General features: G+C 72.6%; 44 protein-coding genes (1 of these 44 cut by a window edge). 23 read left to right on the top strand and 21 right to left on the bottom strand.

Annotated features, from left to right (window positions below; all coding sequences use genetic code 11):
- Positions 1-1823, top strand: partial view of a heavy metal translocating P-type ATPase gene (locus OEB99_RS01080; protein WP_263507766.1) — the 3' portion only. 604 nt of this gene lie to the left of the window's left edge; 1823 of the gene's 2427 nt are visible here — the last part of the coding sequence; its start codon lies off the left edge, out of view; the stop codon is at positions 1821-1823.
- Between the two features lie 78 nt (positions 1824-1901).
- Here OEB99_RS01080 and OEB99_RS01075 read toward each other — a convergent pair whose 3' ends face one another.
- From OEB99_RS01075 to OEB99_RS01060, 4 genes are read right to left on the bottom strand one after another with little or no spacing between them, the layout of a single operon-like run.
- Positions 1902-2687: an ABC transporter permease gene (locus OEB99_RS01075; RefSeq protein WP_263507765.1), complete on the bottom strand. Its 786-nt coding sequence runs from the start codon at positions 2685-2687 to the stop codon at positions 1902-1904.
- Positions 2684-3586, bottom strand: a complete 903-nt coding sequence (locus OEB99_RS01070) for an ABC transporter ATP-binding protein (RefSeq protein WP_263507764.1) — start codon at positions 3584-3586, stop codon at positions 2684-2686. The genes OEB99_RS01075 and OEB99_RS01070 overlap by 4 nt, the downstream gene beginning before the upstream one ends.
- Positions 3583-3903 (bottom strand): winged helix-turn-helix domain-containing protein, encoded by a 321-nt coding sequence (locus OEB99_RS01065; RefSeq protein WP_263507763.1) that lies wholly within the window; start codon positions 3901-3903, stop codon positions 3583-3585. Before OEB99_RS01065 ends, OEB99_RS01070 begins: the two co-directional genes overlap by 4 nt.
- Entirely contained in the window at positions 3900-4577 is a 678-nt protein-coding gene (locus tag OEB99_RS01060) for a hypothetical protein (protein ID WP_263507762.1), read from the bottom strand. The genes OEB99_RS01065 and OEB99_RS01060 overlap by 4 nt, the downstream gene beginning before the upstream one ends.
- A 174-nt stretch (positions 4578-4751) precedes the next feature.
- Here OEB99_RS01060 and OEB99_RS01055 point away from each other — a divergent pair, with 174 nt between their 5' ends.
- The 5 genes from OEB99_RS01055 (at position 4752) to OEB99_RS01035 (ending at position 11573) form a co-directional block, all read left to right on the top strand.
- Positions 4752-5039 (top strand): hypothetical protein, encoded by a 288-nt coding sequence (locus tag OEB99_RS01055; protein ID WP_263507761.1) that lies wholly within the window; start codon positions 4752-4754, stop codon positions 5037-5039.
- A 132-nt stretch (positions 5040-5171) separates the two neighbouring features.
- Positions 5172-5981, top strand: coding sequence for a CPBP family intramembrane glutamic endopeptidase (locus OEB99_RS01050; RefSeq protein ID WP_263507760.1), 810 nt, complete (start codon positions 5172-5174; stop codon positions 5979-5981).
- Between the two features lie 75 nt (positions 5982-6056).
- Positions 6057-7652, top strand: coding sequence for a sensor domain-containing diguanylate cyclase (locus OEB99_RS01045; protein WP_263507759.1), 1596 nt, complete (start codon positions 6057-6059; stop codon positions 7650-7652).
- Between the two features lie 10 nt (positions 7653-7662).
- Entirely contained in the window at positions 7663-10149 is a 2487-nt protein-coding gene (locus OEB99_RS01040) for a lysylphosphatidylglycerol synthase transmembrane domain-containing protein (RefSeq protein ID WP_263507757.1), read from the top strand.
- A 47-nt stretch (positions 10150-10196) separates the two neighbouring features.
- Complete coding sequence (locus OEB99_RS01035; protein ID WP_263507755.1) at positions 10197-11573, top strand: cryptochrome/photolyase family protein; 1377 nt, start codon at positions 10197-10199, stop codon at positions 11571-11573.
- Between the two features lie 104 nt (positions 11574-11677).
- Here the strand turns inward: OEB99_RS01035 and OEB99_RS01030 are convergent, their stop codons facing one another.
- The 3 genes from OEB99_RS01030 to OEB99_RS01020 are packed head-to-tail and all read right to left on the bottom strand — an operon-like array spanning position 11678 to position 15091.
- Positions 11678-12184, bottom strand: a complete 507-nt coding sequence (locus OEB99_RS01030) for a hypothetical protein (RefSeq protein ID WP_263507754.1) — start codon at positions 12182-12184, stop codon at positions 11678-11680.
- Positions 12185-12221: 37 nt separating this feature from the next.
- Positions 12222-12599: a DUF2200 domain-containing protein gene (locus OEB99_RS01025; protein WP_263507753.1), complete on the bottom strand. Its 378-nt coding sequence runs from the start codon at positions 12597-12599 to the stop codon at positions 12222-12224.
- A gap of 32 nt (positions 12600-12631) precedes the next feature.
- Positions 12632-15091: a glycogen/starch/alpha-glucan phosphorylase gene (locus OEB99_RS01020; RefSeq protein WP_263508267.1), complete on the bottom strand. Its 2460-nt coding sequence runs from the start codon at positions 15089-15091 to the stop codon at positions 12632-12634.
- A 389-nt stretch (positions 15092-15480) separates the two neighbouring features.
- On the opposite strand from OEB99_RS01020, the gene OEB99_RS01015 reads away from it, so the two are divergent.
- Positions 15481-17178, top strand: coding sequence for an FAD-dependent oxidoreductase (locus OEB99_RS01015; RefSeq protein WP_263507752.1), 1698 nt, complete (start codon positions 15481-15483; stop codon positions 17176-17178).
- Positions 17179-17422: 244 nt separating this feature from the next.
- Here OEB99_RS01015 and OEB99_RS01010 read toward each other — a convergent pair whose 3' ends face one another.
- On the bottom strand, positions 17423-17719 hold the full coding sequence (locus tag OEB99_RS01010) for a DUF1905 domain-containing protein (RefSeq protein WP_263507750.1): 297 nt from the start codon (positions 17717-17719) through the stop codon (positions 17423-17425).
- 158 nt (positions 17720-17877) lie between these two features.
- Here OEB99_RS01010 and OEB99_RS01005 point away from each other — a divergent pair, with 158 nt between their 5' ends.
- Positions 17878-19002: a hypothetical protein gene (locus OEB99_RS01005; RefSeq protein WP_263507748.1), complete on the top strand. Its 1125-nt coding sequence runs from the start codon at positions 17878-17880 to the stop codon at positions 19000-19002.
- 30 nt (positions 19003-19032) lie between these two features.
- On the opposite strand, the gene OEB99_RS01000 is transcribed toward OEB99_RS01005, so the two are convergent.
- Together OEB99_RS01000 and OEB99_RS00995 are read right to left on the bottom strand one after the other, a co-directional pair.
- The gene (locus OEB99_RS01000) at positions 19033-19626 is read right to left on the bottom strand and encodes a hypothetical protein (protein WP_263507747.1); all 594 of its coding nucleotides are present in this window, start codon (positions 19624-19626) and stop codon (positions 19033-19035) included.
- Positions 19627-19739: 113 nt separating this feature from the next.
- On the bottom strand, positions 19740-20195 hold the full coding sequence (locus OEB99_RS00995; RefSeq protein WP_263507745.1) for a ScoMcrA-related endonuclease: 456 nt from the start codon (positions 20193-20195) through the stop codon (positions 19740-19742).
- Here OEB99_RS00995 and OEB99_RS00990 point away from each other — a divergent pair.
- Positions 20188-20745 (top strand): GNAT family N-acetyltransferase, encoded by a 558-nt coding sequence (locus OEB99_RS00990; RefSeq protein ID WP_263507744.1) that lies wholly within the window; start codon positions 20188-20190, stop codon positions 20743-20745. The two genes, OEB99_RS00995 and OEB99_RS00990, sit on opposite strands and share 8 nt — an antisense overlap.
- Positions 20742-21491 carry a class I SAM-dependent methyltransferase gene (locus tag OEB99_RS00985; protein WP_263507743.1) on the top strand — a complete coding sequence of 250 codons (750 nt, stop codon included), beginning with the start codon at positions 20742-20744 and terminating at the stop codon, positions 21489-21491. The genes OEB99_RS00990 and OEB99_RS00985 overlap by 4 nt, the downstream gene beginning before the upstream one ends.
- A gap of 40 nt (positions 21492-21531) precedes the next feature.
- On the opposite strand, the gene dnaB is transcribed toward OEB99_RS00985, so the two are convergent.
- A complete protein-coding gene (gene dnaB, locus OEB99_RS00980) occupies positions 21532-24132 on the bottom strand; it encodes a replicative DNA helicase (protein WP_263507741.1) in 2601 nt (866 codons plus the stop codon).
- Positions 24133-24427: 295 nt separating this feature from the next.
- Here dnaB and OEB99_RS00975 point away from each other — a divergent pair, with 295 nt between their 5' ends.
- Positions 24428-25783: an MATE family efflux transporter gene (locus OEB99_RS00975; protein ID WP_263507739.1), complete on the top strand. Its 1356-nt coding sequence runs from the start codon at positions 24428-24430 to the stop codon at positions 25781-25783.
- Positions 25784-25849: 66 nt separating this feature from the next.
- A complete protein-coding gene (locus OEB99_RS00970) occupies positions 25850-26338 on the top strand; it encodes an NUDIX hydrolase (RefSeq protein ID WP_263507737.1) in 489 nt (162 codons plus the stop codon).
- 111 nt (positions 26339-26449) lie between these two features.
- On the opposite strand, the gene rplI is transcribed toward OEB99_RS00970, so the two are convergent.
- From rplI to OEB99_RS00945, 5 genes are all read right to left on the bottom strand, one after another.
- Positions 26450-26902 carry a 50S ribosomal protein L9 gene (rplI, locus tag OEB99_RS00965; protein ID WP_263507736.1) on the bottom strand — a complete coding sequence of 151 codons (453 nt, stop codon included), beginning with the start codon at positions 26900-26902 and terminating at the stop codon, positions 26450-26452.
- A 14-nt stretch (positions 26903-26916) separates the two neighbouring features.
- Positions 26917-27153, bottom strand: a complete 237-nt coding sequence (gene rpsR, locus OEB99_RS00960; protein WP_263507734.1) for a 30S ribosomal protein S18 — start codon at positions 27151-27153, stop codon at positions 26917-26919.
- A 61-nt stretch (positions 27154-27214) separates the two neighbouring features.
- Complete coding sequence (locus OEB99_RS00955; RefSeq protein WP_263507733.1) at positions 27215-27709, bottom strand: single-stranded DNA-binding protein; 495 nt, start codon at positions 27707-27709, stop codon at positions 27215-27217.
- A 28-nt stretch (positions 27710-27737) separates the two neighbouring features.
- The gene (rpsF, locus tag OEB99_RS00950) at positions 27738-28028 is read right to left on the bottom strand and encodes a 30S ribosomal protein S6 (protein ID WP_263507732.1); all 291 of its coding nucleotides are present in this window, start codon (positions 28026-28028) and stop codon (positions 27738-27740) included.
- Between the two features lie 176 nt (positions 28029-28204).
- Positions 28205-30784 (bottom strand): transglycosylase domain-containing protein, encoded by a 2580-nt coding sequence (locus OEB99_RS00945; RefSeq protein ID WP_263507731.1) that lies wholly within the window; start codon positions 30782-30784, stop codon positions 28205-28207.
- A 325-nt stretch (positions 30785-31109) separates the two neighbouring features.
- On the opposite strand from OEB99_RS00945, the gene OEB99_RS00940 reads away from it, so the two are divergent.
- The 3 genes from OEB99_RS00940 to OEB99_RS00930 all read left to right on the top strand — a co-directional run bounded on the left by OEB99_RS00940 (position 31110) and on the right by OEB99_RS00930 (position 33335).
- The gene (locus OEB99_RS00940; protein WP_263507729.1) at positions 31110-31742 is read left to right on the top strand and encodes a PadR family transcriptional regulator; all 633 of its coding nucleotides are present in this window, start codon (positions 31110-31112) and stop codon (positions 31740-31742) included.
- Positions 31739-32809 carry an inositol-3-phosphate synthase gene (locus OEB99_RS00935; RefSeq protein ID WP_263507728.1) on the top strand — a complete coding sequence of 357 codons (1071 nt, stop codon included), beginning with the start codon at positions 31739-31741 and terminating at the stop codon, positions 32807-32809. The genes OEB99_RS00940 and OEB99_RS00935 overlap by 4 nt, the downstream gene beginning before the upstream one ends.
- A 250-nt stretch (positions 32810-33059) precedes the next feature.
- Complete coding sequence (locus OEB99_RS00930) at positions 33060-33335, top strand: hypothetical protein (RefSeq protein WP_263507727.1); 276 nt, start codon at positions 33060-33062, stop codon at positions 33333-33335.
- Positions 33336-33386: 51 nt separating this feature from the next.
- Here the strand turns inward: OEB99_RS00930 and OEB99_RS00925 are convergent, their stop codons facing one another.
- Positions 33387-36167 carry a cation-translocating P-type ATPase gene (locus tag OEB99_RS00925; protein ID WP_263507726.1) on the bottom strand — a complete coding sequence of 927 codons (2781 nt, stop codon included), beginning with the start codon at positions 36165-36167 and terminating at the stop codon, positions 33387-33389.
- A 44-nt stretch (positions 36168-36211) separates the two neighbouring features.
- Complete coding sequence (locus tag OEB99_RS00920) at positions 36212-39094, bottom strand: cation-translocating P-type ATPase (protein ID WP_263507724.1); 2883 nt, start codon at positions 39092-39094, stop codon at positions 36212-36214.
- 124 nt (positions 39095-39218) lie between these two features.
- Between OEB99_RS00920 and OEB99_RS00915 the strand changes: the two genes are divergently transcribed.
- On the top strand, positions 39219-40505 hold the full coding sequence (locus tag OEB99_RS00915) for an MFS transporter (RefSeq protein ID WP_263507723.1): 1287 nt from the start codon (positions 39219-39221) through the stop codon (positions 40503-40505).
- Between the two features lie 9 nt (positions 40506-40514).
- A complete protein-coding gene (locus OEB99_RS00910; protein ID WP_263507721.1) occupies positions 40515-42239 on the top strand; it encodes a SpoIIE family protein phosphatase in 1725 nt (574 codons plus the stop codon).
- Positions 42240-42318: 79 nt separating this feature from the next.
- Here the strand turns inward: OEB99_RS00910 and OEB99_RS00905 are convergent, their stop codons facing one another.
- Positions 42319-43806 (bottom strand): CCA tRNA nucleotidyltransferase, encoded by a 1488-nt coding sequence (locus tag OEB99_RS00905; protein WP_263507720.1) that lies wholly within the window; start codon positions 43804-43806, stop codon positions 42319-42321.
- A gap of 71 nt (positions 43807-43877) precedes the next feature.
- Here OEB99_RS00905 and OEB99_RS00900 point away from each other — a divergent pair, with 71 nt between their 5' ends.
- From OEB99_RS00900 to OEB99_RS00875, 6 genes are all read left to right on the top strand, one after another.
- Entirely contained in the window at positions 43878-44408 is a 531-nt protein-coding gene (locus OEB99_RS00900) for an NUDIX hydrolase (RefSeq protein WP_263507719.1), read from the top strand.
- The gene (locus tag OEB99_RS00895) at positions 44405-46573 is read left to right on the top strand and encodes a DUF6049 family protein (protein WP_263507718.1); all 2169 of its coding nucleotides are present in this window, start codon (positions 44405-44407) and stop codon (positions 46571-46573) included. The genes OEB99_RS00900 and OEB99_RS00895 overlap by 4 nt, the downstream gene beginning before the upstream one ends.
- A complete protein-coding gene (locus OEB99_RS00890; protein WP_263507717.1) occupies positions 46570-50556 on the top strand; it encodes a lipid II flippase MurJ in 3987 nt (1328 codons plus the stop codon). The genes OEB99_RS00895 and OEB99_RS00890 overlap by 4 nt, the downstream gene beginning before the upstream one ends.
- Before the next feature lie 109 nt (positions 50557-50665).
- On the top strand, positions 50666-51661 hold the full coding sequence (gene trxB, locus OEB99_RS00885) for a thioredoxin-disulfide reductase (RefSeq protein WP_263507716.1): 996 nt from the start codon (positions 50666-50668) through the stop codon (positions 51659-51661).
- Positions 51658-51981, top strand: a complete 324-nt coding sequence (gene trxA / locus OEB99_RS00880; protein ID WP_263507715.1) for a thioredoxin — start codon at positions 51658-51660, stop codon at positions 51979-51981. Before trxB ends, trxA begins: the two co-directional genes overlap by 4 nt.
- 341 nt (positions 51982-52322) lie before the next feature.
- Entirely contained in the window at positions 52323-53594 is a 1272-nt protein-coding gene (locus OEB99_RS00875) for an aminotransferase-like domain-containing protein (protein WP_263507714.1), read from the top strand.
- Between the two features lie 98 nt (positions 53595-53692).
- Here OEB99_RS00875 and OEB99_RS00870 read toward each other — a convergent pair whose 3' ends face one another.
- Both OEB99_RS00870 and OEB99_RS00865 read right to left on the bottom strand, forming a co-directional pair.
- The gene (locus OEB99_RS00870; protein WP_263507713.1) at positions 53693-54760 is read right to left on the bottom strand and encodes a ParB/RepB/Spo0J family partition protein; all 1068 of its coding nucleotides are present in this window, start codon (positions 54758-54760) and stop codon (positions 53693-53695) included.
- Complete coding sequence (locus tag OEB99_RS00865; RefSeq protein WP_263507712.1) at positions 54760-55713, bottom strand: ParA family protein; 954 nt, start codon at positions 55711-55713, stop codon at positions 54760-54762. Before OEB99_RS00865 ends, OEB99_RS00870 begins: the two co-directional genes overlap by 1 nt.
- Positions 55714-57671 lie beyond the last annotated feature (1958 nt).

The raw sequence follows: 57671 nt of genomic DNA, 5'->3' as shown, positions 1-57671 counted from the left end.
CGGGCGAGGTCGGCATGCAGATGACGCCGACCCTCGTACCTCGGGCTGCCGCCGGGCACGCCACACCCGAGCTGTACTTCGAGACGGCCGCCGTGGTGACCACGTTCCTGCTCGCCGGGCGGTTCCTCGAGCACCGCTCACGGCGACGCGCCGGCGACGCGCTGCGCAGCCTGCTCGCCCTCGGCGCGAGCGAGGCAACCCTGCTGGTGGACGAGCCGGCCGGCGCCGCCACGCGCCGGGTCGAGCGTCAGGTCCCTGCCGCCAGCCTCCGGGTCGGCGACCTGTTCGCGGTCCGTCCCGGCGAGAAGGTCGCCACCGACGGCGTCGTGGTCGAGGGCGACTCGGCGGTCGACACCTCGCTGCTCACCGGTGAGCCGGTGCCGGTGGACGTCGCCCCGGGCGACCCGGTCACCGGCGCGACGATCAACACGGCCGGCTACCTCGTGGTGCGCGCCACCCGGGTCGGCGAGCAGACCACGCTCGCCCGGATCGGGCGGCTCGTCACCCAGGCCCAGACCGGCAAGGCTCCCGTGCAGCGCCTGGCCGACCGGATCTCCGCCGTGTTCGTCCCCGTCGTCATCACACTGTCCGTGCTGACCTTCGGCGTCTGGCTGCTCACCGGGGCGGGCGTGACCGCGGCGTTCACCGCGGGCGTCGCGGTGCTGATCATCGCGTGCCCGTGCGCGCTCGGACTGGCCACGCCGACCGCGCTGCTGGTCGGCACCGGCCGGGGTGCGCAGCTCGGCGTGCTGATCAAGGGCCCGGAGATCCTCGAGCAGACCCGCCGGGTCGACACCGTGGTGCTGGACAAGACCGGCACCGTCACCGAGGGCCGCATGCAGGTGGTCGACGTGCTGCCCGCACCGGGTGAGGACGCCGAGGCCGCGCTCCGGTTCGCCGGCGCGGTCGAGGCCCGGTCGGAGCACCCGATCGCCCGGGCCGTCGCCGACCGCGCCCGCAACACCGTGACCACCGGCGGCGCCCCCGAGCCCGGACGCCCCAGCGGTGCCCGGCAGGCGGGCTCCGGCGAGGCACTCGACGCCGGCGTCGGCGCCGACCAGGTCACCGAGTTCCGCGCCGACGCCGGACGAGGCGTCGTGGGTATCGTGCACACGACGGGCGCCGGCGGCGACGCGAGCCGGCGGGTGCTCGTCGGTCGGCCGACCTGGCTGCGCGAGCAGGACGTCGAGACCACCTCGCTGGACGGCACCGTCGAGCTCGCCGAGCGGGACGGCGGCACCGTGGTCGTGGTCGCCTGGGCCGGGAAGGCCCGTGCCGCGATCGTGCTGCGCGACCCGGTCAAGGAGACCTCCCGTGCCGCGGTCGCCGAGCTGCGCGAGCTCGGGCTGCGCCCCGTCCTGCTCACCGGTGACAACGCACGCGTCGCCCGGACCGTGGCCCAGGAGGTCGGCATCGACGACGTCGTGGCCGAGGTGCTCCCGGAGGACAAGGTCGCCGCCGTGCGCGACCTGCAGTCCGCCGGCGCCGTGGTCGCGATGGTCGGCGACGGCGTCAACGACGCCGCCGCGCTCGCCCAGGCCGACCTCGGGCTGGCCATGGGCACCGGGACCGACGTCGCGATCGAGGCGGCCGACCTCACCCTGGTGCGCGGCGACCTGCGCTCCGCAGGTCAGGCCATCCGGCTGTCCCGCCGCACGCTCACGATCATCAAGCAGAACCTGGTCTGGGCGTTCGGCTACAACGTGGCGGCCATCCCGCTCGCTGCGCTCGGCCTGCTCAACCCGATGATCGCCGGCGCCGCGATGGCGTTCAGCTCGGTGCTCGTCGTGACGAACTCGCTGCGGCTGCGCCGGTTCTCCTGATCCACGGCCCGCGCTGCGCGGGCGCCGACGGGCCGGCTGATCGCCACCCGGCCGCCCACCCCGGTCGATCCATGCCCGTCAGTGGAACCGGCGACCCTCGTCGCGGCGGTACGCATACGCGGTGAGCAGCGCGAACGCGACGGTCCAGCCGAGCAGCACCGGCAGCGCGGTCGCCGGCAGGTCCGCGCCGGTCGCGGCGGACACCACCAGGTCGCGCGCCGCCCGGCTGGGCAGGAACGTCGACAGCGTGTCGAGCCAGCCGGGGAAGGTCTCGGGCGGCAGGAACAGGCCACCCGCGAACGCGAGCGGGAACACCACGACCTGGGCGACCGCGGTCGCCGCCTTGGAGCTCATCAGGTAGCCGATCGTGAGTCCGATCAGCAGGAACGGGATCCCGGCGAGCATCACGAGCAGGACGCTCAGCAGGAACCGGTCGAACGGGATGCTCGCCTCGGTGAGCAGCACGGCGACCAGGATCGGCGGGACCAGGCCGAGCAGCGACCACGTGGTGCCGTTGAGCACCCGGCCGACCATCCTCGGCCAGGGCCCGGCGGGCAGGGTGCGCAGGTACGGGTCGAACGGCTGCGCGCGGTCCTCCGCGACGCCGATCCCGTAGGTGAACACCGAGGTGGACATCACCGCGAACACCGCCAGCTGGGCGGTCGCCGCGGCCGCGGCGAGCGGGTCGCCGGCCACGGCCCGCTGCGGCACCACGAAGAACAGCAGGGCGAGCGCCGGGAAGAGCATCGTGCCGAGCACGGCCATCGGGACGCGCACGGTCTCCAGGAACCCGTACCGGTAGTGCACGAGCGCGAGCCGCGGGAACGCGACGGTCGACACCGGCCGCGTGAGGGTGGTGGTCATGCTGCCTCCTTGCGGGTCAGGGCGAGGAACGCCTCCTCGAGCGTGGCGGTGCGCACCTCGAGGTCCCGGAACGGGATCTCGGCGCCGACCAGCGAGCGCACCACGAGGTCCGCGTCCGGGGTCATCAGCACGTGCCGGCCCGACGGCTCGACCTGGTGCTGCACGACTCCGCCGAGCCCGGCGAGGCGAGCGGCGTGGCCCGCGCCGAGCTCGAGCGTCACGCGACGCATCGCGACCCGGCCGAGGATCTCCTCCAGCGGCGCGTCGGCGAGCACGTGCCCGTGGTCGACCACGACGACCCGCTCGGCGAGCGCCTGGATCTCCTCCAGGTAGTGGCTCGTGACGACGACCGTCGCGCCGGACGCGTGGAACGAGCGCAGCGCGTCCCACAGCACGTGCCGGGCGTCGACGTCGAGCCCGGTGGTCGGCTCGTCGAGCACCACGAGGTCGGGGCGGCCGACCACCGCGAGCGCGACCGCCAGGCGTCGCTTCTGCCCGCCGGACATCCCGCCGGTCTGCCGCCGAGCAAGGTCGGTCAGGCCGAACGTGTCGAGCAGGTCCGCGGTCGGGACCGGGTCCGGGTAGTGCCGGCCGACGAAGTCGACCACCTCGGCGACCCGGAGCGACGGCGGCAGGCCGGTCTCCTGCGGCGTCGAGCCGAGACGCACCCGTGCGGCTGCGGTGCGCGGGTCGCTGCCGAACACGCGCACCGTGCCCGCGTCAGGCTGGCGCAGCCCCTCGACGAGGGAGAGCAGCGTGGTCTTGCCGGCGCCGTTCGGGCCGAGCAGCCCGACCATCTCGCCCGGTCGGACGGCCAGCGAGACGTCGTCCAGCGCGACCGTCTCGCCGAACCGGCGGGTGACGTGCTCGACGGAGATCGGCAGGTCGTGGGTGGTCATCGCTCCTCCTCGGAGACGGTGGTCGGTGGGGTCAGCAGTGCCTGCAGGGCCGCGAGGTAGTCCTCGAAGGCCCGACGGCCGGCGCGCGTGACGCTCACGGTGGTGGTCGGGACACGACCGGCGTGCCCCTTGGCGACGTCGACGTATCCCGCGTCCTCGAGCTTGCGCAGGTGCGTCGAGAGGTTCCCGGCCGTCGCGTCCAGCAGCTTCTGCAGGCGCGGGAAGGTCAGGCGGTCACCCTCGGGCATCGCCGCGAGGGTCGTCATGATCCGCAGTCGTGCCTGGCTGTGGATCACCGGGTCGAGGTCGGCGCTCACGAGAGCCGGCCCGGGTCGTGCGGTCGGGAGGGCCGGCGTCCGCTCCGCCTGATCCGGGCCACGACGGCGGCGACGAGCATGCCGCCACCGCCGGCCAACGACATCACGAGCAGCAGGTTCGGCGGGCCGACGAAGGCCGCCGCCACGGTGGACACGCAGATCCAGGCGCCGACGACGAACTGCTCCCGGCTGTGCCACGCCGCCCCACCGGCCATGTAGAGACCGCCGACCAGCAGCGCGGGGACGATCGATCCCACCGTGAGGCTCACGTCGGGCGACGCGTCGAGCCGGCCGAGCGCGCCCATCAGCGCTCCGTCGCCCACGAAGACGCCCACCCACGCCCAGCCGTACATCGCGCTCTGCTTCGCGGACGGCCCGACGATGCCCGCCGTCCGGCGCACGGTGTGCACCGTCGTCACGACAGCCGCGATCACGAGCAGCGCGGCGAAGATCGCGCCCGAGGCCCAGAAGGGCAGCGCGATCCGGTGGGTGTAGGCCGCCCACATCCCGGCCAGGCCGACCATCCAGGCCAGGCCCCAGGCGCCGAAGACCAACCAGGCGGCGAACTCGGTGTCCGCCGCGGTGCGAGCCCGCTGGGCGTCGATGAGCGCGGCGAGGGCGACGGGGTCCGGTGGCAGGTCGTCGGGGTCCCCCGGGGTTCGCTCGTCGACCATCGTGTCCTCCGGATGAGCCTGGCAAACAAGTTTGCGCCGCAAAGTTGTTTGAGCCTGACACGTGATCGGGGTCACGTCAAGACCGGAGCCGTGACGAAGAGTTAACCGGGCCGACCTCAAACCGGAGCCTGCGATGCCGACCATTCCAGACATCCCATGAAGGAGGTGATCCGGATGATCACGGCTTTCGACACCGAGATGCTGCTGGAGCTCGACTTCGAGGCGACCCTGCCGTGCGAGCACCGCGGACACGCCTCGCGCCACGCCGAGGAGCCGGCCCGCTGGGTCGTCACGACCGCCTGCGGGCACTGCGAGCGCGGCGGCCACTACCTGCTGTGCGAGTCGGGTCGGCTGCGGATGCGCTGGCCGGCCACGCTCGGCTGCGTATGGTGCGGCGCCATGGGCCACTGGGAGGACTTCGTGGTGTCCTGCGTCCCGATCCCCGAGGCCCAGGCGGCCTGAGACGCCGGCGGCCCGGCCGGGGCGGACGACCGCACGGACCGACCCCGGCCGGCCGAACCACGTCCCGGCCGACCTCGATCCCGTCCAGCGCACACCCAGCGGACGTCCAGGTTCGCACCGTACGGTGGCCCGGTGACCGCCACTGACGCCGTCGTGACCGAGGTCGCGCCGCCGGGGTCCCGCGAGCGCCGTCGCCTCACCGCCGAGATCTGGATCGTCCTCGGGCTGTCGCTCGGCCAGGCGGCGGTCTACGCGATCGTCCGGCTGATCGACCGCCTGACCAGGGTCGAGGCGCTCGGCGACCAGACCGCGACGATCAACCCCACCCAGTCGCCCCGCCCATGGCTGGACCTGACGTACCAGCTCCTCGGGATCGGCTTCGGGCTGATGCCGGTGATCCTCGCGCTGTTCCTGCTGTCCGCGCCGCGCGGGCTGCGGGACGCGCTCCGGCGGATCGGGCTCGACGCGACCCGCCCGCTCCGTGACCTGCTCGCCGGTGCCGGGCTCGCCGCGGCGATCGGCATCCCGGGCCTCGCGGTCTACGCGATCGGCCGGGCGCTCGGGCTCAGCGTGCACATCGCCGCGTCCGGGCTGACCGACTACTGGTGGACCATCCCGGTGCTGGTGCTCTCGGCGATCTACAACGCGCTCCTCGAAGAGGTGGTCGTGGTCGCCTGGCTGCTCGACCGGCTGCACCGGATCGGCTGGGCGACACCCGTGGCGGTCGCCACCAGCTCGCTGCTCCGCGGTGCGTACCACCTCTACCAGGGACCGGCGATGGCGGTGGGCAACGTCCTCATGGGCGTCGTCTTCAGCCTCGTCTACCTGCGATGGCGACGCGTCATGCCGCTCGTCGTCGCCCACACGCTGCTCGACGTCGTCTCGTTCGTGGGCTACGCACTCATCCCCGCGAGCCTCCTCGCGAGCCTGGGGCTGGCGTGAGCGGCACCCGTGCGGGTCTAGCGGAGCCCGAAACCGTGCGGGCACACTGAGCCCACCCGTCATCCGAGGTGTCCGATGCCCCCAGACGCCCTTGCGCCACGAGTGTCGGGCGTCGCCGCTGTCGCCGTCGCCCTGGCCGCCGGCGTCACGGCGTTGCCCGTGTACGTCTGGCTGGCGGGTCGAGACCTGGTCACCGGGCCACCCTGGCTCCTCGCCCTGCTGACCCCGCTGATCGTCCTCGCCGGCCTCACGCCGGCACAGCGCTGGCTCGGCTCGGGGCGGCTGGACAACCGCCCGGTGCTGCGGCTCGCCGTCGCGTTCACGCTGTTCGCGGCGTACACCTGGACCGCCGGGTGGAGCCTCGTGCTCCCGGCCACCGCGATCCTGGTCGCCGTCGTGCACATCCAGCGGTCGGGCTGCTGGGTGTGGGTACCCTCCGTCGCACTGCTCGCGGGCACGACGCTGCTCGGCCAGCTCGGTGTCGCGGCCGGCGTGGTCGCCACCGTGGTGCCGCCCGCGGCCAGCCACGTGGCCGCGGCGGCGATCTTCATCATCGCGGCGGGCGGCGTGGTCACCGTCGGCCTCACTGCCGCCGAGCGGGAGCGCGTCGAGGCGGAGCTGGCCCGCAGCGACGCCCGGCTGCGCGCGCTCATGGAGTCCTCCTCGGACGTGATCACCGTGTCCGACGCCACGCTCACCCTCAGCTACGTCAGCCCCGCCGCGGAGCGCGCGACCGGCCGAAGCCCCCGCGAGCTGATCGGCACGGACCTGCTCGACCTGGTCGACCCCGAGCACCGCGCGCGGGTCGCGGCCGAGCTCCAGCGGGTCATCTCCGGCGGCGCCGGGACGCGCGGTGCGATCGACGTCCTCGTCGCGCTCGCGAGCCAGGAACGCCGCTGGTACGAGTGGAGCGTCCACAACCTGCTCGGCGACCCACTGGTCGAGGGACTCGTGATCGAGCAGCGCGACGTCACCGAGCGGCTGCAGCACCAGGAGGCGCTCGCCCACGCCGCGTCGCACGACGACCTCACCGGCCTGCCGAACCGCTCCGGGCTGCTCGAGCGGCTCGCCGACGACCTCGACCGGGCCGTTCCGGGCGCGGGGGTCGCCGTGCTCTTCCTGGACCTCGACCGGTTCAAGGACGTCAACGACACCCACGGCCACGCCGCGGGTGACGCCGTGCTCGTCGCACTGTCCCGCCGGCTGCGTGCCGCCCTGCGGCCGCACGACCACCTCGCCCGGATCAGCGGCGACGAGTTCTGCGCGATCCTCACGGAGGTCCGCGACCAGGACGAGGTGGACCGGGTCGCGACCCGCCTCTCCGAGGCGTGCGACAAGCCCATCGGCCTCGACGGCGGCCGCCGGGTCGACGTCGGGGTGAGCATCGGCGTCGCGTTGGCCTTCGGGCCCACGGCGCCCGAGCCGCTGTTCGCGCGGGCCGACGACGACATGTACCGGGTCAAGCGCCGCAGGCGCAGACGCGGCGTCGGCCCGGTCGCGCAGTTCGGCGGCGGGTCGCTCATCTCGCTCGAGGGTCGGCCCCGCGACGTCCACCACGACGTGCACAGCCACCTGCGCGGACGCCCCGGCGGGCACGGGTCGGACGGCGACGAGGACGACGGTCCCGACGCCGAGGGAGACCTCACCGCCCGGGGACCCGGCCCGGCCTAGACTCGCCGTCATGCCCGGACCCTGGCGCCCAGCTCAGCCGGGGCCGTCAGGACGTGCCCAGGCCGACCACGGGGTGCGGATCGTCGACACGCCGACCGCCCGCGTGCACCATCCGGCCGACCTGGTCGCCGTCGTGATCTCCGCCGTCGCGATCGCCGTGGTCTGCATCCTCGCCGCGTACGCGCAGGGCACCACGACGGGCGTCACGGAGGACGTCCAGGGCTTCGCCTCGCTGGTCCGCCGGCTGGTGTTCCTGCCGGTGGCGGTGCTCGAGGGCCTGATCACGCTCGTCGTACCGGTGGCGGTGCTGTTCGAGCTGCTGGCCCGCCGGCTGCTCCGGCACGCCGCCGAGGCGGTGCTCGCCGCCGTGCTCGGTATGGTCGCGAGCGTCGTGGCGACCTGGCTGATCACCCGGTTCGGCATCCCGAGCCTGCAGTCCGCGTTCTCGGTGTTCCGTGGCGGCGAGGGCACCGTGACGATCTTCCCGCTGCTGGTCGGGATGACCGCGCTGCTCACCGTCGCCGGGCCACGCAGCCGGCGCCGCTCGGTCGCCTGGTCGTGGAACGCGGTGTGGCTGGGCCTCGGCGTGGCGCTGGTGACCGGGCTGCTCACCCTGCCCGGTGCCCTCGTCACGCCGCTGCTCGGCCGGATGGTCGGCAGCGGCGTGCGGTACGCGTCGGGCGTGCAGTCCGAGCGCGCCTACGGCCGGTCGCTCGTGGACGGCGTCCGACGGGCCGGGTTCGACCCGCGGGCGCTGATCCGGGTCCGTGGCGTCACCGCCGACAGCCCGGAGGGCGACGACTCCCTCGCCACCGACCTCGCCTCGGTCGCGCTGGCCCGGCACTCGGACCAGCGCGTCTACGCGATGGTCGACGCGAGCGGCGTGCGACGCGACGTGCTGTGCCTCGACGGCGACCGCCAGGTGATCGGCGTGCTCGCGCGCTGGTGGCGGTCCCTGCGGCTGCGCGGCATCGACGGCCGCACGGTCGTGTCGCTCCGGCAGGTCGCCGAGCGCGTCGCGCTGCTCAGCTACGCCGCCGCGTCCTCCGGCGTCCGCACACCGCGGCTGCTGTCCATGGCCGAGGCCGACGACTCGATGCTGCTGGTCTTCGAGCACGTGACCGGGGCGGTGCCGATCCGCGACGCGGACCCGGCCGACGTCGACGACGACACGCTCGACGCCGCGTGGGAACAGCTGCGGCTGGCCCACCAGGCCGGGCTCGCGCACCGAGCCCTGACCTCGGACGCCGTGCTGCTCGACGGCACCCCGGGCGCGCGCGGTGTGCTGCTCACCGGGTGGGAGAGCGGCGATGTCGCCTCCTCCGAGCTCGCACGGCGGATGGACATCAGCCAGCTGCTCGCGGTCCTCGCGCTGCGGGTCGGTGCCGAGCGCGCGGTCGCGTCCGCGGGTCGCGTGCTCACCGAGGACCTCGCGTCGATCGGCCCGCTGCTGCAGACGATCGCCCTGCCGCGCGCGACCCGCGAGGAGGTGCGTGCCCAGCGGGGTCTGCTCGGCGAGGTGCGCGAGGCGCTCCTGGAGCTCCTGCCCGAGGCGGACGTCGAGCCCGAGCGACTCACCCGGTTCGGCGTGCGCACGGTGCTCACCGTCGTCCTCAGCGTCGGCGCCGGTGTGCTGGTCGTCACCACGATCAACATCGACCAGATCCGGGTCGCGCTCGGCGAGTCCGAGCCGTGGTGGGCCGCAGCGACCTTCGCGCTCGGCATGGTGACGTTCCTCGGCGCCGCGATCGCGCTCGCCGCGTTCTCGCCGATCCGGCTGCCGCTGTGGCGCACGACGATGGTGCAGCTCGCCGCGGCGTTCGTCTCGCTGGTCGCGCCGGCCGGGGTCGGGCCGGCAGCGCTCAACCTGCGGATGCTGACCCGCCGCGGCGTCTCCAACGCACTCGCGGTCGCCTCGGTGGGCCTCGTACAGCTCTCGCAGTTCCTCACCACGATCGGCGTGCTCGTGGTGCTGTCGCTGATCAGCGGGTCGAGCCGGGCCCTGCGCCTGCCGTCGAGCACCGTGCTGATCGTCGTCGCGCTGGTCGCGGCCGCGATCGGCGTCGCGTTGCTGGTCCCGCAGGTCCGCCGCTGGGCGGTCGAGCGGCTGCTGCCGATCTGGCGGCAGACCTGGCCGCGCCTGGTCCGGCTGCTGTCCCAGCCCCGCCGGTTCGCGGTGGCCGCGCTCGGCAACCTGATCGTGACCGTCAGCTACCTCGGGGCGTTCTGGGCGTCGCTGGCCGCGTTCGGCCAGGACCTGTCGCTGATCGACCTCGCGCTGATCTACCTGGTCGGGAACGCGGCCGGCGCGATCGTGCCGACCCCCGGCGGTCTGGGCACCGTCGAGGCGGCGCTCATCACGGGGTTGTCCACCGCGGGCATCCCGGTCGCGATCGCGACGTCGGTCGTGGTGCTCTTCCGAGGCCTGACCTTCTGGGCCCGGATCCCGTTCGGCTGGCTCGCGATGCGGCGTCTGCAGCGCACCGGCGAGCTCTGAGCCGCCCGCCCGCGCGGGACCTGCGGGACCCACCTAGCCTCGACCGGGTGACGAGCATCCTCTGGCTGCGCCGCGACCTGCGCCTGCGCGACCATCCGGCGCTCGGCGCTGCGGTCGAGGCGGCCGTCGACGACACCGTGGTCCCGGTGTTCGTGCTCGACCCCGGGCTGCTCGAGGCGGCCGGGCCGGCGCGGGTCGGCGCGCTCCGCGAGGCGCTGGCCGGGGTGGCCGACGCCGTCGACGGCGCGCTCGTGGTGCGCCGCGGCCGTCCCGAGGACGTGCTGCCGACCCTGGTGCGCGAGGCTCGAGCCGGTTCGGTGCACGTGTCGGCCGAGACCACGCCGTACGGGAGGCGACGCGACGAGCGGGTCGGCCGCGCACTGGCCGACCTGGACGTGCCGCTGGTCGCGACCGGCAGCCCCTACGCGGTGACCCCGGGGCGGGTGCGCACCCGAACCGACGAGCCCTACAAGGTGTTCACGCCGTTCTCGAAGGCCTGGCGCGAGCACGGCTGGCGGCGGCCGGCCCAGGTCCCGGCCGCGCTGCGCTGGCACCGGGGCCCGGACTCCGACGGCCTGCCCGCGACGCCCGACGGCGCACCCACCGGGCAGCCGGCCGTCACCGAGCAGGCCGCGCTGGAGCGCTGGCACGCCTTCCTCGAGGACGGCCTCGAGCACTACGGCGAGCGCCGTGACCGGCCCGATCTCGACGGCACCTCTCAGCTCTCCGTGCACCTCAAGTACGGCACGCTGCACCCGCGCACGCTGCTCGCCGACGTCGCGGCGCACCCCGCCGGCCGCACCGACGGCGCACGGACCTTCGTCACCGAGCTCGCGTGGCGGGAGTTCTACGCCGACGTGCTGTTCCACGCACCCGCATCGGCGTGGCGCGACTGGCGGGACGACCTGCGCTTCCACTACGACGACCCGGCCACCGACCCGGACGCCGCGGCGGCGCTCGACGCGTGGCAGCAGGGTCGGACCGGGTACCCGTTCGTCGACGCCGGCATGCGCCAGCTGCTCGCGACCGGCTGGATGCACAACCGGGTCCGGATGGTCACGGCGAGCTTCCTGGTCAAGGACCTGCACCAGTGGTGGGTGCACGGCGCCCGGCACTTCCTCGCCCACCTGCGCGACGGCGACGTGGCGTCGAACAACCACGGGTGGCAGTGGGTCGCCGGGACCGGGACGGACGCCGCACCGTACTTCCGGGTCTTCAACCCGGTGACCCAGGGCGCGCGGTTCGACCCCGACGGCGACTACGTCCGCCGCTGGGTGCCCGAGCTGCGGCACCTCGCGGGCGCGGCCGCCCACGAGCCGTGGCGAGCGGCCGACGGCTACGCCCACGGCTACCCGGAGCGCATCGTCGAGCACGGCGCCGAGCGCGAGGAGGCGCTGGCGCGCTACGCGGCCGCGAAGGGCTGAGCACGCAGCGGCGTGCCCGTCCCGGCGGTCGGACCCGACGCGAGGGCGCCGGCGGGTCAGGCTCAGCGCCGGGGCGTCAGCCGGGCGGAGTCAGCGCGGGGGCGTCAGCCGGGCGGAGTCAGTGCGGGGACGAGACGCACCGTGGTCGTGCCCGTCCAGAAGTCGCCCTCGTCGTCGGCCTGGTCGTCGAGGTCACGAGTCGCGACGAGGACGAAGCCCTGCGTCTCGAACGTGCCCGGGACCGTCGCGATCACCGACGAGGCCAGTGCGTCGTCGTCGGCGTCGCGAGCAACAGCGGGGTCCGGGTCGAGAACCTCGGCACCCGTCGCCGCGACGGCCGCTCGGAGGTCCGGGAGTGCCTGTGCCGGTCCGAGCTCGGTGCGCCAGCATCGAGCGGCCCCGGCCTGTGCGCCGTCCGGGCACTCGACGGCCCGGTACCCGACAGGCAGCTCGACCGCGTCCATCGCCGCGGTCGCACGTGCCTCGTCCTGCTCCCAGGAGCGTCCGGCCTGCCACTGGTGCCAGGCGTCCCGCGCGGGTTCCAGCGCCAGCGCCCCGATGGCGATCGCGACCGCCCCGAGGATCGAGACCACGAGAACGGGACTGCGCACGTCTGATCATCGGCGCGCGCGCAGGTCGACCTGAGCGCTACGACGCAACCGTCCCGGGCGCGTCCGCACCGCGCAGGATCGACGACATCTTCTTGCCGCGCGCGACCTCGTCGACCAGCTTGTCCATGTACCTGATCTGCTGCATCAGCGGGTCCTCGATCTCCTCGACGCGCAGCCCGCAGATGACGCCCGTGATGAGCGTGGCGTTCGGGTTCATCGCCGGCGCCTTCGCGAAGAAGGTCTCGAGGTCGATCTCCGCCTCGATCGCGCGGTGCAGATCCGCCGTGTCGTACCCCGTGAGCCAGGTGATGACCCGGTCCACGTCCGCACGGCCGCGGCCTTTCCGCTCCACCTTGGCCACGTAGAGCGGGTAGATGCCGGCGAAGCTCGTCCCGAAGATCCGGTGTCGCGTCACGGTCCGCCTCCCAGGACGGGTGCCCGGGCTCGTCAGTGGACGGGCCCGGCGCCGGTCCAGATCCGGTCGAGGTAGTCCCGCATCGAGCGGTCCGACGAGAAGAACCCGGTGCGGGCGACGTTGAGGATCGCCGAGCGCGTCCACTTCGCCTCGTCCGCGTAGGCCTCCTCGACCCGCTCCTGCGCCTCGATGTACGCCTGGTAGTCGGCCAGGACCAGGAACCGGTCCTGGTAGAGCAGGTTCGAGACGATCGGCTCGAAGGCGTGCCGGTCGCCGCCGGAGAACGCACCCGACGCGATCAGGTCCAACGCCCGCCGCAGCGACTCGTTGGCCTCGTAGTACGCCGCGGGCCGGTAGCCCTTCTCGGTGAGCTCGGTGACCTCCGGCTCGGTGAGCCCGAACAGGAAGAAGTTGTCGTCGCCGACCAGCTCGCGGATCTCCACGTTCGCGCCGTCGTCGGTGCCGATCGTCAGCGCACCGTTGAGCGCGAACTTCATGTTCCCCGTGCCGGACGCCTCCTTGCCGGCGAGCGAGATCTGCTCGGACAGGTCGGCCGCCGGGATCAGGGTCTCGGCCAGGGTCACGTTGTAGTTCGCCGGGAACAGCACCTTGAGCCGACCGGCCACCACCGGGTCGTTGTTCACGGTCGCCGCGACCGAGTTGATCAGCCAGATGATGTCCTTGGCCATCCGGTAGCCCGGCGCGGCCTTGGCGCCGAAGACCACGGTCCGCGGTGCGAGCTCCTCGATCGGCAGCTCGCCGGAGATCACCCGGTCGTACAGCGTGACGACGTGCAGCAGCTTGAGCATCTGACGCTTGTACTCGTGCAGCCGCTTGACCATGACGTCGAGCATCGAGTCGGGGTCCACCGCGAGCCCGTCGCGCTTCTCCAGCACACCGGCCAGGCGGAGCTTGTTGCGCCGCTTGACGTCCCGGAACCGGCGGGTGAACTCGGCGTCCTCCACGAACGGCTCGAGCTCGCGCAGCCGGTCGAGGTCGGTCACCCAGCCGCCGCCGATCGCGTCGGTGATCAGCCGGGACAGCGCCGGGTTCGCGAGCCGCAGGAAGCGCCGCGGGGTCACGCCGTTGGTGACGTTGGTGAACTTCGCCGGCCAGAGCCCGGCGAAGTCGTCGAGCACCTTGTCGCGCAGCAGCTGCGAGTGCAGGGCCGCGACGCCGTTGACCTTCGCACCGGCCACAGTGGCGAGGTAGGCCATGCGCACCGCACGCTCGGGGTGCTCGGCGATGATCGACATCTTGCGGGCCTTGAGCTCGTCCCGCGGGTAGGTCGCGCGGACCTCGGCGAGGAACTCGTCGTTGATCCGGTAGATGATCTCCAGGTGCCGGGGCAGCAGCCGGCCCAGCAGCTCGACCGGCCAGACCTCGAGCGCCTCCGGCAGCAGCGTGTGACAGGTGTAGGCGAAGCACTGCCGGGTGACGTCCCAGGCCTCGTCCCAGCCGAAGCCCTTCTCGTCCACCAGGATGCGCATCAGCTCGGGGACCGCGATCACCGGGTGGGTGTCGTTGAGCTGGAAGATGACCCGCTCGGGCAGGCGGTGCAGGTCGAAGTCGGCCCGCAGCACCTGGTCGATGAAGTTCCGGATCGACGCCGCGACGAAGAAGTACTGCTGCTGCAGGCGCAGCTCCTTGCCCTGCGGGGTGGAGTCCTCGGGGTACAGGACCTTGGAGATGTTCTCCGCGAAGGTCTGGGCCCGCACCGCGTCGGCGTAGTGCCCGGAGTTGAAGATCTGCAGGTCGAACGCGCGGGTCGCACGGGCGCTCCACAGGCGCAGCGTGTTGACCCGGCCGTTGTGGTACCCGGGAACCATGTAGTTGTACGGCACCGCCAGGACGCTCCAGGCGGGCGTCCACTCGCCGCGGACCTCGCCGTCGGCGCCGGTGACGGGCTCGACCTGGCCGCCGAAGCCCACCGTCACGGCGGCCTCGGGGTGCGGGAACTCCCACGGCGAGCCGAGCTCGAGCCAGGTGTCCGGCTTCTCGACCTGGTGCCCGTCGACGAAGGTCTGGCGGAAGATGCCGTACTCGTAGCGGATGCCGTAGCCCACGGAGGGCACCGACATGGTCGCGAGCGAGTCGATGAAGCACGCGGCGAGGCGGCCGAGGCCGCCGTTGCCGAGGCCCGGCTCGATCTCGTCGTCGCGCAGCTCGCCGAGGTCGATGTCGAGGCCGCGCAGCGCCTCCTCGGCGATCTCCTCGAGCCCGGTGCACAGCAGCGCGTTGTCGAGCTGCCGGCCGAGCAGGAACTCCGCCGAGAGGTAGGCCACGGACTTCGCCTGGGCCTCGCGCTGACGGTGGGAGGTCTCCAGCCAGCGGGACATGAGGTACTGCCGCACGGTCCGGGCGAGGGCGAGGTACTGGTCGTTCACCGACGAGGCGGCGAGCTCGACGCCCTGGCCGAAGTTCAGCTCGCGGAGGAACGCACGGGTGAAGGCATCCACCGTGAGATCCGGCGTGGGGGTAGGCACGATCATCTCGGTCACGGCGCAACGGTAGCCCCCTGCGCAAATGCTTGCGAGGCTTGAAAGAAGTTGCATGTGTGGGGTGTGGGAAACGACACACCCGGATGTGTGAACGCACACACCACCAGCGCTGGCCCAACGTCGTCGCAGCAGCGCGGGCTCAGAGTAGCCGCGGATCACCCTTCCGCGCCACGCGTTCACCCGATCAGGGCTGCTCAGCGGCCCGACGGCCCGCTTGTCCGGGACGTTGGCCCCGTCGTCGTCGGGGTCCTGTTCGAGGTCCCAGGGACCTTCGCCCACTGATCCGCGTTGCCCGGCCTCCTACCGTCACAAACAGCGCCTGTGACCGATCTCTCGTCGGTTCGCCGTCGCTGCACCATCGAGGGAACGAGGTGTCAGAGGTGTCCAAGAAGGTCGTGGTGGTCGGCGGCGTGGCCGGCGGGATGTCCGTCGCGGCGCGCGTGCGCCGGCTCGACGAGCAGGCCGAGATCGTCGTGTTCGAGCGCGGCCGGCACGTCTCGTTCTCCAACTGCGCACTGCCGTTCCACCTCTCCGGGATGATCCCGCGGGCCGAACAGCTCGTCCTGATGACCCCCGAGCTGCTGCGCAAGCGGCACGCGATCGACGCCCGGGTGCGCCACGAGGTCGTGGACATCGACCGAGCCGCCCGCACGGTCACCGTGCACAACCTCGACTCCGACGAGACGTTCGAGGAGGAGTACGACGTCCTGGTGCTCTCGCCGGGCGCCGTGCCGATCCGCCCCGACATCCCGGGGGCCACCGCCGAGCACGTGTTCACCGTGCGCGACGTCACGGACATCGACCACATCAAGCGCCACGTCGACCAGCCGCACGTCACCGACGTCGTGGTGGTGGGCGGCGGCTACATCGGCCTCGAGATGGCCGAGAACCTCAAGCACGCGGGCAAGAACGTCACCGTGGTCGAGATGCGCGACCAGGTCCTGACCCGCCTGGACGAGGACATCGTCCAGCTGCTGCACCACGAGCTGCTCGACCAGGGCGTGCGCCTCGTGCTCAACGACGCACTCACCAAGATCGGTGAAGCCGGCGTGACCGTCGCCTCCGGCACCACCGTCCCGGCCCAGGCCGTGATCCTGGCGATCGGGGTCCGCCCCGAGACCACGCTCGCGCAGCAGGTCGGGCTGAAGATCGGCGACACCGGCGCGATCTGGGTCGACCGGCACTACCGGACCAGCGACTCGGCCATCTACGCGGTGGGCGACGCGATCGAGGTCTTCAACCAGCTGACCCACAAGCCCAGCCGGCTGGCGATGGCCGGCCCCGCCCAGCGCCAGGCGCGGGCCGCGGCCGACCACATCTACGGCGTCTCGCAGCGCCAGACCGGGGTGATCGGCTCCAGCGTCGTCCGGGTGTTCTCGCTCACCGCGGCGTCCACCGGCCTCAACGAGGCCGAGTGCATCCAGGAGCACATGTCCTACGACAAGGCCTACGTGATCGGCCAGGACAAGGTGAACCTGATGCCGGACTCCAAGCCGATGCACCTGAAGCTGCTGTTCGAGGTGCCGACCGGCCGGATCCTCGGCGCCCAGGCCGTCGGCGTCGGCAACGTGGAGAAGCGGATCGACGTCATCGCCACGCTGATCATGATGGGCGGGACGCTCGAGGACATGCGTGACCTCGAGCTGTGCTACTCGCCGCTGTACTCCACCGCCAAGGACGTGGTGAACAACGCGGCGCTGGTCGCCCTGAACGTGCTCAACCAGGAGGTCCACCAGGTCACCGTGGGCGACCTGCGGCGGCTGATCGTCGAGGAGGACGCGTTCGTCATCGACGTGCGCGAGCCGGTCGAGTGGGAGCGCGGCCACATCAAGGGCGCGGTCAACATCCCGATGAGCCAGTTCCGCGACCGCCTCGACGAGATCCCGAAGGATCGACCGGTCTACTGCCACTGCCGGATCGGCCAACGCTCCTACAACGTGGTGCGCGCGCTGAACCAGCTCGGCTTCCCGAACGCGGTCAACATCGGCGGCTCGTACCTCGGGTTCTCCCACCACGAGTACTTCCACGACGTCGCGGACGACCGGGAGTCGCTGGTCACGGAGTACAACTTCCGCTGACCAGCGGGGCCCACCGCCCGTCGACTCAGCACGACCTGGCGCACGACGACGTGCGCGGGACCGCGTCCCGACGCGCCGCGCAGGGGGCGGAGCGCCGGTTCGGTCCGAGCCGATCGGGTGTCCGAGACCTCACCCCCACGAGGTCTCGGCGCCCGGATCGGTGGGCGTGGAGCGTGAGCGGTGCGTGCGTGCGTGCGCGGTGCGGGCGGCGCATGCGGCGAGTGCGGCGCGGCCTGCAGGAACGTCAGCGGCGCCCACCGCGGGGGGCCACCTCGAGGTGCACGGTCACCGTGTCGCCGAGCTCCAGGTGCTCGGCGGCCCGCACCGCATCCTTGATCGGCACGACATACCCGCCCTCCCTCGGCCACAGGGACGTGGTCCAGCGGGTGCGCCCGACCCTGAGCTCGACCGGGATCATCCCCCAGCCGTAGGTGACGTCCCGTGCGATCGCCGCGATCTCCGCGGCCTGCGGCTCCGGGACCGTGACGAAGTGGAACGGCGCCGGGCCGCGCCAGTGCCAGATCTCGCCGGTGACGTCCACGCGCCCAGCATGCGGGGCAGGCCCCGATCGCACCACCGTGGCCGGCGTGGCGATCACACCGCAACATCACCCTGGGGGTGCCAGATCGCCCGCCGGGTTGAGCGGTACGGTCGGCGGACGCGGCGCCGAACCCGGCGCGACCGAGCGCGAGGGGAACCATGGCGGACGAGCGCGAGCCTCAGACCGGCGACAGCGAGGCCCCACAGCCCTGGACGACACCGGGCACGCCCCCGCCGCCGGTTCCCGCGCCCGGCTACCCGCAGCCCTACGGCCAGTCGCCGTACGCCGCGCAGCCGGCGGAGGCGCCCGGCTACCCACCGCAGGCCGGCCCGCCCGGCTACCCGCCGCCCTACCAGCAGCCCGGGGAGCAGTCGCCGTACACCCAAACCGGCTACCTGCCCGCCCAGGGCGGGGTGCCCGGCCCCGGCGGCGTGCCCGCGCCGGGCGGCCCGGCGCCGAGGTCCAACCCGGGCATGACGCTCGGCGTCGTCAGCATCGCCCTGGCCGCCTTCATGCTGTGGATCGTCGGGATCCCGCTCGCGATCTGGTCCCTGGTCCGCTCCGGCAAGGCCGACGCCTCGCGTGTGATCGGGTTCGCCGCCCTCGCCGCCAACCTGCTCATGGTCCTGGTGAGCGTCGCGACCCTCGCGGTGCTCCTCCCGCTGATCAACGCCGCCCGGGACGAGGCCGCTGCCCCCATCCCGACGGTCAGCGTCGAGCCCACCCCCGCGGAACCGAGCCCGACCGAGTCGTCGGCCGACGCGTCACCGACCGAGTCCGGCTCACCGACGTCGGACGCGGCCGAGGTCATCGGCCTCGACGAGGCGTACACCGTGGGTGGCTCGGGCGACGCCTTCTGGTCGATCCCCGGATCGGTGTCCGGCTGGGACCTGACCACGTTCGACGACCAGGGCGTCAACGAGTTCACCCGCGCCGACGGCGAGGCGTACTTCACCACCTTCCAGGGCGTCGACCCGGCCTACGCCGGGCTGTCCGATCTCGACGGCTCCTACCAGGTTGTCGGTGACGTCATCGGGCTCTCGGCCGACGAGATCGCTGCCGACGCGACCACCACGACCCTGCCGCAGACGTCCGGCGACCGAGCGGTCGAGCTCGTGGTCTTCGAGTGGACGAGCGACACCCACGACGGGATCACGGCGGGCCGCGTGTTCGACGACGGGCACTACCTCGCGCTGAGCTACTACACGCCGACCGAGTCCTTCGACTACGCCGAGTGGGACGCGTTCATCGCACAGATCGCGATCGACGACAGCGGCAGCTAGCCCGCCGCGGGCCACTGCCCCCGAGGCGCCTCACGCATCGGTGTCGAGGAGAAGGCTCTGCTCGACCCACCCGGCGAGGTCGCCGGTGGTCACGCCCGCGCGGTCGAACAGGTCGCTGAGCCCCGACCCGTTCTGCAGCGCACTCAGGACGGCGTCGGTCCCGGTCCCGAGCAGGTCCGCGATCGAGCTCAAGGTGTCCTGCTGCGCCGCGGTCATGCCGGCGCCGAACACCCCGCTGGAGCCCTCGGGCGGCGGCCCGACCGGCCGCCCGAGCCCCGCCTGGTCGACCAGGGACTCGGTCAGCTCGGTGAGGTTGCCGAGGCCCTGCATGTCCTGCGGGGCGGCTGCGACCAAGGCGGCCACGAGATCGTCGCGGGACACGCCCTGCTCCTGCGCGAGGTCCGCGAGGCTCGCACCGTCCTGCAGCGCCTCGACCACCTCGTCGGTCGAGAGCCCGAGCGCATCGGCCGCGGCCTCGAGGTGCGGCGGGACGCCAGAACCGTCCCGCGGAGGAGGCGGAGGCTGGATCGCAGCGGTCGACGTACTGGTGCCGGTCCGCCCGATGCTCGTCACGCCCGAGCCCGCCCACACCTGACCGACCGACGCGATCCCGCTGATCTCCATGTCCGTCCCCTCAACCGGGCGACCTGCTGCCGCCGTCAGGGACCGGATCGGCGGGCCGGAGGGAGTGCGAAGGCGGACTCCCGCATTGACAGGGAGCTCACAGGCGGGGCGAGTCAGCCGCAGGTGTCGCAGATGCCCGTGGCGGGGAGCGCGGTGAAGCAGGTCGGGCAGATCCGCGGGGGCTGGTCCGCCGTGGCGGTGCGGGCCCGCGCGGAGCGAGGGGCAGCCGGGCTCGCGGTGCGGGCGCGGGCGGGGCGGGCGGCCCGGACCGGCTCGACCCGGCGGGCGCTCGCCGGCTCGGTCACCTCGAAGCCGCGCTTGCGCAGGATGACGACGGCGTCCTGCATCCCGCCGTGGAACTCGTCCACGGTCGCGAGACGGCCGGTCGCGTACCTGTGCGCGACGGCCAGGAGCGCCCGCGGGTCGTACCCGCGGCCTTCGCTGACCAGCGCGTACCCGGCGACCGGTTCGAAGCCGTACACCTCGAGGAACTGCTCACCACCCCGGTCGTCGTACTCCGCGATCGCGGCGAGGACATGCTGACGCTGGACGGAGGAGAAGGTGGCCACCCAGGCAGCGTACGTCCCTCGGGAGGGTGCCTCGGCCCACGTGCGGGGCGCCCGCGAGCGGTACGGTGCGGCCGTGCCGCCGACCTTCCACCACACCCGGCTCCGCGACGCCGACCCCGAGCTGCTGTACCGCGTGCTGAGGCTCCGGGTACAGGTGTTCGTGGTCGAGCAGGAGTGCGCCTACGAGGATCTCGACGGCCGTGACCTCGAGCCCGGCACCGAGCTGCACTGGGTGGCCGACGACGATGATCCGACCCGCGTGCTCGCGACGCTGCGCGTCCTGCGCGACCCCGACGGCGCGATGCGGATCGGTCGGGTGGTCACCGATCCGGCGGCGCGATCGCTCGGCGTCGCGTCGACCCTGATGGCCCGCGCCGTCGAGCGGTGCGCCGAGCTCTCGCCGACCGCGGACGTCGTGCTCGACGCCCAGGCACACCTGGCCGACTGGTACGCGCGCTTCGGGTTCGTCGTGGACGGACCTGGGTTCCTCGAGGACGGCATCCCGCACGTTCCGATGCGGCGCAGCGCCTCGTCCGGGACGGTCCGATGAGCGCCGGGAACGACCCCTCGGTCCGTGCGGGCCACGCCATGTCGTTCGGCCGCGCGGCCGACGCGTACGAACGGGGCCGACCGGGGTACCCCGACGCCGTCGTGGACTGGCTCCTCGAGCCCGGGCCACGCACCGTCCTCGACCTGGGTGCGGGCACCGGCAAGCTCACCCGGGCACTCGTCGGTCGCGTCGACCAGGTGCTCGCGGTCGACCCGTCGGGCGTGATGCTCGACGGGCTCCGCACGGCCGTTCCCGGGGTCGATGCGCGCCAGGGTGCTGCCGAGGCGATCCCACTGCCGGACGCCAGCGTGGACGCCGTGCTGGTCGCCCAGGCCTGGCACTGGGTCGACACGGCGCGTGCCGTCCCCGAGGTCAAGCGGGTGCTCCGGGACGGCGGGTACCTGGGCCTGGTGTGGAACGTCCGCGACGAGTCCGTGGCCTGGGTCGGTCGCCTCACCGAGATCATCCACGGCTCCGTCGCCGAGCGTTACGCCCACGACGAGACGATCGCGTCGGAGCTCGGTCCGGCCGAGGCCTTCGAGCACCGCTGGACGATGCCCTTCGACCGCCAGGGTCTGCTGGACCTCGTCGCGTCGCGCAGCTACGTCATCTCCGCGCCCGGCGAGATCCGGGCGGAGATCCTGGCGCAGGTCGACGACCTGCTCACCGTGGAGCCAGCGTTCGCCGGGCCTCCGCCGTGGCAGCTGCCGTACGTGACCCGGGCGTGGCGGATCCGGTTCGACTGACTCCTCGGCCGCATCGCCGCGGGGTCATCCCCGTCTGCACCTACATCGCAGGCGCCATGTCGACGAACCGTGCGTACTGACCCTGGAAGGCCACCACGATCGTGTCCGTCGGGCCGTTGCGGTGCTTGGCGACGATGAGATCGGCCTCGCCTGCGCGGGGGGACTCCCGCTCGTAGGCGTCCTCACGGTGCAGCAGGATCACGACGTCGGCGTCCTGCTCGATCGCGCCGGACTCGCGCAGGTCCGACAGCTGCGGCTTCTTGTCGGTGCGCTGCTCCGCGCCACGGTTGAGCTGCGAGATCGCGATGACCGGGACCTCGAGCTCCTTGGCGAGCAGCTTGAGCGCGCGGGAGAACTCGCTGACCTCCTGCTGGCGGGACTCGACCCGCTTGCCCGAGCTCATCAGCTGCAGGTAGTCGATCACGACGAGCTTGAGGTCGTGCCGCTGCTTGAGCCTGCGGCACTTGGCCCGGATCTCCATCAGCGACATGTTCGGCGAGTCGTCGATGAACAGCGGCGCGGAGGAGATCTTGCCCATCGTCGAGGCGAGCTTCTGCCAGTCCTCGTCGCGCATCTGGCCCTTGCGCATGTTCTGCAGCGGCACCCGCCCCTCGGCCGCGAGCATGCGCATGGTGATCTCGTTCCGGCTCATCTCGAGCGAGAAGATCACCGACGTCATGCCGTGCTTGATCGACGCCGCACGTGCGATGTCGATGCCGAGCGTCGAGTTGTGGGTGGGCACCATCGTCCGGCCGGCAAGGTACAGGTGGGCCGGGTGGTCGATCTCGACGCAACGCACCGGCACCGACGCAACGCGACGCACCGATGTGATGAAGCGCGAACGCAACCGCGGCGTGGACGGGCGTCGGCGCTCCTTGTGCGCGAGCTTCTTGCGCTCCAGCGCGAAGACCTCGTCATCCGTGGTGAACGTGACCGTGAACGCCGTGCTGTGCGCCTCGTCGCGGCCCTGAACCTGGCGAGTCGACCAGCCGGTCCGGTACCCGAGCGAGTGCACGAGCTCGCGGACGTCCTCGGCCAGCCGCACCTCGGTCAGGGTGATCTGGACGCTGCCCGTCGGGTTGACGGTGCCGTCGGTGTCGAGCAGGCCGGCGAGCAGATCCCGACGCTGCGCCTCCGAGGCCCGCAGGTACTCCGTCGGGATGTGCTTCGCGCCGAGCACGCCAAGCGTCCGCAGACGCCCAGCAACGGTGCCGTAGCGCGCGTGGCAGTCCTGGCACCGGCGCAGTCCGGAGCTCGGCCCTCCGCAGTCCGGGCACAGGGCCGCAACCGCCTCGCCGACGCCCCGGGCCCGACCGCCGCACGAACGCCCGCACGTGCGCACCTGGCGTCGCGGATTGGTGAACGCCGCCCCGCAGACCACGCACGTGCGCGGTTCGGGCTCGATCTCCGCCGGGAGCTGGATGGAGTACGTCCGGCCATCGCTCGCCCGCGTGCAAACCGATCGCAGACCACGGCTCTCGATTCGCATCGCGATCTCCGGGTCCGCGGACGTGAACCGCGCGGAGGCGCTGTGGCCGTCACCGAGCCAGACGCCGAGGGCGTAGGGCTCGACCAGCAGGGCGGACTCAGGCAGGTCCAGGGCGTGGGCCGTCGGAACGGAGTGGTTGAGCCGGCCGTCAGCCGACGAGCAGCGCAGCGTCGCGGCGATCTCCTCGGTGGTCCGGATCGCGCCACGCACGCGGGGCTCACCGTTCGGCCCCGCCTCCTGCCGCGCCCGTCGTGACGCGCGGGTGTCGGTGAACCACTCGTGCTGGGCGTCGGCGAGGATCACCGCCCCGTCGTCGAAGGTGACCTCGTAGCAGGGCCGGTCGACCATGACCTCTGTCGCGGCCACCACACGGGTCGGCGTTCCATCGGCGGCGATCAGCGTCTCGCCGACCTGGACCTCGCCCATGGTCGTCCACCCGCGAGGGGTCGGGAGCGGGGTGTCCAGCGCGAGCGCCTTGCCGATGGCCGGACGCGCCGCGAGGACGACCATCTGGCCCGGGTGCAGGCCGTTGGTCAGCCGGTCCAGCTCGATGAAGCCGGTCGGCACACCGACCATGCCCTCACCGCGGTGCCCGGCGGCCTCGATCTCCTCCATCGTGCCGTTGAGGATGTCCGCGAGCGGCAGGTAGTCCTCGCTGGTGCGCTGCTCGGTGACCGCGTACACCTCGGCCTGCGCGGTGTTCACCAGCTCGTCGACGTCACCGCCGTCGGTCGCGTACCCGAGCTGCACGATCCGGGTGCCGGCCTCGACCAGGCGGCGCAGCACGGCCCGCTCGCGCACGATCCGCGCGTAGTAGCCCGCGTTCGCCGCCGTGGGCACCATCGAGATCAGCGTGTGCAGGTACGGCGCCCCGCCGACCCGGCCGAGCTCGCCACGCTTGGTCAGCTCCGCGGAGACGGTGATCGCGTCGGCCGGCTCGCCGCGGCCGTACAGGTCGAGGATCGCGTCGTAGACCAGCTCGTGGGCGGGCTTGTAGAAGTCCTGGCCCTTGAGGTGCTCGACGACGTCGGCGATGGCGTCCTTCGAGAGCATCATGCCGCCGAGCACGCTCTGCTCGGCGGTGAGGTCCTGCGGAGGTGTGCGCTCGAACTCCGGTCCACGGAGGCCGCGCTCGAGCTCCTCGATGCTCACCTGTCCCCTTCCCCCTGACGCCCTCGGGTCCTGTGCTCTCGTTCTACCGCCGGCCACCCACACGCACCCGATTCGGTCCGCGAGCGAGACTAGGAGCGCCGCGGCTCCGACCCCAAACGGGTCGTCCCGAGGAAGCTTGTGGACGCGCGGGGGGTGGGTGTGGACCCACGCTCGCGCCGCTTGTGCACAGCCGGGGACAAGGCTGTGGAAACTTCGAGCGCCGATCCTCGGGAGAATGCGCTGAGCACGCCCTTCGCCCGCCCGACGCTGTGGACAGGAATCGGACTCGAATACCATGGCCAGAAGTTCGCCAAATGGACAAAACGTCCCAGCTGGTGTCCGCTCCTTGGACCGCCAGGTGCTCGCTCTGGCCGTGCCCGCCTTCGGCGCGCTGGTCGCGGAACCCTTGTTCGTGCTCGTCGACTCGGCCGTGGTCGGCACGCTCGGCACGACCCCGCTGGCCGGGCTCGGGCTGGCGTCCACCGTCCTGACCACGGTCGTCGGGCTGTGCGTCTTCCTCGCGTACGCGACCACGGCGCAGGTCGCCCGGGGCATCGGCGCCGGCCACCGGCGCGACGCGCTGCGACAGGGCGTCGACGGCATGTGGCTCGGGCTGCTGCTCGGCGCGGTGCTCGCGGTCGGCCTGTGGCTCGCCGCACCGGCGCTCGCGTCGGCGCTCGGAGCACCCGCGGACGTGGTCGCGCCCGCCGTGACGTACCTGCGCTGGTCGGCCCCCGGCCTGCCCGGGATGCTCCTCGTCCTCGCGGCGACCGGCGTCCTGCGGGGCCTGCTCGACACCCGCACCCCGCTGTGGGTCGCCGGGGCGGGCGCCGCGCTCAACGCGATCCTCTCGGTCACCCTCGTGCTCGGACTCGGGATGGGGGTCGCCGGCTCCGGCCTCGGCACCGCCGTCACCCAGCTGCTCATGGCCCTCGTGCTCGGCGCCGTGGTGGTCCGTGCGGCCCGGCCGGAGGGCGTCCCGCTGCGTCCCGGTGCGACCGGGCTCGGCGGAGCCGTGGTCGCCGGCGCACCGCTCCTGGTCCGCACGGTCTCGCTGCGCGCCGCGATCCTGCTCGCCACCTGGGTCGCCGCCGGGCTGGGCACCGTCGCGCTCGCGGGCCACCAGGCGGTGGCGTCGATCTGGGGCTTCACCGCCTTCGCCCTGGACGCGCTCGCGATCGCTGCGCAGGCGCTGGTCGGCCAGCGGCTCGGCGCCGCCGACGTCGGTGCCGTCCGGGGGGTGCTCCGGCGCACGGTGACCTGGGGCGTGGCCGGGGGAGCCGTGCTCGGCGCCCTGGTCGCGGTCGCCGCGTGGCCGCTCGCACGGCTGTTCACCGACGACCCGGCGGTGCACCAGGCGATCGCCTGGACGCTCTGGCTGGTCGCGCTGATGCTCCCGATGAGCGGGTGGGTGTTCGTGCTCGACGGTGTGCTGATCGGCGCGGGCGACGGGCGCTACCTCGCCTGGGTGGGCATGCTCACGCTCGCCGTGTACGCACCGGCAGCGCTCGCCGTGCGCACATGGGCACCGCCGGGCCCCACCGGGCTGGTGTGGGCGTGGCTGGCCTTCGGTGGGCTGTTCATGGCGGCCCGCGCCGCGACGACCGGTCTGCGCGCACGCGGCACCGCCTGGATGCGCACCGGCGTCTGACGGCGCCCCGCGGCGCCCTTGCCGTTTGCCCGGCACGACCTCGCTCGCGGACGTACCCTCGGCGCCATGGGGGCACACGACGAGGTGGCCGGACGGGACCCGCGAAGCAACGGCCAGGAGCCGTACCACGACCCGGAGCGCCGCACCCGGGTGGCGGCCTACGCCCTGGCCCGTCGCGACGGGGCGATCCTGCTCGCCCGCGCATCCGCGGCATCGGACCAGCCTCGGACCTGGTGGCTACCCGGGGGTGGGATCGACTTCGGGGAGCAGCCGGACGCCGCCGCGGTGCGCGAGACGCTCGAGGAGACCGGCATCCAGGTCCGGGTCCACGGTGAGCCCGAGGTGCACACCGAGGTGTCGACCTCCCGCGACGGCACTCAGGTGCACCACGTCCGGCTGGTGTTCCGGTGCGACGTGGTCGGCGGCGAGCTCGCCGCAGAGGTCGGCGGCAGCACCGACTGCGCGGCGTGGGTGAGTGCCGAGCGCGTGCTCGCACTGCCGCTCGCCGGCTTCGTACGCCGGGTGATCGAGCGGAGCCAGATCCTGGGGGAGTGACCGGCGAGGTCCCCGCGCGGCGTGCACGGCACGCGCGGGCCACCGGTGCCGGACGCAGCACGGCCCGGCACCCCGAAGGGCACCGGGCCGTCGCCGCGCGGTGGGAGAGGCTCAGGCCTCCGGGACCACCCGCACGTCGATCTGCGCCGACACGTCGGCGTGCAGGCGGACCTGCACCTGGTAGTCGCCGATCGCCTTGATCGGCTGACCGATCTCGACCTTGCGCTTGTCGATCGCCGGGCCACCGCCGGCGGTGACCGCCTCGGCGATGTCGGACGTGGTCACCGCGCCGAACAGCCGGCCGCTCGCACCGGCCTTCGCGGCGATCGTGAAGACCTGCGTCTGGAGCTGCGTCCGCACGGCGGCGGCGTCCTCCAGGGTCGCGATCTCACGGGCCTTGCGGGCCTTGCGGATGCCGGCGATCTGCTTCTCGGCGCCCTTGCTCCACGTCGTGGCCAGGCCGCGCGGCAGCAGGTAGTTGCGCGCGTAGCCGTCCTTGACCTCGACGACGTCGCCAGGGGTGCCGAGGCCGGTGACCTCGTGGGTGAGGATGAGCTTCGCCATCAGACTCTCTCCTCTCAGCGAGCCGAGCTCGAGTACGGCAGCAGCGCCATCTCGCGGGCGTTCTTCACGGCCCGCGCGATCGCACGCTGCTCCTGGACGGACACGCCGGTCACGCGCCGCGCACGGATCTTCCCGCGGTCGGAGATGAACTTCCGCAGCAGGGCGGTGTCCTTGTAGTCGACCTGCTCGATCTTGGCGACCTTGAGCGGGTTCTGCTTCTTCTTGGGCTTGCGGACGACGGGCTTCGCCATCGTGGTGCTCCTTAAGTTCGGAGCCCGGACCTCGGAGGCCCGGGATGGGATGAGATGAGGGTCAGAACGGGGGCTCGTCGTACTGCTGCGACGAACCACCCGACGAGGGTGCGGACGTGGCCCACGGGTCGGCGTCGTAGCCGCCGCCGCCACCGCCGCCACCGCCGGAGAACCCACCGCCACCGCCGGAGCGCTGGGCGCGGGTCACCTTGGCCGAGGCGTAGCGCAGCGAGGGGCCGACCTCGTCGACCTGCAGCTCGACCACGGTGCGCTTCTCACCCTCACGGGTCTCGTAGGACCGCTGGACGAGCCGGCCCTGGACGATCACCCGCGTGCCCTTGGTCAGGGACTCCGCGACGTTCTCGGCCGCCTCGCGCCAGATCGAGCAGCGCAGGAACAGCGTGTCGCCGTCCTTCCACTCGTTGGACTGACGGTCGAACGAACGCGGCGTCGACGCGACGGTGAAGTTCGCGACCGCCGCACCGGACGGCGTGAAGCGCAGCTCCGGGTCCGCGGTCAGGTTTCCGATCACCGTGATGACGGTGTCACCAGCCATGCGTGCTCCTCGGTTCGCGTCGGGTTGGTCAGCGGGCGTCGGGCCGGATGACCTTGGTCCGCAGCACGGACTCGTTGAGGTTGAGCTGACGGTCCAGCTCCTGGGTCACGGCCGGCTCGGCGGTGAAGTCGATCACCGCGTAGATGCCCTCGGACTTCTTCGCGATCTCATAGGCGAGACGGCGACGGCCCCAGATGTCCACGTTGTCGACACTGCCACCGGCGGTCTTCACGACCGTCAGGTACTTGTCGAGGGACGGGGCGACGGTGCGCTCCTCGATGTCCGGGTCGAGGATCACCATCATCTCGTAACGACGCATACGGATACCCACCTCCTGTGGTCTCAGCGGTCACGGTCCATCCGTGACAGGAGGGTTGTGCGTCAGTCGACCCGGGCCTGCTGTGGCGATCGGCGCCACGAGGCGGCCGGGCAACGGCGCACCATCGTACCTGGTCCGCGGCGTGGACGAGCACCGTCGTCACGGACCGGGCGGACTCAGCCTCCGCTGCCCCCTCCGCCGGCGTTGCCCGAGTTGCCGGGCGCCGCGTCGGTCGCGGTCGGGCTCGGCGTCGGGGTGGGCGACACGGTGTCCGTCGGGCTCGGGCTCGGCTCGACCGCCGGACCCGTGGAGACCGTGATCGTCACCGTGGCGCCTGCCTCGGCCTGCGTCCCGCCGGCGGGGTCCGTCGAGATCACCGAGCCGGCCGGGACGGTGTCGTCCGAGTCCTCGACCACGGTCACCGCGAAGCCCGCGGCCTTGAGGGCGGCGGTCGCATCGGCCTTGGTGTCACCGACGACGTCCGGCACCTCGACCGTTCCCGGACCCTGCGAGATCGCCACCGTCACGGTCGAGCCCTGGTCCACCTCGGTCCCGGCCGGCGGGTCGCTCGAGACCACCTGGCCGACCGGCACCGTCGGGTCGTTGACCTGGGTGAATGCCGGCGTCAGGCCCACCCGGCCGAGCGCGGTCTGCGCATCGGCCTCGGTCATCCCGGTGAGGTCGGGCACCGCGACCTGCGGCGGCGTGTTCGGCGTCCCGACGTTCGCGGCGGGCGGGAAGTCGAGGACCTCGCGACCCTCCATCGCCGTGCTCATGTAGGCCGCCCAGAGGTCGGCCGGTGCGGAACCACCCGTGATCGCTCGGTACCCGCCGAACGGTGTGATCGACTCCTCCTCGCCGTTCGGACCGACCTGGTACATCGCGACCGCGGTGGTCAGCTGGCGGGTGAAGCCGACGAACCACGCCGACTTGTTGTCGGTCGAGGTGCCGGTCTTGCCGGCGACCGGCCAGCCGATCTTCCCCGTCTGGGTCGCGGTCCCGCCCGCGTTCGGCGGGCCCTGCAGCGCGGTGACCACGTCGGCCATGACGTCCTCGGCGAACTCGCGCTTCGGCGTCGTGGCGCCCTCGTAGGCGACCTGGCCGTCGAGGTAGCTCACGCTGCGCACGATGAACGGGTCCGAGCGCATGCCCTGCGCGTTGAAGGTGTTGTAGGCGACGGCCATGTCCAGCGGGTGCGGAGACGCGGCGCCGAGCACGTTGGACAGCTCGGCGTTCAGGCCGGTGGTGCTCTCCGGGACGCCGGCCCGGACCGCCGCATCCATCGTCTTGTCGGGGCCGACCTCGTCGTTCATCTGCGCGTAGACGGTGTTGACCGACTTCGCGGTGGCGGTCGCCACGGTGATGGTGCCGTAGTTCGCGCCGCCGTAGTTGCTCACCTTGTCGTTCGGGAAGCCCGGCAGCGGGTAGCCGTTGTTCCCGTCGTAGCGCGACTGCAGCGAGCCACCGTTCTCGAGGTAGGCGGTCAGGGCGAACGGCTTGAACGTGGAGCCGGCCTGGGCGCGGTCCTGGGTCACGGCGTTGCGGGCCTGGGTCAGGTAGTCCGGGCCGCCGTACAGCGCGAGGATCGCGCCGTCGGTCGGGTCGAGCGTGACCGCCCCGATCCGCAGGTTGTCCGCGTGGTCCTCCGGCACGGTCGCGATCGAGTCCTGGATCTTCTGCTGCAGCGCCGGGTCGATCGTCGTGACGACGGTGTACCCGCGCTGGTCGAGCTGGTCGTCGGTGATGCCGGCCTTCGAGGTGATCTCGTCACGCACCATCGAGAGCAGGTAGCCCTGGGGACCGGCGTAGATGTCCGACCGGGAGTACTCGATGGTCTCGGGGAAGACCTGCGCGTCCCGCTCCTCCTGGGTGATCGTGCCGGTCTCGACCATGCCGTCGAGCACGTAGTTCCAGCGTCGCTCGGCCTGCTCCGAGGAGACCCGCGGGTCGAAGTTGTTCGGCGAGGGGATCACGCCGGCGAGCAGCGCGGCCTGGGACAGCGTGAGGTCGGCGACGCCGACGCCGAAGTACGACTGTGCGGCGGTCTCGATGCCGTAGGAGTCCCGGCCGAAGTAGATCGTGTTGAGGTAGTTGGACAGGATCTCGTCCTTGTCCTGCTGGCGATCCAGCTTGATCGCCAGGATCGCCTCCTTGAGCTTGCCCGTGTAGGTGTCGACCGTGGTGTTGAAGTAGTACCGCTCGGCGTACTGCTGCGTGATGGTCGAGCCGCCCTGGTGCTCGCCGTAGCGCAGGTTCGTGTAGAGCGCACGGGCGATGCCGATCGGGTTGATCCCCGGGTTGCGGTAGAACGACCGGTCCTCACCGGCGACGACGGCGTCCTTCATGACCTGCGGGATCTCGTCGGCCGGCACGATCACCCGGTTCTGCACCCCGAAGGTGCCCATCGGGGTCTGGCCGTCGGCGTAGTAGACCGTGGTGGTCTGGGCCTCGGCGAAGTCGGCCACGCTCGGGACCGGCGTCAGGATGTAGAGCGCCACGAAGGCACCGATGCCGAGGACCAGGAACGTGGCGAAGGCGCCGAGCACCAGGCGCCACGACGGGAGCCAGCGACGCACGCCGCGCTTGCCGGCCCGCGGGTAGTCGATCAGGCGCTTGCGGCCGTTCTTGCCGCCCTTGCCACCCTTGGCGCCCGCCTTGTCGGACGCGCCGCCGGCGCTGCGCCGGGTCGGCGCCGATCCGGCGGCCGAGCGGCTGGAGGTGCCGCTCGACGGGGACGAGCCGGCACGGTCCGGCATCACGGATCGGCGACGCGGGGGTTGACCGCTGCCGGTGGGTGACCAGGTCGGGGGTGTCGACACGGGCGCCTCTCGATTCGGGGCCGGATCGGAACGGGCCCACAGATCTGCCCTGCTTCCGGCGCGACAAGGGTACGCAGCCGCCGGAGCGCGTACCGGTCGGGTGATCAGGTCCTGATGTGGAGGCCGTGTGCACGTTAGCGCCTTGGCGCGACGGACTTGCCCGGGTGCACCAACCTGACATACGTTGCGTATGTTCGGTTTTGTATCGAGTCGATATATCCGCGACGAGGTCGCGCGACGAGGCGCCACGGGAGGAGGGTCGATGGTCCGCAGCCGTGCCGGCGTGCTCGAGCTCGCCATCCTCGGACTCCTGCACGACACCCCGATGCACGGCTACGAGCTGCGCAAGCGGCTCAACCTCATGCTCGGCTCGTTCCGCGCCCTGTCCTACGGGTCGCTCTACCCGGCGCTGCGCACACTGTCCGACGGCGGCCTGATCGTCAGCCTCGGCTCGGACGCGCCCCCGCCGCACGCCCTGGCCGGCAAGCGCGCCCGGAACGTGTACGAGCTGACCGCCGACGGCAAGGAGCGTCTGGCGGAGGCATTGACCACGTCCGGGCCCGCGGCCTGGGACGACGAGAACTTCGACGTGCGGTTCGCGCTCTTCGCGCAGACCGACGTCGAGACGCGGCTGCGGATCCTCGAGGGCCGGCGCACCCGGCTCGCCGAGCGACTCGACCAGCTGCGGACCTCGGCCGCTCGCACCCGCGAGCGCGTCGACGAGTACACCCTCGAGCTGCAGCGTCACGGCCTGGAGCAGGTCGAGCGCGAGGTGGCATGGCTCGACGGGTTGATCGATCGCGAGCGCGACGCAGGTCGCGCAGACCGGCGACGTCGCAGGACGTCGTCCCGACCCGGCGGCACCGAGCCCGCCGGAGGAAGCGAGGAACCATGAGCCCCATCCGCGTTGCCGTCGTTGGAGTCGGCAACTGCGCGTCGTCCCTGATCCAGGGCGTGCAGTACTACAAGGACGCCGATCCCGACAGCACCGTGCCCGGCCTCATGCACGTGCAGTTCGGCCCGTACCACGTGCGGGACATCGAGTTCGTCGCAGCGTTCGACGTGGACGCCAAGAAGGTCGGCTTCGACCTGTCCGAGGCGATCAACGCCTCGGAGAACAACACGATCAAGATCGCCGACGTCGCCCCGACCGGCGTCACCGTGCAGCGCGGCCACACCCACGACGGTCTCGGTAAGTACTACTCGGAGACCATCGAGGAGTCCGACGCCGACCCGGTCGACATCGTCCAGGTGCTCAAGGACAAGAAGGTCGACGTCCTGGTGCAGTACCTGCCGGTGGGCTCGGAGGCGGCCGCGAAGTTCTACGCACAGTGCGCCATCGACGCCGGCGTTGCCTTCGTCAACGCGCTCCCGGTGTTCATCGCGTCGGACCCGGTGTGGGCGAAGAAGTTCGAGGACGCCGGGGTGCCGATCGTCGGCGACGACATCAAGTCCCAGGTCGGCTCGACCATCACGCACCGCACGCTGGCCCGGCTGTTCGAGGACCGCGGGGTCGTGCTGGACCGCACGTACCAGCTGAACTTCGGCGGCAACATGGACTTCAAGAACATGCTCGAGCGCGAGCGCCTGGTGTCCAAGAAGATCTCGAAGACGCAGTCGGTGACGTCGAACATCGACCACGACATGGGCGAGCGCAACGTGCACGTCGGCCCGTCGGACTGGATCCCGTGGCTGGACGACCGCAAGTGGGCCTACGTCCGCATGGAGGGTCGCGCGTTCGGCGACGTGCCGCTGAACCTGGAGTACAAGCTCGAGGTGTGGGACTCGCCGAACTCGGCCGGCGTCATCATCGACGCGCTGCGCGCGGCGAAGATCGCCAAGGACCGCGGCATCGGCGGCCCGGTCGTCCCGGCCGCGGCGTACTTCATGAAGTCCCCGCCGGTCCAGATGGAGGACCGCGCCGGGCGCGCCGCGCTCGAGGCGTTCATCGCCGGCGAGTGAGGTCCGCGCAACACGCGTGACGAGCGACGAGGGCCGGGTTCCCCTGCGGACCCGGCCCTCGTCGTTCTGTCAGACCGTGAGTGCCAGAGCGCGTAGCCGCCGAGGCCGTCGGGCCTCGCGCCTACCCGCGCGGGCCTCGCTCCGGAGCCGGGCGGGCGCGGACGGCGAACGCCTGGGCCGTCGTCGCCCGATCGCGTGAACCGGGCGCCGAGGTGTCCGACATGCCCGGATCGCCCCCTATCGTCGAAGGATGACCGAGCAGCAGGCAGTCGCGAACGTGCTCCTGGACGCCCTCGTCGCGCTCGACCCGGACGATCAGGCAGCGTCCGTGCAGGCGGTGCCGCTCGCACTGGCCCGGCTCAACGACCTCGTCAGCGAGCACGACGACCGCGTCTCACCGGTCGCCTTCGGTGCCATGACGCTCGCGCACGCCTGCATCGCGCTGGTCGCGACCATGAAGGACGTCGACCGGCTGGACGTCATCGCCGCGCTGCGCCCGCTGTTCGCGGAGCAGGCCGCGGCCTGACGTCGCCGGGGCTCCGGCCGATCCGGCGGACCCGGGTCGGCCGAGCCCGCACTACGCCTCGTGGGTCCGCCCGCGCGCGGGGCTGACCGCCACCTCGACCTCCTCGGCCCGCGTCGCCGGGATGCGACGGCGCCGGACCCACTTGTCGATCTCCACGACCGCACCCACGACCAGCGTCAGCCCCAGGCAGGCCAGCCACTCCGAGCCGGTCAGCGACTGGGTCGTGAGCCAGCGCTGCAGGAAGCCGAGCTCGGTGGACAGCACGATCAGCACGGCCGGGATCGCCAGGACCTTCGCCGCCTGCATGATCGGCGGCACCAGGCCGCTGCCCGGCTCACGGCGCATCACCAGACCGCTGAGCACCGTGCCGAGACCGATGACCACGAAGGTCATGGTCATCGACGCGCTCGCGTGGTCCGGGCTCGGCTCGTCCGGGCCCCAGACCAACGGCACCAGGCCCGCGAGGAAGAGCACCCCGCCGTACAGCACCCAGCGCGCCACCGCACCGGGGTTCGCGAGCGGGACCGACGCGTCACGCGGTGGCCGCCGCATCACGTCCGGGTCACCCGCGGCCGTCATGATCGCGATCACCGGGAACACCGAGACGAAGAAGTTCAGGAACAGCACCATGATCGGCGTCATCGCGACGCCGTCGTTGATCGCGAAGATGCTCGCCGTGAGGAACAGCAGGACGAGCGAGAGCAGCTGGCTCATCTGGTAGCGGATGTAGGCGACGATCTTGTCGTAGATCGACCGGCCGAGCTCGACCGCGTGCACGAGCGTGCCGAAGTTGTCGTCGGTCAGGATCATCCGCGCGGCCTGCTTGGACACCTCGCTACCGCTGCCCATCGCGACGCCGATGTCGGCCTGCTTGAGCGCCGCCGCGTCGTTGACCGCGTCGCCGGTCATCGCGACCACCAGGCCGCTGCGCTGCATCACCTGCGCGAGGCGCAGCTTGTCCTCCGGGGTGACCCGACCGAACACGTGCAGGTCGGGCAGGCGCTGCTCGAGGCGCGCGTCGGACATCCCCTGGAGCTCGGCGCCGGAGATCGCGCCCGGCCCGAGGCCCAGGTCCTCGCCGATCGCCTTCGCGGTGACCGCATGGTCCCCGGTGATCATCCGGACGTCGATGCCGGCCCGGAGCGCCGTGCGCACGGCGCCCTTCGCCTCGGGGCGAAGCGGGTCGATGATGCCCACCATCGCCACGAAGGACAGGTCCTGGGTCAGTGCCATCGGGTCGGAGCGCATGGTGGTCAGGTCGGCGTCGTCGAGCACGCGCGCCGCGAAGGCCAGCACCCGCAGGCCCTTCTCGCCCATCCGGGCGTTGGCCTCCTCGATCGCGGCCCGGGACTCGGGCGACAACCCCTCGGACCCCCGCAGCGGGCCGCCGGTCTGCGCGCACCGCGCGAGCACCACGTCCGGCGCACCCTTGACGAGCTCGATGGTCCGGGTGGTGCCGTCGACCTCGGCCTCGTGGAAGGTGGCCATGAACTTGTACTCGGAGTCGAACGGGACCTCGGCCAGGCGCGGGTAGGCGCGGCGGGTCTCCTCGGCGTCGACCCCGAGCTTGCCCGCGAGGACCACGAGTGCGGCCTCGGTCGGGTCGCCCACCACGGTGAGGTCGCGGTCGACCGTCGCGTCCGACGCGAGCACGAGGCCCAGCGCGAGACGCGTGAGGTCCGGCACCTCGACGCCCGCGACCGACCGGATCGCGCCGGTCATCTTGTAGCCCTCGCCGTCGACCGTGTACCAGTGATCGGCCGCGAACAGCGTCGAGACCATCATCTCGTTCATGGTCAGCGTGCCGGTCTTGTCGGTGTTGATCGCACTGGTCGCGCCGAGCGTCTCGACGTCGGTGAGGTTCTTCACCACGGCCTTCGCGTCGGCGAGCTGCCGGGCGCCGTAGGAGAGCATCCCGGTGACGAACGTCGGCAGACCGGTCGGGATCGCGGAGATCGCCATCGCGATGCCGAGCAGCAGGACGTCGGCGCCGTCCATGCCCCGCATCAGCCCGAGCACCACGATCACGGCGACCGCGCCCCACGCGATCGTGCCGAGCAGCCGGGTCAGCGAGTCCAGCTCGCGCTGCAACGGCGACTTGGTGCGGGTCACCGAGGAGAGCATCGAGGCGATCTCGCCCATCTGGGTGCCCATCCCGGTCGCGGTCACGGCGATCGTGCCGGTGCCGCGGGTCACCGAGGTGTTCTGGAACAGCATGTTGGCGCGGTCGCCGAGGGTCACCTCACCGGCGAGGACGGCCGGGTCCTTCGCGATCGGGGCGCTCTCCCCGGTCAGGGCCGCCTCCTGGGTCTCCAGCGACGCCGCCCGGACCAGCCGGCCGTCCGCCGGCACCAGGTCGCCCGCCTCGACCAGCACCACGTCACCCGGGACCACGTCGACCGCGGGGATCTGGAGCACCGTGCCGTCCCGCCGGACCCTGGTCTGCGGCACCTGCATGGTCGCGAGCGCGTCGACGCTGGCCCGCGCCGCGAGCTCCTGGCGGGTCCCGAGGATGACGTTCAGCACCACGAGCAGCGCCACGAGCACACCGGTCGAGGTCTGTGCGATGAGGAAGCTGACGATCGCGACCGCGGCGAGCATGAGCTGCATCGGGTCGCGGAGCTGGCCGAGCACGACCATCCAGACCGACGGCGGCGGCTCCGCGGCGATGGTGTTCGGGCCGTAGGAGGCGAGCCGGGCCGCGGCCTCCGCCGACGTCAGGCCCTGGTCGGCGTCCGACGCGAGCTGGGCGATCACCTCGTCCGCTTCGAGGAGGTAGGGCTCGCCGGCCATCGGCTGCGGCTTCTCGACAGGTGCGGGACTCTGGGTCATCGCGTGCTCCTGGGATCGCGGAGGTCGTTCGACCCCCGCAACGATCATGCCGTCGGCGCTCGTCTCTTGGCCAGGCTTCCGGCGGCGAGCATGCCCTTGCGCAGCTCGGTGGCGACCAGCACGACGCTCGCGAGCGCGACGCACACCAGCCACTGACCGGCCGTCAGCGGGGCGGTGCCGAACGCGCGCTGGAGCACCGGCACGTGCACCACCGCGACCTGCAGCGCTGCGGACAGCGCGATCGCGCCCCACAACCACCCGTTGGTGGTCAGCCCGTGCAACGCAGTGACCGACTCCGAGCGGGCCGCGAGCGCGTTGACCAGCTGCGCGAGCACGAGCACCGTGAACGCCGCGGTGCGCGCCGTGGCGAGGTCCCCGGCTCCGGGCGCCTCGACCAGCCCGCCGGGCAGGTACAGGTCGAGGGCCGCGAGCGTCACCCCGGCCATCACCGCGCCGACCAGCAGCACCCCGCGCCACATGGCGGCGTCGATGATCCGCTGGTCGGGTCGACGCGGCGGCCGGCCCATCAGGTCCTCGACGGGCCGGTCCACGCCGAGCGCGAGGGCCGGGGCACTGTCGGTGAGCAGGTTCACCCACAGGATCTGGGTCGCCAGGAGCGGCACGACCACGTTCTCGCCGTGCCCGGTCAGGCCGAGCAGCCCCGCCGCGAGGACTCCGACCAGCACGGTGAGCACCTCGCCGATGTTCGACGAGAGCAGGTAGCGCAGGAACGCCCGGATGTTCGTGACGATCACCCGGCCCTCGGAGACCGCAGCGACGATCGTCGCGACGTCGTCGTCGGCGAGCACCATGTCCGCCGCGCGGCGGCTCACCTCGGTGCCGGTGATCCCCATCGCGACCCCGATGTCCGCGGCGCGCAGCGCAGGGGCGTCGTTCACGCCGTCACCGGTCATCGCGACCACGTCGTGCCGGGCCTGCAGCGCCTCGACGATCCGCAGCTTGTGCTCGGGGCTGACCCGGGCGACCACCCGGGCGGCGTCCAGGGCGCCCGGCAGGTCGGCGTCGTCGAGGCGGTCCAGGTCCGCGCCGGTGAGCACACCGGAGCCGCCGATCCCGACGTCGTCGGCCACCCGGCGAGCGGTGCGGGGGTGGTCGCCGGTGATCATCGCGACCCGGATCCCGGCGCGGTGCGCCTCGGCGACCGCCGCTGCTGCCTGCGGGCGCGGAGGGTCCATCATCCCGACGATGCCGACAAGGGTGAGGTCCTCCTCGAGCGCGGCCACCGTGTCGGGATCGAGCGCGGCGGGCGGCGGCGGGCTCGATCCGGTCGGCGGCTCCGGGCCGTCTGCCGTCTGGTCCAGCGCGGTCCGGTTCGGTGCGTCGACCACCCGGATCGCGACCGCGAGCGTGCGCAGCGCGTCGTCGGCCATCGCTGCCAGCTCGTCCCGGACCCGGTCGAGGTGTTCGGCGAGCCGAGCGGACCCGCTGCCCACCGTCACCGCGGTGCAGCGCTCCAGGAGCACGTCCGGCGCACCCTTGACCACCAGGACCCGACGCCCGGTGGCCGGGTCGAGCGCGAGCACGCTCATCCGCTTGCGGGTCGAGGTGAACGGCGCCTCGGCCTGCCGCAGCCACGCGGCGGGACCGTCGGCGCCGGCCGCCTTCCGCGCCGCGACCACGAGTGCCGCCTCGGTCGGGTCGCCGACCGCGGTCCACCGACCGTCCTCCCGCCGCACGGACCCGTCCGATGCGAGTGCACCGCCGCCGAGCGTGAGCGCGACCTCCCGGCCCAGCGCGGACGCCGGGTCGAGCGGGGCGCCGCCGTCGCGCACCGCACCGGCCGGGTCGAAGCCGTCGCCGTCGACCTCGACCGCACCCGACGCGGTCACCACCCGCCGCACCGTCATCGCCGCCGAGGTGAGCGTGCCGGTCTTGTCGGTGCAGACCACCGACGCCGACCCGAGGGTCTCCACCGACGACAGCCGGGTGACGATCGCGTGCCTGCGGGCCATCCGCTGCACGCCGATCGCGAGCACCACGGACAGCACGGCCGGAAGCCCCTCGGGCACCGCGGCGACGGCGAGCGAGACGCCGAGCAGCAGCACCGCGACCGCGTCGGACGGTGTGCGGAGCGGCGACGTCAGCGCAACCGCGATCACCACGACGACCGCGATCACCGCGACCGCGAACCCCAGGCTCCGGCCGACCCGGCCCATCTCGCGCTGCAGCGGCGTCGGGTCCGCCGCGGTGTGCTCGAGCAGCTCGGCGATGCGGCCGGTCTCGGTGTCCGCACCGGTCGCCGTGACCACGGCGCGCCCGGTGCCTCGCAGCACCGGGCTGCCGCCGAGCACCAGGCAGGCCCGTTCGGCGAGCACCGTGTCGGCGGGCACCGCGGCCGGGTCCTTGTCCACCGGGGTCGACTCACCCGTGAGCGAGGCCTCGTCGACCGCGAGCGCCGTGGCCGTCACCAGCCTGCCGTCCGCCGCGACCCGATCACCCTCGGCCAGCAGCAGCACGTCCCCGACCACGACCTCGCGGGCCGGGATCTCCGCGGGCTCGCCGTCGCGCAGGACGGTCGCCCGCGCGGCGGACAGCGTCGCGAGCGCCTCGACCGCACCCTCGGCACGCCGTTCCTGCACCAGGCCGAGGACGGCGTTGGCGACCACGATCGCCGCGATGACGAGCGCGTCGATCGGCAGGCCGTGCGCGCCCTCGACGAGCCAGACGGCGACCGCGACCACCACGGCGACCAGCAGCAGCACCACGAGCGGGTCGGCGAGCGCGGCGAGGAAGCGCCGCCAGGTCGGCACCGGCGGCTCCGGCTCGACCTCGTTCGGGCCGTCGTGAGCCAGGCGGTCGGCCGCCGTCGTGGCGGTGAGACCGACCGCCGGGTCCGTCGCGGCCTCCGCCGCGACCTCGGTGGCGGACATGCTCCACGGCTCTGCCGCCCCGGGCAGCGCACCCACCCCTCCATCGTGGACCGCCGCGCCTCGGCCGGGGGTGGGTTCGGGCAGCGGTGCAGGGCTCAGGCCGACGCGCGGATACCCTGCGGAGCGTGACAGGACGGTCGGGCCCGGTGGACGTGGTCGCGTGAGCGTGTGGTCCGACCTGCGGGGCGTCGCGGTGCACGCGGGCTTCCGCAAGCTGTTCACGGTGCGCCTGGTGTCGCAGACCGGTGACGGTGCGTTCCAGGTCGGCCTCGCGACACTGTTCTTCTTCAACCCCGAACGCCTCGCGACGGCCGCCGACGTCGCGGCCGCGTTCGCCGTGCTGCTGCTGCCGTTCACGCTGGTCGGGCCGTGGGCCGGCGTGCTTCTCGACCGCTGGCGCCGGCGCCAGGTGCTGATGGTCGGCAACGCGATCCGGGTCGTGCTAACCCTGGTCCTCGCGACGCTGATGGTCACGGTCGGCGTGGGACCGGCCGTCTACGTGCTCAGCCTCGTGACCCTCGGCGTGAACCGCTTCCTGCTCTCCGCGCTGTCAGCCGGCCTGCCCCGGGTGGTCCCGCCGGACGAGCTGCTGATCGCCAACACGATCAGCCCGACGTTCGGCGCGGTGGCCGCCGGGGTGGGGGCTGGCGCGGGCTTCGTCGCCGGTCTGCTCACGCCGGCCGGACCCGCGCACGACGCGGTCGTGCTGATCGGCGCGGCACTGCTGTTCGCCGCCGCGTCGGCGCTGGCGCTGCGGCTCGGCCCGGACGAGCTCGGTCCCACGCACCGCGCGGACGCCGCCGAGCTGCGGCGCGAGCTGAGCCACCTGGTCCACGGCCTCGCGGAGGGTGTGCGCCACCTGGTCGCCCGGCGCACCCCGGCCGCCGCTCTGGGCGTCATGGCGGTGCACCGCTTCATCTACGGCGCGATGCTCATCGCGAGCATCCTGCTGTCCCGGAACGTGCTCTCGGACCCGGCGGACACCGACGCCGGCCTCACCATGTTCGCGACGGTGCTCGCCGTCTCGGGTGCCGGCTTCGCGCTCGCCGTGGTCCTCACCCCGTTCGCCACGCAGCGGATGCTGCCGCGGACCTGGATCGTGGTGTGCCTCGCCACCGGCGCGATCGGCCAGCTCGTCCTGCTCGCCGGTGTCAGCCGCGTCACCGTGCTCGCGAGCGCAGGGCTGCTGGGCCTCACCGCACAGGGCGCCAAGATCGCGGTGGACACGATCGTCCAGCGGGACACCGACGACGAGTTCCGCGGCCGGGCCTTCGCGCTGTACGACATGCTCTACAACGCCGCGTTCGTGGGGGCGGCGGCCCTCGGCGCGGTGGCGCTGCCGGACACCGGGGAGTCGCCGGCGACGTTCCTCGGCCTCGCCGTCCTCTACCTGGTCACCGCGCTGGTCTACCGCACGGTCTCGTCTCGACCGGTCCCGGCCACCTAGGCTCGCGGCGTGACCGAGACCGAGCGGGACGAGGCCCCTGGCGGGCCCGTGCCCGCCGACCTCGCGGCCGCCCTCGGCGCGGACCTGCACGCGAGGGCCGCGACGGCCAGCGACCTCTCGTTCACGATCTCCGACCCGACGCTGCCCGACGACCCGCTCGTCTGGGTCAACCCGGCGTTCGAGAAGGTCACCGGCTACTCGGCGAGCGCGGTGCTCGGCCGCAACTGCCGGTTCCTCCAGGGGCCGGAGACCGACCCCGCCGCGGTCGACCGGATCCGAGCGGGCCTCCGGGAAGGACGCACCGTCGCCGAGACGCTGATCAACTACCGCGCCGACGGCACCCCGTTCTGGAACCAGCTGGTGATCTCGCCGGTCCTCGACGACGACGGCAGGGTCACCCACCACGTCGGGATCCAGGCCGACGTGACCGACCGGATCGAGGCGCAGCGCCGCCGGGAGGCCGAGCTCGAGGCCGCGACCGACGACCGCGCGCGCCTGCAGCTCCTCGCGCGGGTGACCGAGGGGCTGGCCCGCAACCTCGAGTACGACGCCGCGGTCCGCACTCTCGCGGAGATCCTGGTCCGCGAGTTCTCGGACTGGGGCTACGTCGCCACGGTCGACGACCGTGGCCGGGTCGACCGGCTGCACGTCGCGGTCGCCGACTCCCGAGACCTCCCGGACGCCGCCGCCCTCCAGGCGCTCGACCTGTCCTGGCTGACCAGGTCACCGTCGGTCCGGGCCGCGCTCACCGGGGAGAGCGACGCGTGGCCCGAGCCGTTCCGGATCGACGCGGCCGGCCTGCCCGAGCGCACCACACCCGAGCAGCTCGCCCTGCTCCGGCGACTCGGGGTCGGCACCGCGCTCGTCGTGCCCCTGCGGGCCCGCAACCGCGTGATCGGCGTGATCGTGCTCGTGCTCGCCGAGGGAACCTTCCCGCGCAGGCACGTCGTCACCACCGAGCACGTCGCCCACCGGGCCGGGCTCGGCCTGGACAACGTGCGCCTCTACGAGCGGGAGCGGGCCGCCGCGCTGACCCTGCAACGACGGATGCTGCCCGAGGTGCCCGAGGTCGAGGGCCTCGACGTCGCCGCGACCTACCTGCCCGCCCAGCGCCCCGCCGAGGTCGGTGGCGACTGGTTCGACGTCATGACGCTGCCGGACGGCGCGATCGGGCTCGCCGTGGGCGACGTCGTGGGGCACGACCTCGGCGCGGCCGCCGCGATGGGGCAGCTCCGCTCGGTGCTGCGCTCCTACGCGTGGAGCGGCGCACCCGCGAACCACGTCGTGGAGCACCTGGACGAGCTGGTGCGCGGCCTCGGCATGGCCGACATCGCGACGTGCACCTACCTGCGACTGCGGGACGGCCGCCTCGAGTACTCCCGCGCGGGTCACCCGCCACCCATGGTGCTGATGCCCGACGGATCGGTTCGAGCGCTGGACGGCGCACTGCGCACCCCGGTCGGGGTGCCGGCCATCGACGACGTCACCCCTGTGGCGACCGCGGAGCTGCCGCCGGGCGCGACCCTCGTCGCCTACTCCGACGGGCTGGTCGAGCGCCGTGACCGCGGTCTGCGGGAGGGCCTCGAGGCGCTCCGCGAGACCCTCGCGCGGGTCCCGGTGACGGCGTCCGCCGCCGAGGCGCGCGACCTGCTGGTCGGAACCTTGCTCGGCCCGGACCTGCACGACGACGTGTGCCTGCTCGTGGTCCGGCGCCCCGCCGACCCGCAGCCCTGAGCACGACCTTCGGCACGGAGCGGGGCACGAAGCAGGGCACGGCCCGCCCGGCACGGAGCGGGTCGCGGCCGACGGTTCCTCAGCCCTCCCGGGCCGCCCACCACTCGCGCAGTGCGCGCTCGGCCTCGGCCGGGTCCTGCGGCCCGTGCTCCATCCGCAGGTCGAGCAGGAAGCGGTAGGCCTCACCGATCACCGGGCCCGGTCCGATCCCCAGGATCGCCATGATCTGCTGCCCGTCCAGGTCCGGGCGGACCGCGGCGAGCTCCTCCTTCTCGCGCAGCACGCCGATCCGGTGCTCCAGGTCGTCGTAGGCGAACGACAGCCGGTCGGCCTTGCGCTTGTTCCGCGTCGTGCAGTCCGAGCGGGTCAGCCGGTGCAGGCGCTCGAGCAGCGGCCCGGCGTCCGTGACGTAGCGGCGGACCGCCGAGTCGGTCCAGGCCTGCTCGCCGTACCCGTGGAACCTCAGGTGCAGCTCGGTGAGCTTGGCCACCGCCTGCACCGTCTCCTTGTCGAACCGCAGCGCCTTGAGCCGCTTCGCGACGAGCTTCGCCCCGACCACCTCGTGGTGGTGGAAGCTCACCCCGCCACCGGGCTCGAAACGCCGCGTGGCCGGCTTGCCGATGTCGTGCAGCAGCGCAGCGAGCCGCAGCTGGAGGTCCGGCCCGGGCACCGGCCCGGTGGGCTCGGCCTGCGTCCCGGTCTCCAGCGCGATCGCCTGCGCGAGGACGGTGAGCGAGTGCTGGTAGACGTCCTTGTGGCGGTGGTGCTCGTCGATCTCGAGCTGCAGCGCCGTGAGCTCCGGCAGCACGTGGTCGGCCAGCCCGGAGTCGACCAGGACCTCCAGGCCCGGCCGCGGGTTGTCGGTGAGCAGCAGCTTGACCAGCTCGTCGCGCACCCGCTCGGCCGAGACGATCTCGATCCGCTGGGCCATGGCGCTGATCGCCTCGGCGACGTCCGGGTGCAGCCGGGCCCCGAGCTGGGACACGAACCGGGCCGCGCGCATCATCCGCAGCGGGTCGTCGTCGAACGAGCGCTCCGGTGCGATCGGCGTGCGCAGCACCCGCGCGGCGAGGTCGCTCAGGCCGTCGAACGGGTCGACGAACTCCAGTGACGGCAGCCGTACCGCGAGCGCGTTGACGGTGAAGTCCCGGCGGGACAGGTCGCCCTCGAGGGTGTCGCCGAACGCGACGAGCGGCTTGCGTGACGCCGGGTCGTACTCGTCGGTGCGGTAGGTGGTCACCTCGACCACGACGTCGTCGCGGCCCTTGCCGGCGAACCGCCGGGCGCCGATGGTCCCGAACTCCTTGCCGATGTCCCAGTGCGCGTCACCCCAGGCGGCGAGCAGCTCCTGGGTCTCGTCCGGCGTCGCCGACGTGGTGAAGTCGAGATCGCTCGAGGCGCGACCCAGGAACGCGTCCCGGACCGGGCCACCGACCAGGGCCAGCTCGTGGCCCGCGGCCCGGAACGCGGCTCCCAGCTCGAGCGCCTCGGCGGGCAGCGAGGCGAGCACGGCTGCGGCGCGTCGCTGCAGCGCGAGGAGCTCGGGTGAGGGCGTAGTGGCTGGCACGGCACACCAGCGTGCCAGAACCCCGGCCGGGCGACGCGGTCCGGCACGACCGGGATCGTTACAGTGGCGACATGTCACACGCAGCCGTTCCCGGCGACCGGGTCCCCCCGCCGCCCGGCGGGCACCGGCTGCGCATCGAACGGCGCACCGTGGTCCGGGCCTCCCGACTCCCCGTGGTCGAGGAGACGTCGGCCGGCGGCCTGGTGGTCGATGCCGAGCTGCGCGCCGCCGTGATCGCGCGCCGCAACCGTGCCGGACGCCTCGAGTGGTGCCTGCCCAAGGGGCATCTCGAGGGCACCGAGACCCCCGCCGAGGCTGCGGTCCGGGAGATCGCCGAGGAGACCGGCATCACCGGAATCGTCCGGAAGGCGCTCGGCTCGATCGACTACTGGTTCACCGGCGAGGACCGCCGGGTGCACAAGGTGGTCCACCACTTCCTGCTCGAGGCGGTGGGCGGCGAGCTCACCGTGGCCGGGGACCCCGACGGCGAGGCCGAGGACGTGGCCTGGGTCGCGCTCGAGGACCTGCACGCCCGCCTGTCCTACCCGAACGAGCGTCGGCTCGCCGACGCGGCGCGGGCTGCACTCGCCGACGAGACGTGAGCCGGCCTCGATCCCGCGCGCGGCTGGGTGCCGTCACCGCCGTGCTCGCCGCCCTGCTCCTGCCGGCGTCCGCGGTCGCAGCGGGCGCCGTCGGCATCCCTGACGGGGTCACGGGCGCGGTCGCGTCGAACGCCGCGTCGAGCGGGATCCCGAACGTGCTCCGCACGGAGACGTCGCCCACCGTGCAGGTCTCGATCACCGACCTCTCGCCCACCGTGCTGACGCCCCGCACCGACCTGACGATCACGGTGAAGCTCACCAACGCCGGAAGCACCGACCTCGCCCAGCCGAGGGTCCTGGTGCACCTGAACCGGTCCGGGTTCGTCAGCCGCAGCTCGCTCGACCTGTGGCGCGACGCCGGGCCGTACGAGTCCCTCGGTGCCACGGTGCTCACCCAGGACCTCGACCAGCCGCTGGCCGCCGGGCAGTCCCGCACCGTGACCCTGACCGTGCCGGCGTCGAGCATCGCCCTTCCGTCGAACAGCTGGTCGTGGGGCGCCCGGGGACTCGGTCTCGAGCTCGTGGACGTCGCGGACGCCACCCGGCTCCGTCAGGGCGTGGCCCGAACCTTCATCGTCTGGTACCCCGTGCAGAACGACCAGCACACCTCGGTGAGCGTGATCGTCCCCGTCACCGGGCCCGCGCCGGGCGAGGACGCCGCTCGGCAGGTCTCCAGGCTCACCTCGCCCGGCGGGCGTCTCGGTGACCTGCTCGCCGCGACGGACTCGCCGGCCGTGACCTGGGCGGTCGACCCCTGGTTGCTGAGCACGGCCCTCGACTCCGACGCCGAGTCGTCGACGGGCCCCGGGCCCGCGTCCTGGGCCCGGTCGCTGGCCACCGCGTCGGCGGACCAGGGTGTGGTGACGCTGCCGTGGGGCGACGCCGACGTCACCGCCCTCGTGCACGACGGCGCCGAGAGCCTGCTCACCCTCGCCGAGCAGCGCTCGGCGAGCCGCGTGTCCGAGCTCGGCCTGGAGCCGACCACCGAGCTCGTGCTGCCGGCCGAGTCTCTGCCCGACCTCACGGTGGCGGCGTGGGCGGCCGGCGAGGGCCGCCCCCTGGTGGTCGGCCCGGGCGAGCTCCCTGCGCCCTCGGTGCTGACCTACACGCCGTCGGGGCAGACCACCGTCGCGACGGCCGCCGGTGACGCCGTGGTCCTGGTCCCGGACGCCCGACTCTCCTCGGCGTTGACCACGGGCACGGTGCTCGGTACCGGGACGGCCGGCAACGACGCAGCCCCGACCGGTGCGACCGCGGCGGCCGACCTGCTCGCCGAGCTGGCGGTGATCACCCGAGAGCGGCCCGCCGACCCCCGGCACATGCTGCTCAGCGTGCCGCGCGACTGGGATCCGGACGTCGAGGTCGTCCGCGCCGAGCTCAGCGCGCTCGAGGAGGCACCGTTCGTCGCGATCGCCGACCTGAACGGACTCGCCTCCGCAGCGAGCGACATCGAGCGCGGCACCTTGCCCGCGACGATCTCGTCCGACGCGGAGGTCTCGGCCGTCACGCTGGGAGCCGTCGACGACGCGGTCAACGAGCGCGAGGCGCTCTCCACCATGGCGAGCCACCCCGAGGAGCTGCTGGGCGACCTGGACGCCGAGCGGCTCGCACCCGCTGCCCTCGCCTGGCGCGAAGACCCGGCCGGGCGCACGACGCTGGTGAACGCGTCCATGACGCGGACGGCCGAGCTGCGGGACGCCGTGACCGTGCCGGAGACGTCCGACGTGAACCTGCTGTCCAGCTCGGGCGAGCTGCCGCTCCAGGTCGCCAACGCGCTGGACCAGGACGTGACCCTCGGCGTGCGGCTGCAACCCTCGGACGCACGGCTGGTGGCTCGTGAGACCGTCGAGGTCCTGGTGCCGGCCGAGTCCACCATGACCGTGCAGATCCCCGTGCACGGCGTGCAGAGCGGCAACGTCGCCGTCACGGTCCAGCTGCTCACCCCGGACGGCGTGCTGGTCAACGACTCCACGACCCTGACGGTGCGCGTCCGCGCCGAGTGGGAGAGCATCGGTACAGCAATCATCTTCGGTGTCCTGGCGCTCGGCCTCGTGACCGGGTTGGTGCGCACCATCCGCCGCGGCCGGGGCCGAGGTCGTGCCGCACGGGCCGCGACGGCCGCGACCACAGGCGGCGCAGAGGGGGCCGAGGGGGCAGGGACGTGAGCACGGGGTCGGGGTTGGGCCGTTCGACCACGGTGATGGCGACCGGGACAGCCGTGTCACGCGTGCTCGGACTGGTCCGCAACGCCGTCCTCGCCGCCGCGATCGGCCTCAACACGATCGTCGCGAACCAGTTCAACCTCGCGAACACCCTGCCGAACATCATCTACATGCTGGTCGCCGGCGGCGTCGTGAACGCCGTGCTGGTGCCACAGATCGTCCGCGCCTACCGCAGCGGGCGCGGGCAGGAGTACGCCGACCGGCTGCTGACGGTCTCGATCGCGATCCTCGGGGCCATCACGTTGCTCGCCACGGCCCTGACGCCGCTCATCATCCGGGTCGTCGGCGGCTCGAACGACCCCGCAGCGGTGCACCTGGCGACAGTGTTCGCCTGGTGGTGCATCCCCCAGGTCTTCTTCTACGGGCTCTACACGCTGCTCGGGCAGGTGCTCAACGCCAGGGGCAGCTTCGGCCCCTACATGTGGGCACCGGTCGTGAACAACGTGGTGTCGATCCTGGGGTTCAGCGCGTTCATCGTGCTGTTCGGCCGCGACCTGGCCAGCGGCTCGCTCGAGGACCCCGCCGCATGGACCATCGGACCGGTCCTGCTCATCGCCGGATCGGCGACGCTCGGCATCGTCACGCAGGCCCTGGTGCTGATCTGGCCGCTGCACCGGATCGGTTTCCGGTTCCGTCCGCGGCGCGACTGGCGGGGCGCCGGGCTGTCCACCGCGGGCCGCGTGGCCGGGTGGACCTTCGCCGCCCTGCTCGCGGGCCAGCTCGGCGTGCTGGTGGTGACCAGGGTGACCAACAGCGCGCCGATCCCGGGCGACCTGACGATCGCCGGCAACAACGCGTACGGCTACGCGTTCCTGGTCTTCATGCTGCCGCACTCGCTGGTCACCGTGTCGTTGCTCACCGCGCTCTTCACCCGGATGTCAGGGCACGCGGCAGCCGGGGACACGTCGGGGGTACGGCGGGACGTCGACACGGGCGCGAGGCTCATCACGGTGTTCACGATCCTCGCGGCTGCCGTCGTGGCGGTGTTGGCCCTGCCGATCGCTCGGCTGGTCGCCCCCGGCAACACACCCGAGGAGTCGGCGTCCCTCGCGCCGATCATCGTGGCGCTGGTGGCTGGCCTCCCGGCGCTGGGCATCTGGTCGCTCGCACAGCGGGTGCACTACGCCTACGAGGACGCGCGCGGCCTCTTCCGGATCCAGGTCGTGATGGCGGCCGTGGTCGTCCTCGTCACCGTGGCGGGCCGGTACACGCTGCCGCGGTCCGCCTGGACGATCGGCGCCGGAGCGGCGATCGCGACCTCCTACGTCCTCGGGGCGGTATGGGGCGGGTTCGCGGTCCGGCGCCGGGTCGGCGAGATGGTCAACCGAGGGTCGGCGCGCGTCGCGCTGGCATCGCTCGCCGGCATGGTCGCCGCGGTCGTGCTCGGCTGGCCGCTCAGCCAGCAGTTCGGCGACCTGTCCCGCGCGGGGTTCATGACCTCGGTCGTGGTGTGCCTGCTGGTCGGTGTCGTGATGACCGCGGTGTACGCGTTCGTGCTCCACCTGCTCGGCGTCGGCGAGCTCGCCCAGATCGCAGCGCCAGTCGTCTCCCGGCTGCGCCGTAGCATGGGTGCCCTGACCGCGGGCCGGGACGACAGCATGGGGGTGGCGGTGGACGTCAGCATCGGCCAGGGCACGCTGCTGTCCGGTCGATACCGCCTGGACCACCCCGCGCCGTGCGACCTGCCCGGCGCGGAGGCCTGGACCGCGCGGGACCAGATCCTCGATCGCCCGGTCCGCGCGCTGCTCCTGCACGAGGGCCGCGTCACCCAGGCCAAGGACGCTGCACGTCGAGCCGCCCTGGTGTCCGACCCGCGCCTGCTGCGCGTGCTCGACGTGGGTGACCACGAAGGTCTGGCCTACGTGGTGACCGAGCGGATCCCGGGCCGCGACCTGGGCGAGCTCACGGCACACGGGGCCCTCCCGCCCGACCAGGCGCGCGCCGTCATCGGCGAGGCCGCGGTGGCCCTGGAGATCGCCCGGCGCCGCGGCGTCCACCACCTCGCGCTGCGCCCGTCGGCGGTCCACATCACCCCGTCCGGCGGGGTCGTCGTCTCGGGGCTCGCCCTCGACGGTGAGCTGAGCGAGCACGGCCTGGGCGACGCCCGGTCGACGACGCGCGCCGACACGGTCGGCCTGGTCTCGCTCCTCTACCTCGCCCTGACCGGCCGCTGGCCGTCGCCCACCGGCGTGACGACCCACGGCGTCCAGCCGGCCCCGCTGCTCTCCGGCCGGCCCGTGCCGCCCGCCGAGTTCGTCCCGGGCGTGCCGAACGACCTCGACACGCTGTGCGCGGTGACTCTGGGCCCGCACGACGACGGTCCGCACAGCCCGGCAGAGCTGGTTCGTGAGCTCGAGCCGTGGGGCCGGATCACGACCGTCGAACCGGTCCGCGGCGCGGTGAACCCGCCCGTGCACGAACCCGGGGGCGCGGCGGCAGCGGCTGCGGGCGTTGCGGCCACCGCGGCTCTGGCCGCTGCGGGCGAGGCGGAGGGCCGCAGCGAGGTCGACGAGGCCTCGCCCGCGGCCAACGCGGAGCCCACGACTGACCTGGCCCGCGCCGATGACACCACGTCCGATGACACCATGTCCGAGGAGCCCACGGCCGAGGAGCCGACGGCCGAGGACTCGGGCGTCGAGATTCCCGCGGACGACGACGCCACCGCGGACGAGAGCAGCCCAACCGACCAGGACGCCACGGAGGACGAGGGCACGCCCGTCGCGGAGGCCCCCGACGACACGTCCGACGAGGCCGCCTCGCCCGACGTCAGCAGCCCCGCCGAGGGCACCGTCGAGCTGGACGAGGCGGAGGTCGCGGCCGCGGCCGCGCAGGTCCCCGAGGTCGCGGACGCCGAAGCCATCACCCCGGTCCGCTCGACCGCGTACGGCAAGGAGCCGGCCGTCCCGCACCGGCCCGGCACACCGCCGCCGGCCATCCCGCCCGCGGTCCGGCGGCCCGACCCGCGGGTCGCCGCGGCTGCCTCGGCCGCGGGCGCGGTCACCGTCCCGGCCCCGTCCGCCGCGCCGGAGCCTCCCTCCACGGCGTCGTGGCTCCCAGCGCCGGTCGACGAGTCGGTCCCCGTTCGCCAGTCCTCGCGCACCTCGGACGACACGCCCGCACCGTCTGCCGGCGGCCGGGGCGGCACAGCGGGCTCGCCGCCGCCGGTGCCCGGTGCCCCCGGCACAGCCCACGAGACCGAGCAGCACGGCTTCGACGAGATCGTCGGCCACACCGCGGACCTCCTGGTCCGCAAGAGGTTCAACGCGACACCGGTGGTGATCGTGCTCGTGGTCGCCGCCCTGCTGTTCGGCGTGTTCTGGGCGTGGAACGCCCTCACGAGCCCCGCACCGGGACTGACGGACCTGTTCGGCAGCGAGGACGGCACCGCAGGTCTCGCGACCCCGCTGCAGCCGTCCGAGACCGGGTCGGCCTCTGCCGAGCCGAGCGACTCCCCGAGCGAGCCCACCGACACCGCCACGAGCGCACCGACGACGGTCCCGCCCGTGATCGCCTCCGCCCAGCAGGTCGACCCGCCGCCGAACGGCGACAACAACGAGCACCCTGAGCTCGTCGACCAGGCCATCGACGGGAACCCGGACACCATGTGGGTCTCGCGGACCTACGTGTCGCCGACCTACGGCATGAAGGCCGGGATCGGCTTCGCCGTCCAGCTCCAGCAGGAGTCGACGGTGACGAAGGTGGTCATCGTGACGTCCGAGTCGGGTGGGAACGTCGAGATCCGGGCCACCACGGCGGACAAGCCGACCGAGGGCGAGGTCCTGGCATCCGGCCCGCTCTCCGGCACCACGACGTTCACGTTCGACGAGCCGGTCCAGACGCAGTCGATCGTGCTCTGGTTCACCGCTCTGCCGCAGTCCGCCGACGGCCGCAACCGCGTGGAGCTGAACGAGGTCCAGGTCGGCTGAGCCCGCCATCCGGGCGGTCGGGCGCTGCGAAGACCGGCCGTGGAACAGAACCGCCCTAGGATCTGTTGGGGCCTTGCAGACAGCCCATCTCGAGCAGGAAGCAGGAACGGTGGACGCACGCGACGTCGTCATCATCGGATCGGGGCCGGCGGGGTACACCGCAGCCATCTACGCGGCGCGGGCGGGCCTGGCGCCCGTCGTGCTGGCCGGCGCGGTCACCGCGGGCGGCGCCCTGATGAACACCACGGAGGTCGAGAACTTCCCCGGGTTCGTCGAGGGCGTCATGGGCCCCGAGCTCATGGAGACCATGCAGAAGCAGGCCGAGCGGTTCGGCGCCGAGGTGGTGTACGACGACGCGGTCGAGGTCGACCTCGTCGGGCCGGTCAAGACCGTGGTCACCGGCGGAGGTACCACCTACACGGCGCGCGCCGTGATCCTCGCGACCGGCTCCGCGTACCGCGAGCTCGGCCTGGACGACGAGAAGCGTCTCTCCGGCCACGGTGTCTCGTGGTGCGCGACGTGTGACGGGTTCTTCTTCCGCGGCCAGGACATCGTCGTGGTCGGCGGCGGCGACTCGGCCATCGAGGAGGCGACCTTCCTCACCCGGTTCGCGAACAAGGTGACGCTGGTGCATCGCCGCGACGAGCTCCGGGCCTCGAAGATCATGGCGGACCGGGCACTGTCCGACCCGAAGATCGAGTTCGCCTGGAACAGCACGATCGTCGGCATCCACGGCCAGGACAAGGTCGCCGGGGTCCGCCTGCGCGACACCGTGACCGGTGACGAGCGCGACCTCGACGTGACGGGCGTGTTCGTCGCGATCGGCCACATCCCGCGCAACGAGCTCCTGGTCGGCCAGGTCGACCTGGACGACGCCGGCTACGTCCTGGCCGGCGGCGCGGGGCGCCGCGGTACCGCCACGAACGTCGAGGGCGTGTTCGCCTGCGGCGACCTCGTCGACCACACCTACCGTCAGGCCATCACGGCAGCCGGTTCCGGCTGCGCCGCCGCGCTGGACGCACAGCACTGGCTCGCCGAGCAGCTCGGCGCCGCCGAGGCGCCCGCGCCCCAGACCCTTCCCCAGAAGATCGAGGAGACCCTGTGAGCACGTTCCCCGTCACCGATGCGACCTTCAAGTCGGAGGTCCTCGACGCCGACGTCCCCGTCCTGGTGGACTTCTGGGCACCGTGGTGCGGCCCGTGCCGTGCCGTGGCGCCCATCCTCGAGGAGCTGTCCGAGACCTACGCCGGCCGCATCAAGATCGCGAAGCTGAACTCGGACGAGAACCCGCAGGTCACTGCCTCGTACGGGATCACCGCCATCCCGACCCTGAACATCTACAAGGGTGGTGAGCTGGTCAAGCAGGTGATCGGCGCCCGCCCGAAGCCGGCCCTGACCGCGGAGATCGAGGCCGTCCTCAGCTGAGCGGTCACCCTCCTGACACCTCCACGAAGCCGGGCCGACGCAGAGTCGGTCCGGCTTCGTCGTACCTGCCCTGCTGCACCCGCCGGCCCTCGTCAGGTCGCTGAGCGTCAGCGCGGGGCACCGGGTCATGGGCGCGGGGCCACCGGGTCATGGGCGCGGGGCCACCGTGTCGTCGGCGCGGGGGGCAACGTGTCGCCAGACCGGGCCACTGTGTCGTCGGTGGCCTTCGGTCCGACGGCGCGTCCCGTGAGACACTGCGCCACATGGTTCCTGACCGCACATCCCAGACAGGGCAGGTGACGCCTGCCACCCGCAGCGCCGCCGCCCCTGGTGTGCGGCCGATGGACCCCTGGATCGACTCCTACGCCCAGCGCACGCACGGCATGCGCGCCTCGGAGATCCGAGCGCTGTTCGCCGTGGCGAACCGCCCCGAGGTGGTCTCGCTCGCCGGCGGCATGCCGTACCTCGAGGGCCTCCCGCTCCAGGCGCTCGCCGAGACCGCGCACGAGCTCGTGCTGCGGCACGGAACCCGGGCGCTGCAGTACGGATCGGGTCAGGGCGACGAGACGCTCCGCGAGCAGATCCTGGACATCATGCGGCTCGAGGGCATCACGGCCCACCCCGACGACGTCGTGGTGACGACCGGCTCGCAACAAGGGCTCGATCTTGTGACTAGGATGTTTGTCGACGCCGGCGACGTCGTCGTCGCGGAGGCGCCCTCGTATGTCGGTGCTCTGGGCGTCTTCCGCTCGTACCAGGCCGACGTGTACCACTCGGCCATCGACGATCACGGGTTGATCCCCGAGGCCCTCGAGGAGACCCTGACCCTGCTCCGTTCGGCCGGACGCCGCGTGAAGCTGCTCTACACGGTCCCGAACTTCCACAACCCGGCGGGCGTCACGCTCTCACTCGAGCGACGCCCGCTGATCCTCGAGATCGCCCGCCGGCACGGCGTGCTGGTGGTCGAGGACAACCCGTACGGCCTGCTCGGGTTCGACGGAGAGCCCCTGCCCGCGATGCGCTCGATGGACGACGAGGGCGTCATCTACCTGGGTTCGTTCTCCAAGACGTTCGCGCCGGGCTACCGGGTGGGCTGGGCCGTCGCGCCTCCCGGCATCCGGGAGAAGCTCGTGCTCGCGAGCGAGTCGGCCATCCTCTGCCCCTCGAACGCGTCCCAGATGGCGATCTCGATGTACCTCGCCAAGCACGACTGGCAGGGCCAGATCAAGGCATTCCGTGAGGTCTACCGCGAGCGGCGCGACGCGACGTTGAACGCTCTCGAGGAGTTCATGCCGGAGGCGACCTGGACCGTGCCGGAAGGCGGCTTCTACACCTGGGTGAAGCTGCCCTACGGCCTCGATGCCCGGGCCATGCTGCCGCGTGCTGTCCACGCCCTCGTCGCCTACGTGGCGGGCACGGCCTTCTACGCCGACGGTCAGGGTTCGGAGTACATGCGGCTCTCCTACTGCTACCCGACCCCCGAGCGGATCCGCGAGGGTGTTCGCCGGCTCGGCACGGTGGTCAGCGAGGAGGCCGAGCTGGTGAAGCTCTTCGGCGTCGAGGGCAAGCACCCGGAGGACGCGGTCGACACCCCGGGACCAGAGGTCAGCTGACCGGCGACACGACGCCGTCAGGCTTGCTACCAGTTCCAGACCTGGTTCTGCGCCGGGGTCACGCTGTGTCGCCCCCTGGCCGACACGCGACCTCGGCGCTACTCGTCGAAGAGGCCGCGGTCGTCGGGCGAGACCATGTCGAGGATCCGGTTGAGGTCCTGCACCGAGGCGAACTCGATCGTCAGACGCCCCTTGGTGCGTCCGAGTGCGACCTTGACGCGCGTGTCCCAGCGGTCCGACAGCCGTGTGGCGAGGTCGTCCAGGGCGGCGTTGCGTCCTCCGGCACGAGGCCGCCGCGCCGCGGGCTTCGGTGCGTCCTCGTCGCCACCGAGCGCGACGATCTCCTCCGTGGCCCGCACCGACAGTCCTTCTGCCACGATCCGCTGGGCCAGGCGCTCCATCGCAGCCGCGTCCGGCAGGCCGAGCAGGGCACGAGCGTGACCGGCTGAGAGCACACCGGCGGCGACCCGGCGCTGCACCAACGGTGGGAGCTTGAGCAGACGAAGCGTGTTCGAGATCTGCGGCCGGGAGCGGTGGATCCGGTCCGCGAGCTCTTCGTGCGTGCACGAGAAGTCGTCGAGGAGCTGCTGATAGGCGGCCGCCTCCTCGAGCGGGTTGAGCTGGCTCCGGTGCAGGTTCTCCAGCAGCGCGTCCCGGAGCAGGTGCTCGTCCTCGGTCTCGCGCACGATCGCAGGGATGGTGTCCAGGCCCGCTGCTTGGCTCGCGCGCCAGCGGCGCTCGCCCATGATGAGCTCGAACTGCGGCGTGTCCCCGCCGGACGTCTGGCGCACCACGATCGGCTGGAGCACACCGATCTCGCGGATCGAGCGCGAGAGCTCGTCGAGCGCATCTTCGTCGAACACCGAGCGCGGCTGGCGCGGGTTCGGCGTCACCGCGGAGAGCGGGATCTCCGCGAAGTGCGCACCCGGGACCGGGAGAAGCTCCAGCTCTCCCGGCGCACCGCCGCCCACAGCCGTCGTGGTCTGCGGTGCTCCGTCGGAGCCGCCGGCGCCCTCGCCCACAGTCACCGACTCGCTCGTCCCCGGCTCGTCAGCGAGGCCCTGCGGGACGCCGGGGAAGAACACGTCGACGGGACGCTCTCCGCTCGGAGCGCTCGGGATGAGAGCACCCAGGCCACGTCCGAGCCCTCGACGCTTCTCGGCCATCAGTCCTCCTCGCCCGTGGCCGGTCCGGCCCCGGAGTTGTGCACGTCGGGATGTCCCACGCCACGCTCAGCGATCTCGCGGGCCGCTGCGAGGTAGGACAGCGCACCGCTCGACCCCGGGTCGTACGTCATCACGGTCTGCGCATAGCTCGGAGCCTCGCTGATGCGGACCGACCGCGGGATCGTGGTCCGCAAGGTCTGGTCGGCGAAGTGCTCGCGGACCTCTTCGGCCACCTGGTGCGCGAGGTTGGTGCGCGCGTCGTACATGGTGAGCAGGATCGTCGAGACGTGCAGCGCCGGGTTCAGGTGGCTCTTGATGAGCTGCACGTTGCGCAGCAGCTGGCTCAGGCCCTCCAATGCGTAGTACTCGCACTGGATCGGGATGAGCACCTCGCGGGCAGCGACGAAGGCGTTCACGGTCAGCAGGCCGAGGCTCGGCGGGCAGTCGATGATGACGTAGTCGAGCCCGTCCTGCTCCGTGGCGCGGTGGTGCGCGAGGTACGCGTCGACGGCATTGCGCAGTCGGTTCTCCCGGGCGACGAGTGAGACGAGCTCGATCTCGGCGCCCGACAGGTCGATCGTGGCGGGTGCGCACCACAGCCGCGGCACACGGGGAGCCGCCTGCACGACACTGGCGAGGTCCTCGTCCTCGACGAGGACCTCGTACACGGACGGGGTCCCGCTGTGATGCTCGATGCCGAGCGCCGTGGAGGCGTTCCCTTGCGGGTCGTTGTCGATCACGAGCACCCGGAGACCGCCCTGCGCGAGTGCGGCTGCGAGGTTCACCGCGGTGCTCGTCTTGCCCACGCCACCCTTCTGGTTGGCGATGGTGATGACCCGCGTGCGTTCGGGTCGCGGGAACCTCCGACCGGCGAGCTCGATACGGCGGCGAGTGTCGGCGGCGAGCTCTGCGGCGAGCGGCGTGCTCTCGTCGACGTCCGGGATGCTGTCCATCAGCGCCTCACGGCGTGCGTCGTCGCCTGGGCCCCATGTTCCACGTGGAACATCGTCGGTCTGATCGACCACGACACCTCCTCTGACGTCCGCCCTATCCTGCCAGGTGCGCGCGAGGGTGGCGCTCTCGGACGTCCGCTCGGTTCGTTGTCTCGGGTCGGTCACGGACGGGCCTCCCTGTGGATGACTGACTGACCGCCCGCGACCTGCCGGCTCCGCCGACTGTCCCTTTTGTGCGGGAATCGGAGGTCTGTCGGCCCCGCGGGTGCACTCGACAACCTGTGGAAACTGCTGGGGGTAACCCTGGTGATGTTGCAGGACCGGCGCGCTTCAATGCCCACTCCGGGTGGTCTGTTTCACGTGGAACCAACCGCGGCTGGTCGACCGAGGTTCGCGGGAGCGTCATTCGGCCACCGTCCGGGCGGAGCTCATCGTGTGCTCCGGATACACGACTGCGTGCCGGCTTTGGCCTGAGGGGCAGGCCGTCAGGAGCGGACGCCAGCCATGGGACGCCGATCCGCGGCCGCATCCCTGGCCGGCCCCCGGCCGACCCCGCGATCCTGCTGCCGCCTTACCTCCTACTCGCCCACGAGGCGCCGAGATCCAGTGACGTGAGCCACATGCCAGACCCGCGCGATCCGAGCGTCCGCCGGCGCGCGACCCGGTCCGAGGGTCGCGTGGCTAGTGGCTCGCACGCGTGGCCAGACCTCCACCCCCGCGCCCGGCACCCTCGGATCCGCGCACCTGCATCCCCGGCGCGCGGCCTCACGCCCCGGAGGTCGCGGCAGTGCACCTCGGCTCCCGCGCGCTGAACCGCCTCTCTTCTCCTGTCCCGCGCCCTGCACTCCCGGCCCGCGCCCTGCACTCCCGGGCCGCGAACCTGCGCCCCCGGCTCGCGGCGCTCCACCCGCGACTCCAGACCCTGCACCCCCGAGTCGCGGCCCTGCACCGCTCTCGCGTTGGCCGCGCCTCCGCACGGGTACCCGCCACCCCCGATACGCCGCCCAACGCCTCTGTGGACCAGGCCCGTCACGTCGGTGTACGGCTCGACGTCCGCGAGCCGCGACGGATCCCGCAATCCTCGGGAGGGCACACACGGGGAACGTGTCGCGGGAGAAGTTCACGAGTGTCGAACCTGACGGGCGTCGCCCTCCTCCTGGCAACACTTGCCGCACTGCGCCGCTCGGCGCTGACAGGGCCGTGCTGTGCTTGCCGGTGCGGACACCACGGCGGCCGGGGTCCACTCTTCGACACCCCAGGCCCGAGACCCGCTGACCACGGCTGGTGCCACGTTCGCCGGGCTGATTCCACGCAGTGGCGCGTGTGAGCGCGCCGATCGGCGGCACCACAAGGCGCACCGCGCGTGCCTCGGTGTCACGCCACGGGTTCTCGCCACTGGTGGACGGAGGACGCGATCACCGGATCCGCGAGCCAAAACTCCCGACGTCACCGAGAGTTGGGCCGAGCAGAGCTGCCAGCCCCGGTGGCTCATCCCGCCCCCTGCGCACCCCGATACCGTCAGCGAGGGGAACCCTCCGCGGTCCGTGTCACTCCGAGTCCGGCCTCATGACGGTCGCCGGGATGGTAGCCGGACAGCAAGGCCCTCAACCTCGCCGCACCTGGCGACGACGCCCTTGGCGGTTTCACGTGGAACATCGCGGAGCCACTCCGGATCACCACCCCGGCTCGTCAACCACACCGCGAGTGCCGGACGGCGCGGGCGGACGCCCGGAGCTCCGAGTCAGGTGCCGGGTGCCAGGTCCCAGGATGCCGGATGCCGGATGCCGGATGCCGGATGCCGGATGCCGGATGCCGGATGCCGGGGCTCCCATCGCGGGGTCACCACGCCGTCCCGCAGCGCTCCACCGCACAGGCATGGGATCGCACCTCCGACCGCCCCGGGGAACGACACGGGGGAGCCGCCCGGGCTCATCCACGTTTCACGTGAAACAGGCAGA

This window comes from Actinotalea endophytica, from assembly GCF_025717005.1.
Lineage (GTDB): Bacteria > Actinomycetota > Actinomycetes > Actinomycetales > Cellulomonadaceae > Actinotalea.
Note: the sequence above shows the minus strand (reverse complement) of the source record. Positions and strands in the feature narration are given on the sequence as shown.

Coding starts and splice junctions, on each gene's coding strand:
- OEB99_RS00985 (WP_263507743.1), top strand. CDS start 20,742: ATGAGCGCCGGGAACGACCCCTCGGTCCGTGCGGGCCACGCCATGTCG.
- OEB99_RS00975 (WP_263507739.1), top strand. CDS start 24,428: ATGGCCAGAAGTTCGCCAAATGGACAAAACGTCCCAGCTGGTGTCCGC.
- OEB99_RS00870 (WP_263507713.1), bottom strand. CDS start 54,760: ATGGCCGAGAAGCGTCGAGGGCTCGGACGTGGCCTGGGTGCTCTCATC.
- OEB99_RS00875 (WP_263507714.1), top strand. CDS start 52,323: ATGGACCCCTGGATCGACTCCTACGCCCAGCGCACGCACGGCATGCGC.
- OEB99_RS00930 (WP_263507727.1), top strand. CDS start 33,060: ATGACCGAGCAGCAGGCAGTCGCGAACGTGCTCCTGGACGCCCTCGTC.
- OEB99_RS01060 (WP_263507762.1), bottom strand. CDS start 4,577: ATGGTCGACGAGCGAACCCCGGGGGACCCCGACGACCTGCCACCGGAC.
- OEB99_RS01075 (WP_263507765.1), bottom strand. CDS start 2,687: ATGACCACCACCCTCACGCGGCCGGTGTCGACCGTCGCGTTCCCGCGG.
- OEB99_RS01005 (WP_263507748.1), top strand. CDS start 17,878: ATGGCGGACGAGCGCGAGCCTCAGACCGGCGACAGCGAGGCCCCACAG.
- OEB99_RS00865 (WP_263507712.1), bottom strand. CDS start 55,713: ATGGACAGCATCCCGGACGTCGACGAGAGCACGCCGCTCGCCGCAGAG.
- rpsR (WP_263507734.1), bottom strand. CDS start 27,153: ATGGCGAAGCCCGTCGTCCGCAAGCCCAAGAAGAAGCAGAACCCGCTC.
- OEB99_RS00970 (WP_263507737.1), top strand. CDS start 25,850: ATGGGGGCACACGACGAGGTGGCCGGACGGGACCCGCGAAGCAACGGC.
- OEB99_RS00940 (WP_263507729.1), top strand. CDS start 31,110: ATGGTCCGCAGCCGTGCCGGCGTGCTCGAGCTCGCCATCCTCGGACTC.
- rplI (WP_263507736.1), bottom strand. CDS start 26,902: ATGGCGAAGCTCATCCTCACCCACGAGGTCACCGGCCTCGGCACCCCT.
- OEB99_RS00945 (WP_263507731.1), bottom strand. CDS start 30,784: ATGCCGGACCGTGCCGGCTCGTCCCCGTCGAGCGGCACCTCCAGCCGC.
- OEB99_RS01055 (WP_263507761.1), top strand. CDS start 4,752: ATGATCACGGCTTTCGACACCGAGATGCTGCTGGAGCTCGACTTCGAG.
- OEB99_RS01020 (WP_263508267.1), bottom strand. CDS start 15,091: ATGATCGTGCCTACCCCCACGCCGGATCTCACGGTGGATGCCTTCACC.
- OEB99_RS01070 (WP_263507764.1), bottom strand. CDS start 3,586: ATGACCACCCACGACCTGCCGATCTCCGTCGAGCACGTCACCCGCCGG.
- OEB99_RS01040 (WP_263507757.1), top strand. CDS start 7,663: ATGCCCGGACCCTGGCGCCCAGCTCAGCCGGGGCCGTCAGGACGTGCC.
- OEB99_RS00935 (WP_263507728.1), top strand. CDS start 31,739: ATGAGCCCCATCCGCGTTGCCGTCGTTGGAGTCGGCAACTGCGCGTCG.
- OEB99_RS00900 (WP_263507719.1), top strand. CDS start 43,878: ATGTCACACGCAGCCGTTCCCGGCGACCGGGTCCCCCCGCCGCCCGGC.
- OEB99_RS00955 (WP_263507733.1), bottom strand. CDS start 27,709: ATGGCTGGTGACACCGTCATCACGGTGATCGGAAACCTGACCGCGGAC.
- OEB99_RS01045 (WP_263507759.1), top strand. CDS start 6,057: ATGCCCCCAGACGCCCTTGCGCCACGAGTGTCGGGCGTCGCCGCTGTC.
- OEB99_RS00925 (WP_263507726.1), bottom strand. CDS start 36,167: ATGACCCAGAGTCCCGCACCTGTCGAGAAGCCGCAGCCGATGGCCGGC.
- OEB99_RS01000 (WP_263507747.1), bottom strand. CDS start 19,626: ATGGAGATCAGCGGGATCGCGTCGGTCGGTCAGGTGTGGGCGGGCTCG.
- rpsF (WP_263507732.1), bottom strand. CDS start 28,028: ATGCGTCGTTACGAGATGATGGTGATCCTCGACCCGGACATCGAGGAG.